Consider the following 41488-nt stretch of genomic DNA (forward strand, 5'->3'; position numbering starts at 1 on the left):
ATACCTCACCCCTCGGATGGGCACATATCCTCCTCACAGGCGAATACAGGTGGCCAAAACAATAACCAAAAATCTTAGGGTGTCATTCTGCACTCACCGGCATTCGACCCCTTTACAACCGGTTGCGCGAAAACGACATTCTGACGCGGCGCTATTTCTACCCGTTGCTCTCGACCTTGCCGATGTATTGCACCTTGCCTTCGGCAAACCCGGCCAATCTGCCGGTCGCAACTGAAATGGCGCAACGTGTGCTGTGTCTGCCGATTTATCCCGGCATGATAGACAGCGATCTGGCACGGATCATCGAGGCGCTGCGCAGCCCGCTCAAGAACAGCCAGACCCCGGGTCAGGCGCTGAACACCACCACCATCGCCTGATCCCCCCAAGGCCGAAGCCGGACATTTTCAAGACATGCAACATAACATCGTAGCCGACCCCAGTATCTTTTTCCGCGCGCCGCAAAAGTTCGACCGCAATTCCGACCCGGCCTTTCTGCGCTATTGCCTTGGCGGCACGCTTTACATGCCGTCGACCCGTGCGGTGATGGATAAGATCGTCGCGGGCGAATTGTCGGATGTGCTGTCGATGGTCATGTGTTTTGAAGATGCGATCCGGGCCGAAGACCTGCCGACAGGTGAGGCGAATGTCATCACCCAGCTTGGTTTTTTGGCCCAGCAGGTGCAATCCGGGGCGCTTGATAACAGCGAGGTGCCGCTGATTTTCCTGCGCGTGCGCTCGGTCGCGCAATTTCAGAGCTTTGCCAGAAAACTGACCCCCGAACTGGCCGATATTCTGTCGGGCTTCGTCTTTCCGAAGTTTTATTCCGACAATGCCCATGAATATCTCGACCTGCTGGCCGAATTGAACACCAAGTTTGCAACCCGGCTTTATGGTATGCCCATCCTTGAGGGGCGTGACATCGCCTTTGCCGAAACACGCCGGGATGAGTTGTTCGCCCTGATGAAAAAGGTGCGCAGCTATCACCAGTATATTCTGAATATCCGCGTCGGCGGCACCGATTTTTCTTCTTTCTTCGGGGTGCGCCGGGGCATTGGATCATCGGTCTATGACATTTTGCCGGTGCGCGATGCGCTGGCCGATATCCTGAATTTCTTTGGCCGCGCCGAAGAGGATTATGTGATCTCGGCCCCGGTCTGGGAATATTTTCTGGCCTATAAGCGCGATGACCTGAAAAAAGTGATGCAGGTGGATCTGCACCGCTCGTTGCGCACCAACGCCCCGATCCTGAATGATGCGATTGACGGGCTGTTGCGGGAAATTGTGCTGGACAAGGCCAATGGCTTTACCGGCAAAACGGTGATCCACCCTTCGCACCTGCGCTATGTCAATGCCATGCAGGCGGTCACGCGCGAAGAATATGAAGATGCCTGCCAGATCCTCGATACGTCTGGCGGCGTGATAAAATCGGCCAAATCCAACAAGATGAATGAGATCAACCCGCATCGTTCCTGGGCGCGGCGCATCTCGCATCTTGCCGATGCCTATGGCGTGGTCGAGGATGAACGCCAGATCGTGGCGCTTTTCCGCTAAAGCGGGGCCTGACCTTCGGGCCGCCCCCTTTTGCCTTGCGGGAACGGCCCGTTCGGCAGGGCAAAGCCGGTCAGCGTGACAGAGCATTGGACAGCCGTGCGTCATCCCAGTATTGGATAGGCCAAGACGATCAGGCATCGCCCCGCCCCGCAGGGTGTTTTGTGTCGCAAGATCAAAGGGAATGAGGGCAGAATGGCGGAAAAGCTTTTTGGCACGGATGGTGTCCGCGGTCAGGCAAACAGTTGGCCCATGACGGCCGAAGTCGCGCTTCATCTGGGGGCCGCGGCGGGCCGCTATTTCCGGCGCGATGGGCAGGATCACCGGGTGGTGATCGGCAAGGATACGCGGCTATCGGGCTATATGATCGAAAACGCGCTGACGGCGGGGCTGCTGTCTACCGGGATGAATGTGTTTCTGCTGGGGCCGGTGCCGACCCCGGCGGTGGGCTATCTGACCCATTCGCTGCGCGCCGATGTGGGGGTGATGATTTCCGCCAGCCATAACCCGGCCAAGGATAACGGCATCAAACTGTTCGGCCCCGACGGGTTCAAACTGTCGGATGAGGCCGAAGCCGCGATCACCAAGCTGATGGAAGATGGTGTGACCCCGGCCGCCCCGGAAAACATTGGCCGGGCCCGGCGGTTCGAGGATGCGCGCGGTCGCTATGTCGAATATGCCAAGACCACCTTTCCCAGCGGTTTGCGGCTGGATGGGTTGCGCGTGGTGGTCGATTGCGCCAATGGCGCCGCCTATCGCACCGCCCCCGCCGTCTTGTGGGAATTGGGGGCCGAGGTGATCGCCATCGGGGTGGACCCGAACGGCACCAATATCAACGCCAAATGCGGCTCTACCCATCCCGAAGCGGCGGCGCAAAAGGTGATCGAGACGCGCGCCGATCTGGGGATTTGCCTTGATGGCGATGCCGACCGGTTGATCCTGATCGACGAGACGGGGCGGGTGGCCGATGGGGATCAGATCATGGGGCTGATCGCGACACGTTGGGCAAAGGCTGGCAAGCTGAAGGGCAATACATTGGTGACAACCGTGATGTCCAATCTTGGGCTGGAACGGCATTTGGCCAGCCATGGGATTGCGATGGAACGGACCAATGTCGGTGATCGCTATGTGGTTGAACGGATGCTTGCAGGCGGGTTCAATCTGGGCGGAGAGCAGTCGGGCCATCTGGTGATGACCGATCACACCACCACCGGCGACGGGCTGATCGCTGCCTTGCAATTCCTTGGCTTCATGGTCGAAAGCGGCCAGAAAGCCAGCGCGCTTGCACGGGTATTCACCCCGGTGCCGCAACGTCTGGTCAATGTGCATTACACCCCCGGCACGGCCCCCCTGGACACAAAGGACGTGCAGGATGCGATTGAGCAAGGGGAAAAAGCGCTGGCAGGTGTGGGGCGCTTGCTGATCCGCAAATCCGGCACCGAACCCCTGATCCGCGTGATGGGCGAGGCCGAAGATCTGGCCCGTCTGGACCGGGTGATCAACGCAGTCGTTACGGCGGTGAAAGCGGCCAGCTAGGCCGTGGCCCGAACCGGGTGCGACCTGTCCATGAAAGAAGGCAATGCAGCATGAAGGCAGTTTTGGTCACAGGGGGGGCGGGCTATATCGGCTCTCATGCCTGCAAGGCGCTGAAAGCTGCCGGGTTTTTGCCCGTCACCTATGACAGCCTTGTCACGGGCTGGCGGCAGGCGGTCAAATATGGCCCCCTGATCGAAGGCGATCTGACTGACCGCGCCCGGCTTGATGCGGCCTTTGCCGAATACAAACCCGTGGCCGTGATGCATTTTGCTGCGCTGAGCCAGGTGGGTGAGGCAATGCGCGCACCGGGACGATATTGGCATAACAATGTCGCAGGGTCCCTGTCGCTGATCGAGGCCACCATTGCAGCCGGGGTCCGGCATTTCGTGTTCTCCTCTACCTGCGCGACATATGGCGAACATGACAATGTGGTGCTGGATGAAAACACGCCGCAGCGCCCGCTGAATGCCTATGGGGCCTCCAAACGCGCGATCGAAGATATGCTGCGCGATTTTCAGGCGGCCTATGGGCTGGAACATGTGATTTTCCGCTATTTCAACGTGGCAGGCAGCGACCCGGAGGCTGAGGTGGGCGAATGCCATCGCCCTGAAACCCATCTGATCCCGGTGATGCTGGAAGCAGTTGCCGGGCAGCGCGATGGGCTGACGGTGCATGGCACCGATTATGATACGCCTGATGGCACCTGTATCCGCGATTATGTCCATGTCTGCGACTTGGTGGATGCGCATGTTCTGGGGCTGCGCTGGTTGCAAAACGGCAAAGGCAGCCGGGTGTTCAACCTTGGCACTGGCAAAGGCTTTTCCGTGCGTGAGGTGATCGACGCTGCCCGCACCGTCACCAACCGCGAAGTGCCCTATACCGAAGGCCCGCGCCGGGGCGGCGATGCCACGCGGCTGGTTTCGGGGTCGCAGCGCGCCGCAGAGGAATTGGGATGGGAGCCGCAACGCTCCTCCATGCCGATGATGATTGCGGATGCCTGGCGCTGGCTGAAAGTCGGGGCTTACACGGAATAGGGGCCGTTGCCGCAGGCCATCGGCGGTGCCCTGACTGGACTGTCGGGCCATCTTGTGGAATGTCAGGCAAGGCGGCAACAACCGCCCGGATCGCAAGGAGCGCGTGAAACTCATGACCTGTCTTGTTTTTGGAAAAACCGGGCAATTGGCCAGCGCATTGCAACGCCAGTCAGCGGTCACGGCACTGGGGCGCGAGACGGCGGATCTGTCAGATCCGGCGGCCTGTGCAGCGGCGATATATGCCGCGCGCCCCTCGGTGGTGATCAATGCCGCCGCCTGGACGGCGGTGGATGCCGCTGAAAGCCACGAAGCGCAGGCCCATGTGATCAACGCCGAGGCCCCCGGTGCCATGGCAAAGGCCTGTGCCGCGCTGAAGATCCCGTTTTTGCACGTCTCGACGGATTATGTCTTTGATGGAACCGGCAGCGAACCCTGGCGGGAAAACGACCCTGTCGCGCCATTGGGGGCCTATGGCCGGACCAAGCTGGCCGGTGAAAATGCGGTCCGTGCTGCCGGTGGTGCCCATGTGATCTTGCGCACCTCTTGGGTGTTTTCGGCCTTTGGCAGCAATTTCGTCAAAACCATGCTGCGGCTCAGCGAAACGCGCAACCAGTTGAGCATTGTCAACGATCAGATCGGCGGACCAACCCCGGCAGCAGATATCGCCACCACCTTGCTGCATATGGCAGAGGCGATGCAAGCCGGCCATGCGGGCGGCACCTATCATTATGGCGGGGCACCGGTGGTCAGCTGGGCGGATTTCGCGCGCGAAATCTTTGCTCAGGCCGGGCGGGCTGTCACCATCGAAGGCATCCCGAGCAAAGCCTATCCCACCCCCGCGCAGCGCCCGCTCAACTCGCGGCTGAGCGGGGCCGCCTTGCAGACGGATTTCGGTATTGCGCCCGCAGATTGGCAAGCGGGTCTGGCGCTTGTGCTGCGGGATCTGGGCTGCGTGAACTGAGCTGCGGGCAAAGCTGACGCAAGGCCCTGACGGGGCCTTTTTCATCCATGCAAGCCCTGCCTCTGGCCCGCAACCGCCTCAATAGCTGTTCAGGAATGTATAGGCATAGCGCCGGGTGCCACCATAACGGTTTTCCAAAATCAGATTGCCGGCGGCCACCGACAGTGAAGAATAGTCATCCGTGCCGGTGGTGCCTGTCAGCACCAGATCATTGTAGTTCTTCATCCGCGCGCCCAATGCCAGACTTTGCAACAGCAAGGAAGGGCCGGTATCATAGGAAAACAACCCGCTATGCGCGGCCTGAGGGTAATCCGTATCGACAAGATTGATGGCCACCATACCGCCCGAAGAGGGCGTGGGGATATAGCCAACCGCATCATTGGCAATATCAATGGTCCCCGACAGCAGGCATTTTGCCTTCGTCGCCCCGGTGGACCGATGCACCGTCAGCGCCGAAGTCCAGCTATTGCCATCCGGGCTGACCCGGATGTGAAAGTTTTCATCCCCCGTCAGCCCCATCTCTGCCCGGCCGGACCAACCCGATTGCAGCACCAGCGACGCGGTATCACTGGCGCTGGCCTTGTTGATCTTCAGACGGTGACTGTTGCCCGCATGGGTGAACAGAACCGCCTCTGAGGCCACGGCCAGCCGATTGGCCGCATCCGACGCGGTGCCCACGCCCAACCCGTCCAGATTTTGCAAGGACGGCACCACCGCCAGCCAACTGCCGGCGGAATAGACCCGCAATTCGCTGGTCTGCAAATCCCAGGCACGCCAGCCCTCCTGCGGGGTGATAAAGGCCCAGGCCGCGTCGCTATAACAGGCCAGCTTGCCATCTTGCCCGGCCCAAGCCGCCGTTGCCCCACTTCCCAAGGCATAGATTTCCCCATTGACCGGTGCGGCGGGGGGCACCGTGGCCTCTATCCTTTGCACCGCCAATTGCACCAAGGCATCCAGCTGGCGCAGCGCTTCGTTATGGGTCACGTGTTTTTGCGCCTGAGACGGCATCAAATAGGGTAGCGACAAGATCGGCGACTGGTTGGACATCGGGTTCTCCAGTTAATAGCGTAAAGACGGTTGGGCACAGCCTTGCGCGGCCCCTTCCCGCCAGGCATAGCAAGCCATGCCTTTACAGCGCCCGAAACACCCGCGCGGGCCCTTCATCTGCTGGTAAGCCTTTCTGACCGGCACATAGGGGTGTTTTCACTGCAACGCCTGCGTTGATCCCCGGCAAGAAGATTGACAAACTGGCACATCCATCCGCAGAAAACGGCCCAAGTGGATCTGGAGCATGAAAGACCAGGATGCAGATTGAACAGACGCCCTTGGCTGGGTTGCTTCTTTTGACGCCGCGGCGGTTTGGTGACAGCCGTGGATTTTTTGCCGAGAACTGGAACCGCCGCAGTTTAGAGAAGGCGGGGGTTTTTCTTCCGGAATTTGTGCAGGACAATTATTCGCTGTCGCATAGCGCGGGGACGTTGCGGGGGCTGCATTATCAGGCGCCGCCGCATGCGCAGGGCAAGCTGGTGCGCTGTGGCCGTGGGTCTTTGTTTGATGTTGTGGTGGATATCCGCCGCGGCTCTCCGACCTATGGGCATTGGGTCGGCTATGAGCTGTCGTTTGAAAACGCGCGGCAATTGTGGATTCCGCCGGGCTTTCTGCATGGTTTTGTCACCCGGCGCTATGACAGCGAGATTTTGTATAAATGCACCGATTATTATGCGCCGGAATGTGAAGGGGCGGTGCTGTGGGATTCGGCGGGCATTGATTGGGGGCTGGAAACGGCGCCGCTTTTGTCTGAAAAGGATGCGGGCGGGGTGGCTTTCAAGGATTTTGAAAGCCCCTTTGTCTGGGAAGCGTAACGCGGGAAAGACCTGTATATGAAGATTTTGGTGACGGGTGGCGCGGGGTTCATCGGCTCGGCCGTGGTGCGGCAGGCGGTGCGCGACGGGCATGCGGTGGTCAATCTGGATGCGCTGACCTATGCGGCCTGTCTGGACAATGTGGCCAGCGTGTCGAACAGCCCGCTTTACAGCTTTGAGCAGGCGGATATCCGCGACCGTGCGGCGCTGGATGCGGTGTTTGCGCGCCACCAGCCCGATGCGGTGATGCATCTGGCCGCCGAAAGCCATGTCGACCGGTCGATCGACGGGCCGGGGGATTTTATCGAAACCAATATCACCGGCACCTATAACATGCTGGAGGCGGCGCGCAGCTATTGGCTGGCGCAGGGCAAGCCCGCGGGCTTTCGCTTTCACCATATTTCCACCGATGAGGTGTTCGGCTCTCTGGGGGCGGAAGGGCAGTTCACCGAGGCGACGCCCTATGATCCGCGCTCGCCCTATTCGGCCTCCAAGGCGGCCAGCGACCATCTGGTGCGGGCCTGGTATCACACCTATGGCCTGCCGGTGGTGCTGAGCAATTGTTCCAACAATTACGGGCCTTTCCACTTTCCGGAAAAGCTGATCCCGGTGGTTATCCTGAATGCGCTGGCGGGCAAGCCCTTGCCGATTTACGGCGATGGGTCGAATGTGCGCGACTGGCTTTATGTCGAAGATCACGCCGATGCGCTGCTGACGGTGCTGCAAAAGGCCCCGCTGGGCGAAAGCTATAACATCGGCGGCGAGAATGAGCGTTCGAACCTGGAACTGGTGCAGACGCTATGCGCCATTCTGGACCGCAAGCGCCCCAAGGCCAGCGGCAGCTATGCCGATCAGATCACCTTCGTGACCGACCGCCCCGGCCATGACGCCCGCTATGCCATCGACCCGACCCGCATCGCGACCGATCTGGGCTGGCGGCTTTCGGTCACGGTGGAGGAGGGGCTGGAAAAAACCGTGCAATGGTATCTGGATAACGAAGCCTGGTGGCGCCCCCTGCAAGCCCGCAAAGGCGTGGGCGAACGCCTCGGAACCACCAAACCCTGACCCCTCAAACCGCCCGAAGCAAACACAACGCCTGTGTGATAAGGCGCGCCGAAGGTTGGTCAAACGGGGTCAGCAAGGCGGCGGCCTCGGCGCGGCTCTGGGCCAAAGGGTCCTCTCGCTTTACAACCACATCGGCAAACAGCCGCGCCAATGTGGGCGCATCGGCACAGCGATAGAACCCGCCCGACAGGCGCTGGCCAAACGGGTTGAGCGGGGCAGCCCCGGCCCGCTCCAGCCGGATCAGGGGCTGGCCGGTGGGCAGATATTCCGCCAGAAATGAGCCGCTGTCGGTGATCAGCGCATCCGATGTGCGAAACACCTCCCAATAGGGGCCGTTTTCATGCACGGCCCCATTGGGCAAAGCTGCCCAGCAATCCTTGTAAGCCTGCCATTCGGCGCGTTGCATCAACCCGCTGCGCGCCAGACCGATGGCCATATTCGGATGCGGGCGCAGCAGAAAATCGACCTGAGGATGGGTGCGGACAAGGTCCAGCATCGCAGCCCCCGACCAGCCAAAGGTGCCCAGCCCGAGCGAGCCCCGCTCCAGCCCGTGATGGGGGGCGAAAATTACACGTCTGCGGCCCGTATCGCTGGGATGGGGCCAAAGCGGCACCGCATCCCGGGCCGGGGCGGGGCCGAGATATGTGTCGAACTTCGGATGCCCCGTGACGCACAGCTTTGGTCGCGCCGGGCCTGTGAGCTGTGCTGCCCGGATCGCTTCGGCATGCGCTTCGGTCGGCAGGAAATAGCGCCATAGCCAAGGGTGAAAATCCGGCAGGCCGAATTGCATGCGATCATTGCGGATCACCGCCATGCCGTAATGCACATAGGCCGTCCGCACCCGCCCTGAAAGCCGCCTTGGCAGGTCTTGCATCCCCCAAGGCTGCTGGATGAATGCCACATCACAGGCAATCTGTTCCGGCTCATGCACCCTGTCGCTCTCGGCATCATACAGATCCGCCCAAACAGGCCCTAACCCTGCGAAAAACGCCCTTTCGCGGGCATAATCCTGACGCCGCTCGGCGCGGGTCATGCGCAGGCTCAGATCAGATAAAGCGGGATAAAAGCCGATCTCGACCCCGTCCATCTGCTGCAAATGCGCAAGCAAAGAGCCAAGCCCCCATTTCGCCGCTTCGCACACCACAAACCCAACCCGCAGCGGGCGCCCCCTTGGCAGATCCGGGGGCGGGCGGGGGGCATCTGGCGGTGCGATCCGGTCTGCCAGACGCCAGCCATAACGGCGCAAAAGCGCGCGGATGCGGTGAATCAGGATGATCCCGCCCAAAGACGGACGCGGGCGCATTGGGGCAGGCCAGACAGGGCGGGGCGGATCAAGGGGCAAGGCGGGTTACATTCCAAACAAAGGATTTGCGGCGGCAGCGGTAATCAGGCTTTTGCGGTGCCGGGCAGGCAGCAAGGGCGGACCTTTCGCCCAATCTGCAACGCTCTGCCCTAAGGGGCAAGCCACGGTCCTGCTGGCCTTGTCTTTGCGGGCCAAGTGCAACACAATCCCGCTTCGATGGCAGGAGCGTTCCTGCCCCCTTGCCACGCCACCCCGCAGGACCAAACCGACCCTATGACCGCCAAAACCGTTTCGAAACCGCCTCTGGTGATCGGCTATACTGCCGGTGTGTTTGATATGTTCCATATCGGCCATCTGAACCTGTTACGCCGCGCACGGGCACAATGCGACCGGCTGGTCGTGGGTGTGACCACGGATGCGCTGGCGCTGCATCGCAAGAACAGCAAGCCCGTGATCCCGCAAGCCGACCGGATGGAGATTGTCGGCGCGCTGTCTTGTGTCGATGCGGTTGTAGAACAGCGCGACATGGACAAGATGGCCGCCTGGAAGCGGATCGGATTCCACCGCATGTTTGTCGGGGATGACTGGAAGGGCCACCCGACATGGACAGCGCTGGAGGCAGATTTTGCCCCGCTGGGGGTGGAGATTGTCTATTTCCCTTATACGGCGCATGTGTCGTCCTCGCAGCTGCGCCATCACCTTGGCCCCAAAAGCGGAACAGAACAGACATAGGCTTGCCCAAGGCAAGGGATGACAGGCCGCGCTTACATGTTCAGCAGATCGCGGTGGAACTGACGCAACAGCAACAGCCCAAGCAGCATCGGCAGCGCGATCCACAGCCCCAGATAGACCCCTGAAATATAGGTCGGATGATAAAGCGGGTAAAACCCATCGCGCATGATGCCGGTCAGGTGCAGAACAGGATTATACCACAAGACCTGTTTGCCCATCTGCGGCAGGTCTTCATAGACAAAGATCACCCCGGAAATCAGAAACATCGGGCGCGTGGCAACGCCCCAGATCTGTTGCCAGACCGGGATGCGTTGAAACAGGTAGCAATTCAGTATTCCCACAGACAGGCCCAACAGCGCGGCCAAGACCATCGCCAGCAGGATGCGTGGAAAATTCAGCACGGTATTGACGTCTTCGTAAAGCATGATGCCGGTCAGGATGATCGCCGCAACCAGCCCCACCACCAGCGTATTCAGAATGAACCGCGCCAGAATGGCGTCCAGCCATGTCACCCGCGGGTAAAACAGCAATGGCCGGGAAAACAACATCGCCCCCCCTACCTGCTTGGCATTGACCATCACCATTTGCAGCACCAGAAACCCGGTCGCCTTGAACAACAGAAAACTGGTGCCCAGCGTCGGCGCCTTGGCCAGCAAGGACCAGGCAAAACTGAGCAGCAGGATCATCCCCATCGGTTCCAGCAAGGCCCAGACATAGCCACCGGGCGTGCGCCCATAGCGTGTCGACATCTCGCGCAGAACCAAGGCGGTGATCGACCGCAGCGCTTCTGGTATCCGGCTTTTGGGGGCTGGTGCAGCAGGGGCGGGCCAGTCTGCAAAACTCATGGGGGCGCGGCCTTTGTTCTGGTATTTGCAGAGGGGGCTTTGTAAAAAGTGACCAAGAGTACCCTGTATTCCATATAGGCCTATATAGTGACCTAAGCAAATATTGAAGGCAAGTGTATGGCCGAGGCAACAGACGATCCCTATGGTCTTAACGACCCTCATAATGTTGCGCTGCGCGAACGGGCGCTTTCCAACAAGAAATTCGACAGCGATGAAGAACGTGAAGCCTATATCGAGGCGTGGAACGACAGGCTGATCGACAAGAAAATCCGCGCCCGCGCCATGCTCGAAGCGGAAAGAGCCGCCGCAGAGGAAAAAAGCCAGGCCGAGGCCATCGCATCCGCGCCGCCCGTTGTGGGGCCTGCCTATATCCGCAGGCGGCACTGGGGGCTGATTGGCAGTTTTCTTGCGTTGGTGGTGCTGCCTGTGCTGCTGGCGGGGTTTGTTCTGGTGTTCATGGCAAAGGATCAGTTCGCCTCGACCACCGCCTTTACCGTGCGCAGCGGTGAAACCAGTTCAGCGACAGAGCTTCTGGGCGGGCTTAGCACGATTGTCGGCGGCGGGGCCGGGGGCAATGCCGATGTGCTGTTTGAATTCATCCAGAGTCAGGAAATCGTCGCGCGGATCGACAGCAAGCTTGATCTGAAGGGGCATTATTCCCGCAATTGGCAAGGGGACCCGTTGTTTTCCCTTTGGCCGGACGCAACGATCGAGGATCTCTTGTGGTTCTGGAAGCGCATGGTGCGCATCACCTATGACAAGGGCACCGGGCTTTTGATGGTCGAGGTGCGCGCAGGCACGCCCGAATATGCCCGCGAGATTGCGACGCTGGTGGTGACAGAGAGCGAAAGCATGATCAACAAGCTCAATGAAAGCGCGCGGCGTGACGGCATGGCCAATGCGCAGTCTGATCTTGATGAAGCTTTGAACCGCTTGCGCATCGCGCGGGAAAATGTGGCAAAGTTCCGCGCCAGAACCCAGATCCTTGATCCTCTGGCCGATATTCAGGGCCGGATGGGCGTGCTCAACAACCTGCAACAGCAATTGGCCGAAGCGCTGGTGGCCCATGATCTGCTGGCCCAGACGGCGGATGCTGCCGATCCGCGGTTGCGGCAGCTTCAGCTTAGCATTGATGTGATTCAAGCCCGGATCGTAGAGGAACGGCGTAGCTTTTCGGCGCAGAACGTCACGGTGGATAACACCGACTATCCCGCCTTGCTGGCCCAATATGAAAGCTTGCAGGTTGAACAGGAATTCGCCGAACAAACCTATCGCGCGGCCCTGACGGCGATGGATGCGGCCCGTTCCAATGCGGCCCGGCAGCAGCTTTATCTGGCCGCCTATGTGCAGCCGACGCTGGCCCAGCGGGCGGAATATCCGCAGCGCGTTTTGCTGATGGGCCTGACCTTGTTTTTCGCGCTGATGCTGTGGTCCATTCTGGCGCTGGTCTATTACAGCCTGCGTGACCGGGGATAGCGATGCAACCGGCAGGCGCGCAATCGGGGGCGACGGTTCGTTTCGAAAACCTCAGCAAAGGGTTCTGGGTGCGCGGCGAATATCGCCCGATCATCAGCAACCTGACGATGACCTTGCCGCCGGGGCGGGCCCTGGGGCTTTTGGGGCGCAATGGGGCTGGTAAATCGACCCTGTTGCAGATCATCGCAGGCACCATGCAGCCGTCCTCGGGCCGGGTCATCCGTGCGGGCCGCGTATCCTGGCCTATTGGCGGCACGAACAGCTTTCACCGTGATCTGACCGGTTTACAAAACACCCGGTTTCTGGCGCGCGTCTATGGCGTGGACAGTGATGCATTGGTGGCCTTTGTCGAACGCTTCGCCGAAATCGGGCGGCATTTTCACATGCCCTTGCGCAGCTATTCATCCGGCATGCGGTCGCGATTGGCCTTTGGTGTGGCCATGGGTATTCCCTTTGACACCTATCTTGTCGATGAGGTGACGGCCGTGGGCGATGCCCGGTTCAAACGGAAAAGCCGGTCGCTGTTTCGCGCCCGTATGGCACAGGCTGGTGCTGTCATGGTCAGCCATTCCATGTCTGAAATGCGCAGCTATTGCGACAGCGGGCTGGTCTTGAACGAAGGCCACTTGGAATATTACGAAAACATCGGCAGTGCCATTGCCCGCCACGAAGCCTTGATGGCATAAGGACACACCTGCCCAAGGGAGGCACAAGCTTGACGATCAGGCCGCCCCCCGTGCCCACGCCCTCAGCTTGCCCCTGTCGCAAATCTCGCATAGACTGCGCAAGCAAAGGCCCGGCAAGAAATCTCTGGTGCTCTTTAAAGATACAAAAATGAGGCGCGTTCGAGAATATGTTTTGGGCAGCTTTCCCGGCAGAGTCAGGTATATGTTATGACGTCACCCTATATTGACCTTCCGGCAAGGGCCTATTGGCGATCGGGGGTTGCAGAACGCGGCGACATTTCCGGGTCTGATCTCTATATCCCGAAATTCCAGATCACGCGGAAACATCGTATCGCCACGGCAGGGTCCTGTTTTGCCCAGCATGTCGGCCGCACCTTGCGCCGTGCGCGTTTCAATGTTCTGGACGAAGAAACCGGGCCAAGTGTGCCACCTGCGGTGCTCAATGCCTATGGCTACGGGCTCTATTCGGCCCGATATGGCAATATCTACTCTGCGCGCCAGTTGCTGCAACTTTTGCAAGAAGCGTTCAAAGGGTTGAAACCTGCACATCCGGTCTGGGAAAAGGACGGGCGTTTCTATGACGCTTTCCGCCCTTCGGTCGAACCCGATGGTTTGCCGACCGAGGACGATGTGCTGCGCCATCGCGCACAGCATCTTCAGGCCGTGCGGACGCTGTTTTCGTCTATCGACGTTTTTGTGTTCACCTTTGGGCTGACCGAAACCTGGGCGGCCAAAAGCGATGGCACCGTCTATCCGACCGCGCCGGGCACGATTGCGGGCACGTTCGACCCCGATATTTTCGAATTCCGCAACATGCGTTACAACGAGATCCTGTCGGATTTCCGGGTGGTGCGAAAGATGATCCAGACCCTTAACCCGGATGTGCGCTTTGTCGTCACCGTCTCGCCCGTCCCCTTGACGGCGACGGCATCGGGCCAGCATGTCGAGGTGGCCTCAAGCTATTCCAAATCGGTCCTGCGGGCGGTCTGCGGCGCGTTGATGGAAGACCACAAGGATGTCGATTACTTCCCCTCTTACGAAGTGATCATGTCGCAGACGGCGCATGGCACCAATTTCAACAGCAATTACCGGACCGTCCGTGCTGAAGGGGTTGATAAGGCCATGAACCTGTTCATGCAGGCGCATAAGGCGGGTATGGCCGCCGGAACACTCCATACGGCGGCACAAACCATGTCAGAAGCGGAGAAAGACATGACCGAGACCGACGATCTGGTCTGTGAAGAAGCCTTGCTGGAAGCCTTTGCAAAGTGACGGTTTCGGTTCTTTTCCTTGGCAATTCGCATGTCGCGGCGCTTCGGCGTGGCTGGGCCCAGATCGCGGCAGAGTTCAGCGATTGGGATATACAGTTCTTTGCGGCGAATTCGACGCTGTTCAACAAGATGACCCTGGATGACAACCGGGTGTTCGGCGCGCATGAAACAACCGGGGCCAGCCCCGGTGATCCGGCGCAGCTTTCCGCTGCGGAGGGCGCGCAAAACGCCAACCAGCAAGACAGCCCCCAGACCGAGCAAGAGACACGCTATAGCAAGCATGAGCTGAAGTTTCTGGATCAGGTTTTCGGGCGGCACCTTGTCGATCTCAAAAGCTTTGACCATGTCGTTCTGGTTGGCCCCAATACCAATGAAGTGGACTTTCTGCGCCAGTTCGAACCCTACAGCATTGATGGGATACGCGAGGATTCCACGCGCTCTTGCCTGTCGCAATCGGCCTTTGCGGCGTTTTGCACCGCCATCGCCGCCAAGCGCCTGCCAGAGCAGGCTTGGCACAATTGGGCCACCCCCCGGATTTCCGTGCTGCCGTCGCCCGTGCCGCGTGCCGATTGCCCCGAAGCGACCCCGCGCTACAGTGTCTGGGCGCGTTACGGGGCTGATCCGTTGACAGGTCTCAGCTTTCTCAAAGCCTATCGCAGCCATGTGGCCGCACTTTATCGGGCGCATGGTATCTCTCTGCTGTCGCCCCCCGACGCGGTCTATGACGAAAGCGGCCTGACGCGCCCGGAATTCGGCGACGAGCCGACCCGGCTTCATCCGCGGGCGGGCGTGTTCGAGGAAAATGATTTCCACCACATGAGCCCTGAATACGGCAAAACCGTGCTGCGCCATGTGCTGGAACAATTGGCACAAGACTGAAACGCTTATCCGAAAAAGAAATCGGCCTCGCTCAACAGCGGGGCCCCTGTGATGTCGATGCTGAAATCGGCTGTGCCTGATCCGTTGAGATCAACCAGAACCCGACCGATAGCGGCGTTGTAAAACACATCTCCGGCTGTGCCTGTAAGCTGATAGACCCAATGCAGATCTGGGTGCAATTGGCTCAGGTCGATGCGATCCACGCCGGTTTCAAAATCGCGCAGCTGATCGCGGCTGCTGGAATTCGGGCTGTCCGCGGCGGTCAGCCACACGAATACATCGGCCCCCGCGCCCCCATCCAGCGTGTCCCGCCCTGCCCCACCGATCAGCGTGTCATTGCCCAGCCCCCCCAACAGGGCATCATTGCCATCACCCCCCAGCAGCCAATCCGCACCATCATTGCCGTAAAGCTGGTCATCGCCCTCATCACCATAAAGGCGGTCATTGCCTGTGCCCCCGGTCATCAGATCATTGCCGGCCCCGCCATAAAGCGTATCAAGGCCGGTGCCCCCATAAAGGCTGTCATTGCCATTGCCGCCCGACAGATAGTTTGTGCCGCTGTCGCCGCGCAGAATGTCATTGCCATCCAGACCATAAAGCGAGTCATTGCCGCTATTGCCGCGCAGGCTGTCATCACCGGTGCCGCCGACCAGCCGGTCATTGCCTGCCCCGCCGAACAATGTATCAACGCCCGTGCCGCCATAAAGCGTGTCATCGCCCGTGCCGCCCGACAGGTAATTGGTGCCGCTGTCACCGCGCAGAATGTCGTTACCACCATTGCCATAAAGCGTGTCATTACCCCCATTGCCGCGCAGGCTGTCATTGCCCCCCGCACCGACCAGCCTGTCATGGCCTGCCCCGCCGAACAGCGTGTCAACGCCGCTGTCGCCATAAAGCCTGTCATCGCCATTACCGCCCGACAGATAATTGGTGCCACTGTCGCCGCGCAGAATGTCATTGCCATCCAGACCATAAAGCCGGTCATTGCCGCTATTGCCCCTCAGGCTGTCATTGCCTGCCCCGCCGACCAGACTGTCATGCCCGGCCCCGCCATAGATCGTGTCAACGCCGGTGCCGCCATAGATCGTGTCATTGCCATTGCCGCCCGACAGATAGTTGATCCCGCTGTCACCGCGCAGAATGTCATTGCCATCCAGACCATATAGCCGGTCATTGCCGCTGTTGCCGCGCAGGCTGTCATGGCCCGCGCCGCCGACCAGCCTGTCATTGCCCGCCCCGCCGAACAGCGTGTCGACACCAGTGCCCCCGTAAAGCCTGTCATTGCCATTGCCGCCCGACAGATAATTGGTGCCACTGTCACCGCGCAGAATGTCATTGCCATCCAGACCATATAGCCGGTCATTGCCGCTGTTGCCGCGCAGGCTGTCATGGCCCGCGCCGCCAACCAGACTGTCATTGCCGGCCCCGCCGAACAGCGTGTCAACGCCGGTGCCGCCATAAAGACTGTCATTGCCATTACCGCCCGACAGATAATTGATCCCACTGTCACCGCGCAGAATGTCATTGCCATCCAGACCGTAAAGCGTGTCATTGCCACTGTCGCCGCGCAGGCTGTCATTCCCCTCGCGCCCGATCAGCCGGTCATTCCCGTCGCCGCCCAAAAGCGTATCACTCTCCGCGCCGCCATAAATCGTGTCATTGCCCGTGCCACCAGACAGCATATTGGCGCCGCTCGTCACCTCCAGAAGGTCATCGCCCGCATTGCCATAAAGCGTGTCATTGCCCTCGCCGCCATAAAGCGTGTCGTCACCGTCCCCGCCGCTCAGCTGATCGTTTCCGCCCCCGCCCGTCAAGACATCTGCCCCGGCCCCGCCATACAGCCGATCCTCCCAGGCGCTGCCGAACAGGCTGGCCCCGACATCATCGGCACGAAGCAGCATACCCGCTTCGGCATCATGAACCGCCGGATCAATCGGCACGAATATCCGGTCTGCCCATTGAAAACGGCCCCCGAACAGGCTGGTCGCGACAAGCGGCGTTTGGGTCGAGGTTACAATCTCCAGCCGGTAGTCGCGATAAGACAGGATCATCCCGGTAGAGGTGCTGGCCATCCCCAATGCCAGCGGGTCCCGCAGCATCGGCCAATCCGACAGGTCCAGCCGGTCCACCCCCACCTCAAAATCGGTGATCCGGGCATTGGTGCTGCTTGCGCGCAACACAAATATATCGGCACCGCTGCCACCGGTCAGGGTGGTGCGGCCCGGCCCCGCCACCAAGATATCAGCCCCCTCGGCGCCGCGCAGTGTATCCCCATCGACCCCGGCCATCAGAATGTCATCGCGCAGCGTTCCCAGACGGTTTTGGGCCGTAGCGGTGCCATTGGACCAATACTCCCCCACCGTGGGCGCAGACAGCGAAAACAGGCTTACCCCCGCCTCATTTTGTGACCCGACACTGACATGAACCGTGCTGCCGATGATATGCATGGCCAGCGATGACACATTGTTCAGCCCGGTCTGCACACTATCGGCCACAGTGTCCCGCCACAGCAGCCGCCCATCCGGCAACATGCTGAACAAGGAAATACCGTCATCCCCGCCCCCGACCAGAACCAGAACATGATGCCCGACCTGTGCCGTGGCTATGGCCTGCACCCCGCCAAACCGGGTTTCCAGCGTGTCGATCAGATGATCCGTCAGGATCAGATTGCCGGTCTCGGTCAATTGCAGCACCGAAAGCGAGGAACTGCCTGCGGCGCCAAGCAGAACAAAGCTCTGCCCCGCCACCTCCACGGTTTGAAGCGCGGTCGGAACGGCAATACCAAGCCCCTGATCAGCCCCCATCCGTGTGGCCAGATGCGCCCGGTCGGTGATCCCGCCCAGCATCAGCACCGAGAGTTCATTGGCCGTCTGATCGGCCAGCAACAAGAAACGGCAATCATTGACCTGACTGCTGGTCACGATCTGCCCATATCCGGCCCCGATACCAGCAGGCAGAAAGGACTCACACAGCCCAGCCCGTTGCAACAGCGTCAGCGCAGCCCCATCAACAGCACCGCCCAGCAGCAACCCCGCGGTTTCCAAGGCGTTCAGCCGGCTTTGCCCGGCAAATGTGCCATCATTGCGCAAGGCAAAGCCTGACATGCCACCCGTGTCAGAGCTGACAGTCACCACCAACCCCAAGGCGGTCTGAACCAGCCCCAGCACATCCAGACTGCCCAGACTGGTCGGCCCGGAAAAGAACGCCTGATCCAATGCCTGCCAGGTGCCGCCGCTGGTCAGACGGTAACTGGCCAACCCGCCGCCCCGCCCGCTGGAGGTCAGCAGAAAGACACCGTTGACCGTCTCGACAAAGCACAGATCGTCCAGCCCTGCATCCAAAGCCGCGTTCTGGCTCAAAAGCATCCTTTCGAAACGCAAGCCCATGTAACCACCCACTGCCCCATTGCAGTGGCAAGATGGGTCGCAACAAGGGCGGCCGGCGTCGCAAAATTGTGTCTGAACAAGGGAGTATTCCGTGAATTCAATTGAAATACGTTTCAATCCCGCGCCATACCGGCTGCGGCGGCGCGCCTCTGCCCCCTATCCGTCTTTCTGGGCGGGGGGCCGTTCCCGCACTGGTTTTGGCGGGCCCGACCGCATAGATTGACCGCAGCCCCCTGCCCCAAACCGGCTTGCCCCCATGCCCCGCCCCACGACGTCGATCCTCATGCCGATTTATAACGCGCAAGACACGCTGGCGCGCAGCGTTGGCTCTGTGCTTGGGCAAAGCCGTGACGATTGGGAATTGCTGCTGGTCGAGGATGGCTCTCGCGATGCAAGCCCGGCCTTGGCGGCAGATCTGGCCGCGCGCGATCCGCGGGTCCGGCTGCTGGTGCCGGGGGGCAATCACGGGGCGGCGGCGGCCCGCAACCATGGGCTTTCACAGGCTCGGGGGCGTTATATCGCCTTTCTGGATGCAGATGACCGCTGGCATCCCGACAAGCTGGCCCGGCAATTGGCCTTCATGCAGGAAAACCAGATCGGGCTCAGCTATACCAGCTATGCCCGGCTGACCCCGGATGACAAGCTGATCGCCCGCGAAACGGCCCCGGCACGGCTGGATTACAAAAGCATGCTTGGCCCCAACCGTATGGGATGCCTGACGGTGATCTATGACAGCCATCGCTTTTCGGGCCCGCAACCGATGCCCGATCTGCCCTTGCAGCATGACTATGCGCTTTGGCTGCGGCTGTTGCGGCTGGGGGGCCCCGCCTTCGGGCTGGATGAGACATTGGCGTATTTCCGGGTCGGGGTGGGAACGCTGTCAGGCTCCAAGCGCCGGGCCGTGCGCGACATCTGGAAAGTCTGGCGCAAGGAAGAAGGGCTGTCACGGGCCCAAAGCCTTGCCGCTTTTGCCCGCTATGCAGGCCACAGCCTGCGTCACCGGGTGTTTCAGCGCCCGGACCCGTCCGGCCTCACCTTCGGCGATGACACAGAGAGCAGCCCAGAGCAGCCCCCCTCCCCGCGCCGGGGCTGATGACCTGTCACAGCGCGTCGATGCTGTGCAACAGGCTGCCCGCCTGACCGGGGTTCAGAACCCGGTCGGCCAGCGCGGCGGCCTTTGTGGCGTCAAGCCCTGCGAACCCGGCCAGATCCAGAAATTTCGTCTCGAATTCTGCGGCGGTCAATGCGGTTTCAGGCTCTCCCTTCGGCAGGTCGATGCGGTCACGCAGGATCTGACCATCCCGGCAATGGATTTCGACCACCGCTGCCCGTTTGGCAGGCACAAGGGCCGTCAGTTCCGGATCTGCGCGCACATCGACCCGCCGGGTCAGATCAAGGATCTCCGGATCAGCCACATGTTCGGGCGTGAAAGCCGCCATGCCCGATTGCCCGGTGATCAAGGCCGCCGCAACGCAATAGTTCACGCTCATCTTTGCGGAATGCACGCCGGTGATTTCGGTATGGTCATGCAGATGCACCGCCATCCGGTGGGTGCTGACCGCAACCTTGGCAATCTTGTCCGGTGTAAGCCCATGCGCCTGACGCAGGATCAAGGCTGCTTCGACCGGGGCATGACAATGGCGGCAGGAGGCATAGGGTTTGACATAAACATCCCCCACGCAAAGCGTCCCGGTGCCCACCAGCGCCTCGGCGGTCTTATCGGGCTTGCCGGACATGACATGCAAATAGCCATGTTCACCATCCAGCACATCGGCAGGGCCTGCAAAACCCGCGACGGCCATCAAGGCGGCCGACAGGCCCGCCTGTGCCGCATGGCCCGCGTTGAACGGCTTCAGCTGGGACGCCCCGCGTATCACCTTCAACAAGCCTGATGCGGCCGTCGTTCCCCCGGCCAAGGCGGCATTCATGCCTGCCTTGTCCAGCCGCAAGGCCGCAGCTACACCCATGGCCGCCCCAACCGTGCCGCAAATCCCCGTTGCATGCAGACCGGCATCTTTGGCATCAGGCTGAACCGCGCGGGCCAGGCGCACAGCGGCCTCATACCCGACCACAATGCCCAGCAGAATATCTTCATCAGACAGGCCCGAGGCCTGCGCCTGTGCCAGCACCGCGGAAATGACCGGCGCGCCGGGATGCACCATCCCGAAACGGTTGCCATCATCCAGTTCGGCAACATGCGCATTGGTGCCATTCACCAGCGCGGCCAGCGCCGGGGCCGTCTTCAGACCCAGACCAATCAGCCGGGCCGGGCCAGCCCCCGCGCCACTGGCCGCCACCAGCCGCATCATGCGGCTGCGTTCCATTTCTGCCCCCGCAAGGGTGCAGCCCAGATAATCCAGCAGCCGCAACCGCGCATCTTGCCGGGCCTTGTCACTCAGCGGGTGGTTCTGGATATCCCAAAGGCCCGAAAGCAGGGTTTGTGTGGCATTGGTCATGGCAAGCGGCTCCGGCTTCAAAAACACCCGGCCCGAAACGGCAGCGTCCCGGGTCGGTCAGGGAGGGGCGCAGGCGGCAGCCCTTCTTTGCAAAAAGGCCCGCTGCTGCGCGGATGTCGCGCCTGTCTTACAGGCTGCACAGGCCCCCTGCCAGCAAAATTGGCCGGGCGTGCGGCAGCCCCCCAACCTGTCACCCCCGTTTGCCCTGACCGCGCGCATAGACATCTTCATAGCGGATGATATCGTCTTCGCCCAAATAGCTGCCGGTCTGCACCTCGATCAGCACCATTGGCACCTTGCCGGGGTTTTCCATACGGTGCACGGAGGCCAGCGGGACATAGACCGACTGGTTTTCCGTCACCAGCCGCTCTACCCCGTCAATGGTCACTTTCGCCGTCCCCTCGACCACGATCCAATGTTCCGCCCGGTGGTGATGGGATTGCAGGCTCAGCACGCCTCCCGGCTTGACCACAATCCGCTTGACCTGAAACCGCGGGCCGATCGCAAGGCTCTCAAACCAGCCCCAAGGGCGGTGATCTGTCGGGAAGTCTTCGGCCTGTGCGGCGCCTTTGGCCTTCAGCGCGCTGACCGCTTCCTTGACATCTTGCGCCTTGCTTTTATGCGCCACCAGAACGGCATCGGGCATCGCAATGGCGATGATATCGTCAAGCCCGATCCCCACCAGTTGCACGCGGTCGGATTCCGACCGCAACAGCGTATTGGAACAGCGGATCGCCGTAGCCCCCCCAAAACAGACAGTGCCCCCAGCATCCGGCTGACTATGGGCCCAAACCGCATCCCAGCCGCCCAGATCCGACCACGCAGCGGTAAAGGGCATCACCGCCAGATTGGAGGCTTTTTCCATGATGGCATAATCAATGGAGATATTGGGAACATCGCCCCATGTATCCGGGTCCAGACGGGTAAAGGACAAATCCTGTGCCGCACCTGCCACGGATTTGCCCACCGCTTCCAGAATTTCGGGCGCGTGGGCCTCGAATGCGGCGATCAGCGCCTTGGCGGTGAACAGGAAAATACCGGCATTCCACAAGAAATTCCCGGCATCGAGCATCTGTTGCGCGCGCTTGCGATCCGGCTTTTCGACAAAACGCGCCAAGGATTGCGGCACAGTCGCCATCGCATCCGCATCAGGGGCCAGTTCCAGATAGCCATATCCGGTTTCGGGATGCGATGGGGTTATCCCGAATGTCACCAGATCGCCCGCCTGCGCGCGCGCCATCGCGGCCCGCACCGTTGTGCGGAACCTGTCCGTATCCGGGATGACATGGTCTGACGGCGCGACCAGCATCAGCGCCTCAGGATCGGTCTTTGCCAGAACCAGCGCCGCCGCCAGAACCGCAGGGGCGGTATTGCGGCCCTCCGGTTCGATCAGCAGACAGCTTGCGGCGATTTCCGCGGCGGCAAGCTGCTCGGACACGATAAAGCGAAAATCATTCCCGGTCAGCACAAGCGGGGCGGCAAAACCTGCGCCTGACAAACGTCTGGCCGAGGCCTGAAACAGGCTTTCTTCGCCCAGCAGCCGCGCGAATTGCTTGGGATAGGACTTGCGCGATAAAGGCCAAAGCCGGGTCCCCGACCCGCCGCATAACAGAATGGGTGTGATATCTGGCTGGGGCATCATAAAACCTTGGCAAAAGCGTCAAAAGGAAAGGCACGACATGGGGTGACGATGACTCTGCTTCCGGCCTTAATCAACGCCGAACAGGTCCCGGGTAAAAACCTTGTGGAGAACATCGCCCAGATCCGCAGCGCGGCGGTTGCTGATGATCAGATCCGCTTCGGCCTTGAAAGAGGCCAGATCCCGGATCACCCGGGAATTGAAGAAGGCATCCTGCTGCATCGCGGGTTCATAGATGATCACCTCGATACCTTTTGCGCGCACCCGCTTCATGATGCCCTGAATGGCGCTGTGCCGAAAATTATCCGACCCTTCCTTCATCACCAGACGGTAAATCCCGACCACGCGTGGCGCCGCGGCGATGATCTGATCGGCAATGAAATCCTTGCGCGTGCGATTGCCATCCACCACGGCTTGAATCAGGTTTTGCGGAACCGTGCCGTAATTGGCCAAGAGCTGCTTGCTGTCCTTGGGCAGGCAATAGCCGCCATAGCCGAAAGACGGGTTGTTATAATGCGCCCCGATGCGCGGATCATGGCAAACCCCTTCGATGATCTGCCGCGCATCCAGCCCGTTTGCCAAGGCATAGCTGTCCAATTCGTTGAAATAGGTGACGCGCAGGGCAAGATAGGTATTGGCGAAAAGCTTGATCGCTTCGGCTTCGGTCGCCCCGGTGAACAGCACCGGGCACTCCTTGTCGATCGCGCCTTCGCGCAGCAGCGCGGCAAAGGTCTGCGCCCGCGGGCTGTGTTCGCCGACAACAATGCGCGATGGGTGCAAGTTGTCGTAAAGCGCTTTGCCCTCACGCAGGAATTCGGGTGAAAACAGGATATTGTCACATCCCGTCTCGGCTCGGATACGTTCGGTAAAACCGACCGGAATGGTCGAGCGGATCACCATCACCGCCTCGGGGGCGATGGCACGCACCTGATGGATCACCGCCTCGACCGAGGCCGTGTTGAAACGATTGGTCGCGACATCGTAATCGGTCGGGGTCGCGATGACCACGAAGGCTGCATCGCGATAGGCCTGCGCGGGATCGCTTGTCGCGGTCAGGCGCAGCCCGCCTGCCGCCAGATAGGTCTCACATTCCTTGTCGACAACCGGCGAGCGGCGGCTGTTCACCAGATCAACCCGGTCTTGCGAAATATCCATGGCCACGACATCATGATGTTGGGCCAGCAGGATCGCATTCGAAAGGCCAACATAGCCCAGCCCCGCAACGGCAATTTTCATAAGACCACTTCTTTCATACAGATACGCAAGCGCCGTATACCAAGCCTGCGCAGCTTTGTTAATAACGCAAGCGCCTTGCTGGCGGGGTCATTTTCGCCCCGCTTTCGGGGGAAGCCGCAGATTTGGGCTTGGACAGACGCAGGAAATTTGCGAGGTGTCACGGGCCATTTTCAAAGGGGCCTTACTGTGATTGATCCGGTCAACAACTCTTCCAATCCTCTCGGGCGGCAGAGCCTGACGCATTTGCAGCGTCTGGAAGCAGAGAGCATCCACATCATGCGCGAAGTGGTCGCGAATGCGGATAATCCGGTGATGCTCTATTCGGTGGGCAAGGATAGTGCCTGCATGCTGCATCTGGCGAAAAAGGCGTTTTACCCGGCACCGCCGCCCTTCCCCTTGCTGCATGTCGATACGACCTGGAAATTTCAGGAGATGTATAAGCTGCGCGAAAAGGCGGCCAAGGATGCCGGCATGGACCTGATCGTGCATCAGAACCCCGAGGCTTTGGCCCAAGGCATCAACCCGTTTGACCATGGCGGGCTGCACACCGACATGTGGAAAACCGAAGGGCTGAAACAGGCGCTGACCAAGTATAAATTCGATGTGGCCTTTGGCGGCGCGCGGCGCGATGAGGAAAAATCCCGCGCCAAGGAACGGATTTTCTCGTTCCGCTCGGCCAATCACCGCTGGGACCCGAAGCAACAACGCCCCGAACTTTGGAAACTTTACAACACCCGCAAGGCCAAAGGGGAAAGCATCCGCGCCTTCCCGCTGTCGAACTGGACCGAACTGGATATCTGGCAATATATCCATCTGGAAGGCATCGAAATTGTGCCGCTGTATTTTTCCGCCCCGCGCCCGGTGGTGGAATATAACGGCATGCTGATCATGGTGGATGATGACCGCTTTCCGCTTGCCAAAGGTCAGGTGCCTGAAATGCGCTCGGTCCGGTTCCGCACGCTGGGCTGCTATCCGTTGACGGGGGCTGTGGAAAGCATGGCCACCACCCTGCCCGAGGTTATTCAGGAAATGCTGCTGACCACCACATCCGAACGGCAGGGCCGCGCGATTGACCATGATCAGGCCGCATCCATGGAGAAAAAGAAACAAGAGGGGTATTTCTGATGTCTGCGCTTACACCCAAAGACCCCGCTTATGTCACCGATACACTGATCGCCGAGGATATCGAGGCCTATCTGACCAAACACCAGCACAAGACCATGCTGCGCTTTATCACCTGCGGCTCGGTCGATGATGGCAAATCCACGCTGATCGGACGCTTGCTGTATGACAGCAAGATGATCTTTGAAGACCAGCTTGCCAGCCTTGAAAACGACAGTAAGGCGCATGGCACCCAAGGCGCGGGTATTGATTTCGCGCTTTTGGTCGATGGTCTGGCCGCCGAACGCGAACAAGGCATCACCATCGACGTGGCCTACCGCTTTTTCGCCACCGACAAGCGCAAATTCATCGTGGCCGATACGCCCGGCCATGAACAATATACCCGCAACATGGTCACAGGTGCCTCTACCGCCGATCTGGCCGTGATCCTGATCGACGCGCGCCAAGGGGTGCTGACGCAAACCCGGCGCCATTCCTATCTGGTCAACCTGTTGGGCATCAGGAATATCGTGCTGGCGGTGAACAAGATGGATCTTGTCGGCTATAGTCAGGAACGCTTTTACGAGATTGTGAAGGATTATTCACATTTCGCTCAGCAGATCGGCATGAAAAGCTTTTTGCCGATGCCGATTTCGGGGCTGGCGGGCGATAATATCGTCACCAAATCTGAAAACATGCCTTGGTATCAGGGCCCGACCCTGATGGGCCATCTGGAAGAAGCCCCGATCAATGTGGCCCGGATGCAGGACGCGCCGTTCCGCATGGCGGTGCAATGGGTCAACCGGCCCAATCTCGATTTCCGCGGCTTTGCCGGGCAAATCTCGGCCGGGGCGGTAAAGCCGGGGGATGCGATCCGCGTGCTGCCGTCGGGCAAGACGACGACGGTAAAATCCATCGTCAGCTATACCGACAGTCTGGATATGGCGGTGGCCGGGCAATCCGTCACCCTGACCTTCGCGGATGAGATCGACTGCTCGCGCGGGGATGTGATCGTGCAATCGGATGCGCCTTGCGAAGTGGCCGACCAGTTTGAGGCCACGCTGGTCTGGATGGATGAGCATGAGATGCTGCCGGGCCGCGCCTATCTGCTGAAAATGGGCACCCAGACCATGACCGCCACCGTGACCGAGCCGAAATATGAGGTGAACGTCAACACGCTGGAACATATGTCCTCCAAGACCCTCGGGCTGAATGCGATTGGCGTCGTCAATATCTCGACCGATCGCGCCGTCCCGTTTGAGGCCTATGCCAAGAACCCCGATCTGGGCGGTTTCATCCTGATTGACCGTATGACCAATGCAACCGTGGCCGCAGGCATGGTGCATTTCGCCCTGCGCCGCAGCCAGAACATCCATTGGCAGGCGCTGGACGTGGACCGCGCCGCCCATGCCGCGATCAAGAACCAGAAGGCGCGGGTGGTCTGGTTCACCGGCCTGTCGGGTTCGGGCAAATCGACCATTGCCAATATCGTGGAAAAGAAGCTGCACGCGATGGGCAAACACACCTTCCTGCTGGATGGTGATAACGTGCGCCACGGGCTGAACCGCGACCTTGGCTTTACCGATGCCGACCGGGTGGAAAACATCCGCCGGGTGGGCGAAGTGGCCCGCCTGATGGCCGATGCAGGCTTGATCGTGCTGACCGCTTTCATCTCTCCTTTCGTGTCCGAGCGTCGGATGGTGCGCGAGATGCTGCCGGAAGGGGATTTCATGGAGGTCTTTGTCAACACGCCGCTGGAGGTGGCCGAAAGCCGCGATGTGAAGGGCCTGTATAAAAAGGCCCGCGCCGGCAATCTGAAAAACTTCACCGGGATTGATAGCCCCTATGAAGCCCCGGAACAGCCGGAACTGGTGGTCAATACGGTTGATCTGACCCCCGAAGACGCCGCCGAAAAAGTCATCGCCATGTTGCTGAACAGCTAAGCTGATGTCTTTGGGCAGGCCATTCGGATCGCCGCAGGGCGATCCGGGCGGCCTGCCCCGTTACAGGTTCGTTGCAAGCCCGACAGAACGGTTGACCAGAGAGAGTATGCTCATGGCGCCGCTCAGCGGGGATTCCGTGGCAATGATCACATCATCCGGGTTGATCTGAAAATTCCGGGCGGCAAAAAGGCCATCCGCGCTGCCCAGATCGAAGGTAAAGACCATCTGCTTTTTGCTGGGGCCCGCGCCATCACTGCGCAAAGCATGGTCGGAATATTGGCGCAGAACCAGAATGCTGCGGATATTGGCATGGGACTCGGACAGGCCATTCGCCAGGGATAGCGCCTCCAGCATGCTATGGGTGGCTTTCTCGAAATACACCGTCCGCTCGGCTCCCGTGGCCCCCAAAAGCACGAAACTGCGCGGATCGGATTCAACCATGATCCGGTCGCCCCGGCGCAGCATGATGTCCTTTTCAGGCGTGTGATACAGCGTATCGGCCAAGGCCGCGTAGGATTTGCCGCCGCGCTGCAACCGCACGACGGGGTTGCGCATGGCATCCGGAATACCGCCAGCCTCGGCCAACATCGACAACACCGTCAGACCGCGCGCGGCGACGGGATAGCGCCCCGGTTTTTCCACGCCGCTGACCAGCTCAATCGTATTGCTGTCGCCTTCGGCCACTTCAAGCTGCACCTGCGCGGAAGGCGCAATCGAGGCAAGCCGTTTCTGGATATCGGCGCGGGCAGCTTCGGGGCTCAAGCCCGCAATCTTGACCACATCAATATAGGGGACGAAAATGGTTCCATCCGGGCTGATCACCAGCCCGTTCATCGGCACCGCGCGTTGTTGCGGCGCGGCCAGCAAAGAGTTGTCCTGATTTTCCCAGATCGTCAGGCTGACAACATCCCCGGCGCGCAGCGTCCGAGATGGCTGGCTTTGGCCTTTGCCCGGCCAGGTCAGCCCCAGCCCCTTGCCCGTGGCGGGCCATCTGGACACGATGTCCGCCTGCGCCTTGGTCATTGTCACGATATCGAAATCAGCGTTTTCCTGCTTTGACTCCCGCAGGATGTCACCTTGCAGGGCTGCACCGCGCGGGGCAAGGCCGCAGGACATCAGCAGAGATGTGACGATCAACACGGAGCCGATTCGAGCCAAATATTGCACTTGCATCGCCTTCATTTGGGCTCGTTGAGCCGATACCGCTGCCTGTTGAGTCTGATAGCGGATGCACTGCATCACTTCAACCACTCCGGGGCAGACATGAACATCTGTGTGCCATTGTCGCACACAGGGTGAACTATAGGGCCGGGCCCAGGGCGCAGGCTATGAGCCCCCCGGACCAGACCAGAGATGTTTCGCTGCGAAACACTCATGCCTCGTGCTGCCCGCCAAGCCAGTCGACAAGGCTTTGCACGAATGCATCGGTCACAGCGCCCCCGGACAAGACCAAAGCCCCATCCTGCCGACGTTGAAGGCGCAGGGCGTCAAACTCTGCCACGATCGCGGTTTCGCGTGGCAAAACCGTCTCTATCGGCGCGGTTAGTGACGTTTTTTCAGGCGGGGCCGAGCCGGGTTGCAAGGTCTTTGCAATGACGGCTTGTTCCGCCAGCGCATCGGCAGGGGCGGCCTGCGCCAAAGCCGCGCGCAGGCGCGGGGTCAGCGCCGGGTCCTCGCGCAGCCGCTGCGCCAGTTCCAGCCCGCTGCGCTCGCTGATCTTTTCGGGAAACCGCACCGCACCATCCAGCGCCTGCACAACGCCCAGAAAGCTTCTGATCTTGGACCGCCGCGCCCGCGGAACAGAGCCAAACAGCCCGGTCAGAGCCTGTTCTTCACCATCGAACACCCCGGCCTCGACCGCCTTGATCACCACGCGCGCCCGTTCATAATGGCTCAGATTGGCGCGGATCTCGTTTTCCTCGACCATGCTGCGATAGGCATCTGCGGCATCTTCGGGGCGGCGCAACAGGGCCTGCACCACGGCAAAACGCGCCTCGCCTGTCTCAACATGCAGTGCCCGCAGCGCCTGACAGCGCCGCCAGCCGGACAACAGGCCATAGCCTGCATCACCGGGCAGGGCGACCACTTCGACAGGGGCCTGTTGCCCCCGCTCTGACAGGCTCTGTTTCAGGGCAAGCATGTCTTCAGGGTCCACCACCATCCGGTCGCGTTGCAGATAATCCAGCTTGATATCGTCATGGGGCAGGGCGATGACCAAACGGCCATCCTGCCGCGCCATGGCCCAGTTCTGCGTCATTTCCTCGAGCGCGGCGGCGGCGGAACTGTCGCGCGCCACATCGGCTATCGGGGCTGCCCGCCGGGCCACCCCCAGCGGAAACATTGCTTTTGTCTCTAATGCGGCCTCGGCGGCATAGCTGGGATCGGCGGGTGTTAAACGTCTGCGCTTGGCCATGCAAAGCCTCCCTTGATGGAAAGACACAGGCTGTCAGACCCATGTTGAAGGACCCTGAAACCACCGTTCACAGATGTTTCGCGGCGAAACACTCGCAAGCGGTGGCGGGCAGGGCAGAGGATCATTCGGCGGCCTCCTGTGCGGCCAGAACGTCACGCCGCCAAGCCCCTACCAGCAATTCCTTGAAGGCCGCATAGGTAGCGTCGAAAGTCTCGCGCCCGCGCACATAGGTTTCGCGGTTGAAGTCGCGGTAATCGGCCTCATAGATACCTTGCACCTGCTCCCCGGCCTGGCCGATCAGCGCGGTGAAATCCTGCCGGTGCAGCGCCAGAGTTTGCCCCAGATAGGCCTGCATCAGGGCGGCCAACTCGGCCTGTTGCGCCCCGTCATAGCGGGTGATCACGGCGCGCACGGCATCCCATTCAAAATGCAGCCCCGACCGGCCCAAGGCGCGCGCGGCCATATTCTCTGCCTCTTCGATAGAGCCGAATGTCGCGTGAAGCATGTCAAAAAACCGCCCCGTGGAATCGAATTCCAGAAAAGAGGCCCCCAGCGGAACAAGCAGAATATCTGCTGCCGCCAAACCGTTGATGGTCAGATAGCCCAAGGCCGGGGGCGTATCGAGAAAGATGACATCATAGCGATCCAATATCCCGTCAGCGGCCAGGGTTTCCGACAGCGCATCCCACAGCTTCCAGCCCCGCCCCTGCATCCGCCAGACCGGGATCTGAAACTCGGCCCAATAGAGGTTGAGCTGGGCACCGATCAGATCAATATTCGGCCAATGGGTTTTCTGGATCAGGGACCCGGCCTTGATATCCAGCGCCGCGCTCAGCGTATCGTCCAGCGGCTGCGGCGGCTCTCCCCGGTCCAGCCTGCGCTGATTTTCGTTTTGCTGATAGCGGGCATAGTGCTGGGCCAGAAGCGGGAAAACCGTCTGCCATTCATCCGCGATGCGCCCCCCGAAGATCGAGGTCATGGAGCCTTGGCTGTCCAGATCGATCACCAGCACCTTGTAGCCATCCAGCGCCGCCGACATGGCCAGATGCGCGGCGGTCGATGTCTTGCCAACGCCGCCTTTGAAATTTGCCACCGCCACCAGCTTGGCCGGCTGTCCTGCGGGGCGGTAGGGCAGATATTCCTTGGCCTTCGACCCTTCCTGCCCAAAATGGGCGCGCAGGCGCAACACCTCATCCAGCGTGAACCATTTGGCCCCCGTCGCGGTATCGCTGCGCCCTTGCGGCAGATCGGGATTTGCTTTCAGCACGCGGCGGAAATGGCCGGTCGCCACCGGGATCAGGTAGCGCGTGATTTCCCAGGTGGAGAATTGCCGCAAATGCCTGCGGCCGTTTTCTTCCAGCCCACGGCTTGCCAGATCGTTGCGCCCCGCCTCACAGGCGCGGGCGATGCTGCCAAAACCTGCCGTCGTTGAGGGTGCCCCGAGGGATTTCAAAGCGGTGTCAGGATCAATGTTGAAATAGGGAGGCTTTGTATTCGCTTGCGGTTTTTTCATTGGCCCTTGTCTTTGCCTTTCACCCAAGATTGGGGTGACATTGCCACCATGTGCGCAGTTTCCGCGAATATACTTGAAAATAGCGAACATGAAAGCTTTTTACGCACATCGCAGGGCTTTTCTGCGGCTTTTCATGGCTTTGGGCAGGTTCTGGCGCAGGTTTTTCGGCATGTGCGAAAATTTCTGGTTGTTATAGTCATGTTATTTATATGTTACGGGTATGGCCAGTTTTAATTAAGCCGCTGTATTCAATGACATTTTCTTGCAATCTGTGGCAAGTGGTGACTCTGATACCCCGTTGAAGTGACTCTGATCCTCCGTCTTTGCGACTCTGATCCCCCGAAGCGAATGCTTTACGCAGCTTGTGGATAACTTTAGGGTCGGTGTCATTGAAACCCCGATAGCGATTCACCGATAGGGCGCAAAAAAACGGGGGCAACGCGGCAGAGCAGGCCGTGACAGAGGCAAGGACGGCAGCATGGCGGCATTAAACCTTGGCGGGGCGCTGGAGCCGGTTCGGCATCCGACGGCGGATTTTTTCGTCTGCGACGTGTTTGGGGCCGCGCTGAAAGATGACCTTGGCACGATGGAACATCCGATCTTTTCGCTGTCCACCCGGCCTGACCGGCGGGTGTTGCGCTATGATCATAATGGCACAGAGATAGAAGTGGTTCCCAGCGTCAAGGGCCGGGCCACGATGCATGACAAGGATGTGTTGATCTTTTGCGTCAGCCAGTTGATGGCGGCGATGAATGCGGGGCGCGCGGTGTCACGCACCTTGCATCTGAAGGCGCATGATCTGCTGATCGCGACCAACCGCGATACCAGCGGCGATGCCTATACCCGATTGCGCGAAGCCTTTGAGCGCCTCGCCGGCACGCGTATCACCACCAATATTGCCACCGGCGGGGTTGAAACAACCCGTGGCTTTGGCCTGATCGAGGCGTGGGAAATCGTGCGCCGCTCGCGGGCGGGGCGGATGATCTCGGTGACGGTGACGCTGTCGGACTGGTTGTTTCGCGCGGTGCTGGCAAAATCGGTGCTGACGCTGAGCCGCGATTATTTCCGCCTGCGCAAACCGCTGGAGCGCCGTATCTATGAAATGGCGCGCAAACATTGCGGCCGCCAGCCCGAATGGCAGGTTTCCGTTGCCGTGTTGCACAAGAAATCCGGCAGCACCGCCCCGGTGCGGGTGTTCCGGGCCGCCATCCGCCAGATGATCGAGGCGGATCATCTGCCCGATTACACGCTGGAGGAACTGCCGGGCGACAAGATTCTGGTCTGCCGCCGCGGTCAGGTGATCGAACCGGGCAGCGGCCCACAGATCAGCCCCGATGCGCTGGAGGCCGCCCGCCAGCTTTTGCCCGGGGTCGATGCCTATGCGCTGGAAGCCGATTGGCGGGCCTGGTGGGTGGCGACAGGCCGCACCCGCTTGACGGCCCCCGATCAGGCCTTTCTGGGCTGGGTCCGCAAACAGGCGCAGCGTTAGCCCAAGGCCGGGTGGGCGCGCGGGTGGGGGCAGGGTCTGCGGCTGTCAATCTGTCAATCCGGCATCCTGTAGCTCTTCGCGATCGGGCAGGTCGCGCAGGCTTTCCATCCCGAACACTGCCAGAAAGGCTTGTGTCGTCACATAGGTATAAGGCGCCCCGGCCTGTGGGCTGCGCGGCCCTGTCGTGATCAGGTCCAGCGCGCGCAGACGTGCCAGCAGATCGCGGCTTATCTCTTTGCCAAGGATATCCTTCAGCCCGGCACGGGTCAGCGGTTGATGATAGGCAATCGCCGCCAGCACAGTGACATCGAACGTGGCAAGATCGAGATGTTGCGGGCCAATATCCGCCGCCACGCGAATGGCTTCGGCAAAGCGGGGGCGCGTCCGCATCATCCAGCCCTCTGCTACCTTGGCCAGCTCATAGGGGCGGCCCAGCAGATCTGCCTGAATATCCGCGATCAGCAGATCAACCGATGCCTCTGCCCCGACCACCCGCGCCAGATCGGCGCGCGGCACCGGGGCTGCGCTGGCGAAAAGCACCGCCTCGATCCGCCCCATCCATTCGCGCCAGCGCAGGTCTGGCGGCAGGTCTTTCAGATCGACATCCAGCATGGGTTTGCCTTTGGCCATGCTCAGACCCCATAAAGCCGGAACGTCGCACGTCCGGTCAATTCACGCAGCCCGCCCAAGCTGACCAACCGGTCACATAAGCGGCGTGCGGCCCGGTCGGTCATCGGCTGTGATGTGCCCATGACCATCGGGCTGAGCATGGCAGAGGGTGACACCGCATCATGGCTGAGAAACAGGGATAGCGCCGCCTCTGCCCCTTTTGCCCGCAGCTTTGGCGCAATGGCGCGCAGCCTTTCGGCCCGCGGCCCCAGATCGGCCATCATGCCAAGCGCTGTGGCACAAGCGCGGACCATGGCCGCGTGGCCATATCGCTCTGGGGTGCCGGTGCCCTGCGCAAGGCTGCGGATTTCCGTGCGTTTCAGATGGGCGGCCAGCAAGGGGATCACCCGATCCCATCTCAGCGCCTGTGCAAGGGCCACATCTGCCAGCATCAAGGCGGCCGCTTCCTGTCGGGGGAATTTTTGCAACAGGCCCGTCAATATATGCGCCGCGCCTGCAACCGCTGTGCCGGCCTGTCGGGTGGTGTCGGGCAGCGCCGCGACCAGCTGCGGGGGCAGCAGTTTCGCAACCCGCTCCATCCCCGCCGCTGTCGTCAGGTTGATCCGCGTCAGCCTGCGCCATGCCATGAACATATCGCCTGCGGGGCCCAAAGCCTCCTCCGGGCGTGCCAGACACAGGGCATCGCGGATCTCACAGACCGTGTCGCGCCTGTTTTCCAGTGCAAGACAGGCCACCGCCGCCTCAAGCGCCAGACGGTCGCGCAACAGCGCCGCCGGAACGAAAGAGGCCTGCGCGCGCAAGGCCCAATCCAGTGTCGCAAGCGCCGCGCCCGCATTAAAGGCAGCGGAGTCAGGCTCTTGGCTGTTTGCCGCAGCGATCCATTGCGGCAGCCGATATATGATCCGGTGTGTATCCAAGGCAGGTCTGGCAGGGGGGTGCATGGCATCATGCTAAATCGCCACGGCGCTTATAGCCAGAAAATTCCACTATATCCGCCGCATCCTGAAACCCTTTTTCATGTCCAATAAGTTTGCATTATCGGACATGAAAAGATATGCTCAGCGACATGTCAGAAAACTACGAGAAATCGAGCTCATCCGCGCCAAACGGGTCTTCGGTCAGCGAGGACAACGAGAGAGACACCGTGCCCGGCGAGGCTTTGACACTCACTTCCTTTAGGTCTGGATCACACGCCGTCGATCAGGATGTCCAACGCGCGCTTCAAGGCGTCGCGATGATCGGCCAAAGACCCAACCCGATCTCGCAATTCAGCGCCAGGAACGGCGGCGAGTTCCTGAACTCTGACAATCCACGTCGACCCGTTGTGCTCGACAGTCGGGGTGAGTCCGGGGAAGGCCGCATAACGCCCCGCCTCTCGCAAAGGGGCGACAATACGCGACGCGTCGATTCCGATCAGATCGGTTTGAAGATCCACGACAAGCTGCCCGCCGTTGAGGCAATAAAGATCGAACTGCGCCATCCCGACCTCGCTTCAGAAGCTGCGATAGCCCGCGAGGGGCAGACCCTCTTTGGCAATCTCCTCGGCATAGGCATTGATTGCGGGCTGGTTCTCTGCTCGCCAAAGGCGGTTACGCTCGACCTTCGCTGCCTCGATAATCGCCGCTTCGGCAAGACGCGACATGTTAAGGCCAAGCGACCGTGCTGTTTCAGCGACGTCGGCGTCCAGCGTCAGATTGACTTTCACGCGGCCCATATCAACCTCCCGGAGAATACGTATGGATAAAGAGTATACTTCAGGCGGCTTGCCGGAACAAGAACCATCGGAAACGATCACCCTTCCTTCCTTTATGGCTGGTTCGGGCACGCTCGATCGGCTGGTGGATACCGCGCGCGACTATGCGCGCGCCGCAGCTTCTGACAATACGCTGAAGGCCTATACCAAGGATTGGGCGCATTTCGCGCGCTGGTGCCGGATGAAGGGCGCGGAGCCTCTGCCCCCGTCGCCCGAAATGATCGGGCTCTACCTTGCGGACCTGGCGTCCGGAACGGACCCCTCCCCGGCCCTATCGGTCAGCACCATCGACCGCCGCCTGTCGGGCCTCGCCTGGAACTTTGCGCAGCGCGGCTTTGCCCTCGATCGCAAGAACCGCCATATCGCCACCGTGCTGGCCGGGATCAAACGCAAACACGCCCGTCCGCCGGTGCAAAAGGAAGCGATCCTGGCCGAGGACATCCTCGCGATGGTGGCCACTCTCCCCTATGACCTGCGTGGGCTACGGGATCGGGCCATCCTGCTGATCGGCTATGCAGGTGGTCTGCGCCGGTCTGAAATCGTCAGCCTCGACGTGCACAAGGACGACACGCCGGACTCAGGCGGCTGGATCGAGATCTTCGACAAGGGCGCCCTGCTCACCCTCAATGCCAAGACCGGCTGGCGTGAGGTCGAGATCGGACGCGGCTCGAAGGATCAAACCTGCCCCGTGCATGCGCTCGAACAATGGCTGCACTTCGCCAAGATCGACTTCGGTCCAATCTTCGTCGGCACCTCACGCGATGGCAAACGCGCCTCAGAAACCAGGTTGAACGACAAGCATGTCGCGCGCCTGATCAAGCGCACGGTCCTAGATGCCGGCATCCGATCCGACCTGCCCGAGAAAGACCGCCTCGCCCTCTTCTCCGGCCACAGCCTGCGCGCCGGTCTCGCCAGTTCGGCCGAAGTGGATGAGCGCTATGTCCAAAAGCAGCTCGGCCACGCCTCGGCCGAGATGACCCGCCGCTACCAGCGTCGCCGCGACCGGTTCCGGGTGAATTTGACAAAGGCGGCGGGGCTGTAGCCCCCTGCCCTACTCTGTCGGACCCGAAAGTAAGCGCGCCAACATGTGACGAATATGATCCTGCGCTCCGAAGAAGAGCGCGATCACGACAACGCAAGCTCGATCTTCGTCGGGCAGAAACCAGATCACCGTCTTCTCCAACCGAACGAAACGAAGATTCGCCCTGATGTCAGGCCGCAGCGTTCCGATGAAGGGCGATTTCGCCAATGTATCGATTGAAGACCGGATACCCCTGATCCGATCGGCCGCTCGATTGAGTGCGGCATCCGCGTCATCGCCGAGGTCGACATATGACCGCGCGAGATGGTCGAAGATCAGTTCAAAATCCCATTCTGCTTCCGCGGAAAACTCAAGTTCCCACATTGCTCGACTTCTGCTTGCGGGCAATCATGCGTTCTATGCGGGTATCCATTTCACCGGCAGAGATCATCGGCCCGGACATGCGTCGATCAACGAGTTGGCGCAGTGCAGCCACTTCTAATTCTTCAGCCTCATTCTTCTGACGTAGAAGTTCCAGACCCTGCTGGAGCACGGAACTGAGGCTGGAGTACTGCCCCGATTCTACCAGGGCGCGGGCAAAGCGCGCTTGCGGGTCTGTCAAGGAAATCGAAGATTTTACGGTCATGCCAAGGCTCCTTCTTTTGAAAGGTAACACCTAGTAGCACCGACTTCAAGTTCAGGATCGCCCGATGGCGTTTGAACGGCCCTGCTTCATAGACGCCTGCCTGCTTGAGACCGAATTTTGCTATCGTCCACCGGGGCAATCTCGACCAGGCTGGCCTCCGCGCGCCGGGTCAGCCGCAGGGATCGGCACATGAAGACGCGCGCGCTTGTCGAAAGGCCTGCCGGATCCCGTCATCACCGCTACCTTCGGCGAACTCACCCGCCTTTGCCTGCGCCAATCCTTCGAACAAGCCCTGTCGGATACCGGCGAGCTGGGCTTCTTCCTGCTCCAGCGGACGAAGCCCTGCGCGCATCGCCTCGCTGACGTTCTGGTAACGTCCGGACGCCACCAAAGCCTGCACCAGCTGGTCCTGAGTTTCAGTCAGAACGACATTGTGCTTAACCATCTATCGGTCTCCTTTGTTGACAATATTTGCCAATGACGCCTTTTGATCGACAACTCACGCCGCCTGCCCACTGAGCCTACCATAGAAGCTGCGCTCGAGATGCAGCTCCCCTGCCCCGGCTTTCTCTACCATGCCCCGCAGATAGCCGCCCGGCGAGGCAACCTCGCCCGCACTGTGCTTCTCGAAGACGAGGGCAAACGCGGCCGTGGCCACCTGGGTGCCCATTCGGTCCTGCGCCACGTTCCAGGCATGCTCAGAGATCCCGATCATCGGCCTGAGTTGACCGGCAACCCGGTGCAGATCGCCCCAATCCTTGAGGAATCCACCCAAATTCCGCGCCCAGGAAGCGAATTCCGGACAGGCCTGCATGATTGTCGGCAGATCGAGCGCTGTGCGCTTCTTGCGCACTTCGGCAACCCAGTCTTCCAGCTCCCTGTCAACCCGCTCTTCGGGTGCCGCATTGGGCACCACACCCGCCGCTTCCTCCTTTTCAGAGGAATTACTAGTTACAGGATTAAGTTGATTTGTAATTAGTATATGAGGTTCAGAAATGACCTCCCTGGGGTTCATTTTTTGAGTCTTCTCCATGACTTGGGTATCGTTATTGCCGGTGTTTTCCACAGGTTTCACCGCGACAGTCGCTTTGAGATAGGCCGCCTCAACCCGTTCCTGGAGTTCCTTGAACCATGTGAGCAAGCGCACCAGCTGTTCGGACGCTTCGTATCGGCGCGGTAGCCGGTCGAGAAGCTCCTCGAAAAGCCCCGTGAATTGCCTCCAGGGCCCGCGTAGCGCGCTGCTGACAGCCGCCTCGATCCGGGCTCGGATCATCCGGCGCGCCACAGTGATCTGGCGCTTCAGGCGCTGGCAGAGTTCGCGCTCGGCCTGCAACTCGGTATGAAGTCCCTCGAACTCCTCGACACGGGCGGAAAGCGGTGAAAGATCGAAGCCATAGGCCTCGACGATACGCCCCTCAGCGTCCCTGCGGCCCCACCGCTTGCCATTGGGGCTATCCTGGAAGGAGATCACGCCGATCTCAGCAAGACGCCGCGCGTGGCGCTTGAGGGCCGACAGGGAAAAGCCCGTCTGCTCCATCAGATAAGCGTTCGACGCCCAGACGATCGGGCGCTGCCCCTCCTCCCAGTCCTGGGCTTGCGTGAAGGCCCCGAGCGTGTCGAGGAGCAACATGTCTCCGGCCTTCAAGCCGATATGTGCCCCCACGCGCTTAAGTGCCACGAATGCCCGTGTTTTGGGTACTGCTACCCGTTCACCGGCTTGTGCAAGTTGCTCAGCAACCCCAAGACCCGGTGTCGGCTTGCGCCAACCTGTATGTTTCATGCCTGTATCTCACCTCCGGTTAGTTGGAGGCAAAAGAAAGCCGTTCGCTCAAAAGCGTTCGTTGTTGACAGTGAATCGTGGGAGAGGTATCTTCTAAGCGACCAAACTTTTCAGATTAGCTCTCAGGCCACGCTGCTTGGGGGCTTTTCTTTTGCCTAGATCATTGTTCCGACTGCTCCTCTTTTGTAGCGAGGAATTCGCTGTAGAGCTGATCCAGTCGACCGGAGAGAAAGTCCCCGAACTCGGTTGAATCTTGCGCCGTGAGCGAAATACTGAATGCCTTACCGGACCGCCCGATGACGCCTTTGATGCGGCCTTTGCCGGCGGTCCAGGTGCGTTTTTTGGGCGCAGCGCGTGCTTTACGGCGCTTCGGCGCCCTGCCGGCTTCTGCCAGTTTGCTGTGCAAGAACTCGAAGCGAGCATCACTATCGAGATGCTGAAGCCCGTCAAAGTCCAAGGCTTCTTTAAGGATCTTGTCATTCGCGGGCTCCGAAGCCAGCTTCTTGAAATCCTCCCAGCGATCACGTCCGATCTGCTTGGCTGGGCCAATCTGCTCGATAACATCCCGCGGAACGTTCTGAGCGACCGACAGCATGCGCGAAAGCAGTGTCCCATCAATGGTCAACGCAGCTTGGATCACATCCTTTGCCTGCCCCATATCCAAGAGATTTTTTGCGAACAGCGCCTTCTCAATGAACGAGAGATCTGCGCGCGCCGTATTTTCCTGCCCTTGAGCAAGAATGTGCGCCACATCGTCCATTGGTTTGACAACAGCGCGAACCATACGGTTGAGCGCCGACGCAACTCGCACACGGCGATGCCCGAAGACGATCATGTAGCGGCCGTCTAATTCCGGATGCGGGCGAAGCAATACTGGTGTGTCCTGGCGGCCGGCAGCGATCGATGCCTTCAGTTCATCGAACGCCTGGTCGTCATCGCTAAGGCGATCTGAGACAAAGGACACGTCGATCAATTGTGGATCGATCTCCACAATCGTTTCCCCTTCGAGGAGACGCTTCGAGTTCTCCGCGAGGCTGTCGATTGAAACTTTCATCGACTTCGAAGCGCCGCGCATTGCGTATCCAGAGCGGCCAGAATCCTTGGGTTGCTCCGGGGGACCGCTCATGACGCTTTTCAGGAGGTCTTTCCGAGCCATCAAGCCATCTCCTTTTCGTCAGAATCCAACCGACGCACACCAAACATTTCGACAGTTGCACGGCTGTCAAAACTGGCGCTCTGCACGGCTGTCAAAACCACAGTCATTCTCGCCCCCAAGCCTTGTGGATCAGCTCCGCGATCTCGTCGTTCACGTCGTTCAAAGAAGTGACAGCGCGATCATATGTGGTCCGGACGAACTGCGACCGCTCGACTTCGTAGAGCGTCTGCTTTGTGATCCCTGCGTCGGATATCGCGGTTGATTTCAACACCGGAGCCGACAGCATCTGATTTGGAAACATGGCCTGGAGGAACCCGACCATCTGCTTTTGGGGGCCGTCCGTCGGTTCAAATCGCGTTACCAGATAACGGAACCACTTCAGGCGCATGTTTGCTCCAGCGTCTCGGATCGTCTTCATGATCCCGCCCAACATCAGAAGAAACTGGCTCATCGACATGACGTCCAGCATCTGAGGATGGACGGTCACAATCACCGAAGATGAGGCCGTCAGAGCGGTGAGCGTCAGGTAGCCCAACTGAGGGGGGCAGTCGATTACGACCACATCATAGCGCTCATCGACCTCGCCGAGCGCTTTGGATATCCGAGTGAAGAAGGTTCGGCCCTCATGGGGGTCGCTGCTCGTCAGTGCAACCGGGGTATCATATTCGTACTCTTGCAGTTCGAGGCTTGCCGGAACGATATCCAGATTTGGAAAGTTTGTCGGTCGGATTACGACGGAGATGGGCTTGCGCTCGTCATCATACCGGAGGGTCTCATACAACGAAGGCACGTTGTCGAGTTCAGGCTGAATACCGTGCAAAGCTGTCAGCGAAGCCTGAGGATCCAAGTCGATCGCAAGAACGCGATGCCCCTTCAGCGCCAAATGCTGAGCTAGATGCGCTGCGGTGGTGGTCTTCCCGCTGCCCCCTTTGAAGTTCACGACAGACACAACGTGCAACTCTTCGCCTGGCTGTCGGTAGGGCACATATCGACGCTTGCCGGGCCGACCATGTTTGTCCAGATAAGCTCTCAGCTCGAGCATCTGCTCCGCAGAGTAGCTACGCCTTCCGGATGACGACGTTTCAGGTTCGGGGCCTTTGCCCTCGAGGTGAAGCTTCTTGATGGTCGACTGGGTTACGCCAAGATAGTAGGCAACCTCCGCCAGCGAAAACTGACGTAGACCTTTCTGGGCATCTGGAGGATACTGTTCCTGCCGCAACATATTGAGACGGTCAGAAATCAACTCTCCCTGCTGAAGGATGATCTCGTCGAAGGGTTGATCCTTCGTATCAGCCGTAAATGACCTATCTCGCATCCGCCTGCCCTCTAAATATCGCTTTTTCAGCGAATTCGCTCTTTAAAGTGTCATCTACACGGAAAAATGAGTCTTAACAACGATTTTCACCGAGAGGTTCGAACCCACTCGATGCACCAGACGGCTTAGATGCGGCGACAACCTGTAGCTATCACGGAACACCGCGACTCAATATATAGGGACAATAGCGACATCTTCGACGCAGATTTTGGGTAATGCCTCACGGCGATGACTCTCTAACCATCTGTTTTATATTGAATTTATGCGACTGCACGGCTGTCAAAACACATGCAGATCTAGGACTCGAAACGCCCGACGGTACCTCGAAACCTAGGGTGCCAAAACGAACAGTACCGGCCGGGTCATACAAACGGACTATGATCATTTGCTGTCGTTCCGCTCTTCAATCACGGCAGACCAACATATAACCAAGTCGCTTCAGGGGCCTAGAAGGCAGCGGAAATCGGCTGGGTTGCCCCAGCCGATTCTTTGCGTCACGCGGCGTCTTTGGGACCCCAGGGGATAACGGCCTGCAGGGACAGATCGTCCTGGTTGGCGGCCTTGCCGAGGTTGGCGTTGAAGCCGTGGTCGCGGATGGTCAGCGTGTAGTAGTCGGCGCCGGTCTCCTTGTTCTGCTTCTTCCAGATACCGCCGCACTCGACCAGCTTGCCGCGCGGGGAGCAGCCGAGGACGCGGTGCGTTGGGGCCATCGGGTTCGTGCTCGCGACGGGTTCGACCGTGATGTCGAGGTCGAAGGTCAGGGTCGAGATGGAGCCGACGCCCTTGGCGGTTTCGATGTCGGCGCTGGTGAAT

The 41488-nt window shown here is 60.1% G+C and carries 38 protein-coding genes; 17 read left to right on the forward strand and 21 right to left on the reverse strand.

The features are described from left to right. Positions 1-101 precede the first annotated feature (101 nt). From EGN72_RS19555 to rfbD, 5 genes are all read left to right on the forward strand, one after another. Positions 102-377, forward strand: coding sequence for a DegT/DnrJ/EryC1/StrS family aminotransferase (locus EGN72_RS19555; protein ID WP_305000502.1), 276 nt, complete (start codon positions 102-104; stop codon positions 375-377). A 34-nt stretch (positions 378-411) separates the two neighbouring features. After that, a complete protein-coding gene (locus EGN72_RS02625) occupies positions 412-1551 on the forward strand; it encodes an HpcH/HpaI aldolase/citrate lyase family protein (RefSeq protein WP_127045099.1) in 1140 nt (379 codons plus the stop codon). Between the two features lie 192 nt (positions 1552-1743). Next, positions 1744-3084 carry a phosphoglucosamine mutase gene (glmM, locus tag EGN72_RS02630; protein WP_127045100.1) on the forward strand — a complete coding sequence of 447 codons (1341 nt, stop codon included), beginning with the start codon at positions 1744-1746 and terminating at the stop codon, positions 3082-3084. A 50-nt stretch (positions 3085-3134) separates the two neighbouring features. Continuing rightward, on the forward strand, positions 3135-4118 hold the full coding sequence (galE, locus tag EGN72_RS02635; RefSeq protein WP_127045101.1) for a UDP-glucose 4-epimerase GalE: 984 nt from the start codon (positions 3135-3137) through the stop codon (positions 4116-4118). A gap of 112 nt (positions 4119-4230) precedes the next feature. Beyond that, the gene (gene rfbD / locus EGN72_RS02640; protein ID WP_127045102.1) at positions 4231-5079 is read left to right on the forward strand and encodes a dTDP-4-dehydrorhamnose reductase; all 849 of its coding nucleotides are present in this window, start codon (positions 4231-4233) and stop codon (positions 5077-5079) included. A 78-nt stretch (positions 5080-5157) separates the two neighbouring features. On the opposite strand, the gene EGN72_RS02645 is transcribed toward rfbD, so the two are convergent. Continuing rightward, the gene (locus EGN72_RS02645) at positions 5158-6126 is read right to left on the reverse strand and encodes a DUF2793 domain-containing protein (RefSeq protein WP_127045103.1); all 969 of its coding nucleotides are present in this window, start codon (positions 6124-6126) and stop codon (positions 5158-5160) included. A 257-nt stretch (positions 6127-6383) separates the two neighbouring features. On the opposite strand from EGN72_RS02645, the gene rfbC reads away from it, so the two are divergent. Continuing rightward, the gene (rfbC, locus tag EGN72_RS02650) at positions 6384-6941 is read left to right on the forward strand and encodes a dTDP-4-dehydrorhamnose 3,5-epimerase (RefSeq protein ID WP_127045104.1); all 558 of its coding nucleotides are present in this window, start codon (positions 6384-6386) and stop codon (positions 6939-6941) included. A gap of 18 nt (positions 6942-6959) precedes the next feature. After that, on the forward strand, positions 6960-8006 hold the full coding sequence (rfbB, locus tag EGN72_RS02655; RefSeq protein ID WP_127045105.1) for a dTDP-glucose 4,6-dehydratase: 1047 nt from the start codon (positions 6960-6962) through the stop codon (positions 8004-8006). A gap of 4 nt (positions 8007-8010) precedes the next feature. Here the strand turns inward: rfbB and EGN72_RS02660 are convergent, their stop codons facing one another. Continuing rightward, positions 8011-9309: a hypothetical protein gene (locus EGN72_RS02660; RefSeq protein WP_127045106.1), complete on the reverse strand. Its 1299-nt coding sequence runs from the start codon at positions 9307-9309 to the stop codon at positions 8011-8013. A gap of 216 nt (positions 9310-9525) precedes the next feature. Here EGN72_RS02660 and EGN72_RS02665 point away from each other — a divergent pair, with 216 nt between their 5' ends. Then, entirely contained in the window at positions 9526-10041 is a 516-nt protein-coding gene (locus EGN72_RS02665) for an adenylyltransferase/cytidyltransferase family protein (protein WP_233587003.1), read from the forward strand. Between the two features lie 32 nt (positions 10042-10073). Here EGN72_RS02665 and EGN72_RS02670 read toward each other — a convergent pair whose 3' ends face one another. Next, positions 10074-10886, reverse strand: a complete 813-nt coding sequence (locus EGN72_RS02670; RefSeq protein WP_127045108.1) for an ABC transporter permease — start codon at positions 10884-10886, stop codon at positions 10074-10076. 117 nt (positions 10887-11003) lie between these two features. On the opposite strand from EGN72_RS02670, the gene EGN72_RS02675 reads away from it, so the two are divergent. The 4 genes from EGN72_RS02675 to EGN72_RS02690 all read left to right on the forward strand — a co-directional run bounded on the left by EGN72_RS02675 (position 11004) and on the right by EGN72_RS02690 (position 15198). Then, positions 11004-12362 carry a sugar transporter gene (locus EGN72_RS02675; RefSeq protein ID WP_127045109.1) on the forward strand — a complete coding sequence of 453 codons (1359 nt, stop codon included), beginning with the start codon at positions 11004-11006 and terminating at the stop codon, positions 12360-12362. 2 nt (positions 12363-12364) lie between these two features. Beyond that, a complete protein-coding gene (locus tag EGN72_RS02680; protein ID WP_127045110.1) occupies positions 12365-13048 on the forward strand; it encodes an ABC transporter ATP-binding protein in 684 nt (227 codons plus the stop codon). Positions 13049-13255: 207 nt separating this feature from the next. Further along, complete coding sequence (locus tag EGN72_RS02685; RefSeq protein WP_127045111.1) at positions 13256-14320, forward strand: GSCFA domain-containing protein; 1065 nt, start codon at positions 13256-13258, stop codon at positions 14318-14320. After that, positions 14317-15198 (forward strand): hypothetical protein, encoded by an 882-nt coding sequence (locus EGN72_RS02690; protein ID WP_127045112.1) that lies wholly within the window; start codon positions 14317-14319, stop codon positions 15196-15198. The genes EGN72_RS02685 and EGN72_RS02690 overlap by 4 nt, the downstream gene beginning before the upstream one ends. A 5-nt stretch (positions 15199-15203) precedes the next feature. Here the strand turns inward: EGN72_RS02690 and EGN72_RS19620 are convergent, their stop codons facing one another. Continuing rightward, positions 15204-18557: a calcium-binding protein gene (locus EGN72_RS19620; protein ID WP_158623118.1), complete on the reverse strand. Its 3354-nt coding sequence runs from the start codon at positions 18555-18557 to the stop codon at positions 15204-15206. A 283-nt stretch (positions 18558-18840) separates the two neighbouring features. Between EGN72_RS19620 and EGN72_RS02700 the strand changes: the two genes are divergently transcribed. After that, positions 18841-19677 (forward strand): glycosyltransferase family 2 protein, encoded by an 837-nt coding sequence (locus EGN72_RS02700; protein WP_127045114.1) that lies wholly within the window; start codon positions 18841-18843, stop codon positions 19675-19677. Between the two features lie 7 nt (positions 19678-19684). Here EGN72_RS02700 and EGN72_RS02705 read toward each other — a convergent pair whose 3' ends face one another. The 3 genes from EGN72_RS02705 to EGN72_RS02715 form a co-directional block, all read right to left on the reverse strand. Then, entirely contained in the window at positions 19685-21040 is a 1356-nt protein-coding gene (locus EGN72_RS02705) for an MmgE/PrpD family protein (RefSeq protein ID WP_127045115.1), read from the reverse strand. A gap of 190 nt (positions 21041-21230) precedes the next feature. Further along, positions 21231-22682, reverse strand: coding sequence for a mannose-1-phosphate guanylyltransferase/mannose-6-phosphate isomerase (locus tag EGN72_RS02710; protein ID WP_370323142.1), 1452 nt, complete (start codon positions 22680-22682; stop codon positions 21231-21233). Positions 22683-22748: 66 nt separating this feature from the next. After that, a complete protein-coding gene (locus tag EGN72_RS02715) occupies positions 22749-23915 on the reverse strand; it encodes a nucleotide sugar dehydrogenase (protein WP_127045117.1) in 1167 nt (388 codons plus the stop codon). A gap of 234 nt (positions 23916-24149) precedes the next feature. Between EGN72_RS02715 and cysD the strand changes: the two genes are divergently transcribed. Together cysD and cysN are read left to right on the forward strand one after the other, a co-directional pair. Continuing rightward, positions 24150-25040 carry a sulfate adenylyltransferase subunit CysD gene (cysD, locus tag EGN72_RS02720; protein ID WP_370323143.1) on the forward strand — a complete coding sequence of 297 codons (891 nt, stop codon included), beginning with the start codon at positions 24150-24152 and terminating at the stop codon, positions 25038-25040. Then, positions 25040-26959, forward strand: coding sequence for a sulfate adenylyltransferase subunit CysN (cysN, locus tag EGN72_RS02725; protein WP_127045118.1), 1920 nt, complete (start codon positions 25040-25042; stop codon positions 26957-26959). Before cysD ends, cysN begins: the two co-directional genes overlap by 1 nt. A 60-nt stretch (positions 26960-27019) precedes the next feature. On the opposite strand, the gene EGN72_RS02730 is transcribed toward cysN, so the two are convergent. The 3 genes from EGN72_RS02730 to EGN72_RS02740 form a co-directional block, all read right to left on the reverse strand. Beyond that, a complete protein-coding gene (locus tag EGN72_RS02730) occupies positions 27020-28096 on the reverse strand; it encodes a polysaccharide biosynthesis/export family protein (protein ID WP_158623119.1) in 1077 nt (358 codons plus the stop codon). 235 nt (positions 28097-28331) lie between these two features. Then, complete coding sequence (locus EGN72_RS02735; protein ID WP_127045120.1) at positions 28332-29372, reverse strand: ParB N-terminal domain-containing protein; 1041 nt, start codon at positions 29370-29372, stop codon at positions 28332-28334. Positions 29373-29493: 121 nt separating this feature from the next. Further along, positions 29494-30885, reverse strand: a complete 1392-nt coding sequence (locus tag EGN72_RS02740) for an AAA family ATPase (RefSeq protein WP_199743686.1) — start codon at positions 30883-30885, stop codon at positions 29494-29496. A gap of 478 nt (positions 30886-31363) precedes the next feature. Between EGN72_RS02740 and EGN72_RS02745 the strand changes: the two genes are divergently transcribed. Beyond that, the gene (locus EGN72_RS02745; protein WP_127045122.1) at positions 31364-32374 is read left to right on the forward strand and encodes a replication initiator protein A; all 1011 of its coding nucleotides are present in this window, start codon (positions 31364-31366) and stop codon (positions 32372-32374) included. A 45-nt stretch (positions 32375-32419) separates the two neighbouring features. Here EGN72_RS02745 and EGN72_RS02750 read toward each other — a convergent pair whose 3' ends face one another. The 4 genes from EGN72_RS02750 to EGN72_RS02765 all read right to left on the reverse strand — a co-directional run bounded on the left by EGN72_RS02750 (position 32420) and on the right by EGN72_RS02765 (position 34718). Next, positions 32420-33004, reverse strand: a complete 585-nt coding sequence (locus EGN72_RS02750) for an SMC-Scp complex subunit ScpB (protein ID WP_127045123.1) — start codon at positions 33002-33004, stop codon at positions 32420-32422. Between the two features lie 2 nt (positions 33005-33006). Further along, positions 33007-33945 carry a DUF1403 family protein gene (locus EGN72_RS02755; RefSeq protein ID WP_127045124.1) on the reverse strand — a complete coding sequence of 313 codons (939 nt, stop codon included), beginning with the start codon at positions 33943-33945 and terminating at the stop codon, positions 33007-33009. A 245-nt stretch (positions 33946-34190) separates the two neighbouring features. Continuing rightward, entirely contained in the window at positions 34191-34484 is a 294-nt protein-coding gene (locus tag EGN72_RS02760; protein ID WP_127045125.1) for a CcdB family protein, read from the reverse strand. 12 nt (positions 34485-34496) lie between these two features. Beyond that, positions 34497-34718 carry a type II toxin-antitoxin system CcdA family antitoxin gene (locus tag EGN72_RS02765; RefSeq protein ID WP_127045126.1) on the reverse strand — a complete coding sequence of 74 codons (222 nt, stop codon included), beginning with the start codon at positions 34716-34718 and terminating at the stop codon, positions 34497-34499. Between the two features lie 22 nt (positions 34719-34740). Here EGN72_RS02765 and EGN72_RS02770 point away from each other — a divergent pair, with 22 nt between their 5' ends. Continuing rightward, complete coding sequence (locus tag EGN72_RS02770) at positions 34741-35799, forward strand: tyrosine-type recombinase/integrase (protein WP_233587004.1); 1059 nt, start codon at positions 34741-34743, stop codon at positions 35797-35799. 9 nt (positions 35800-35808) lie between these two features. Here the strand turns inward: EGN72_RS02770 and EGN72_RS02775 are convergent, their stop codons facing one another. The 7 genes from EGN72_RS02775 to EGN72_RS02805 form a co-directional block, all read right to left on the reverse strand. Further along, complete coding sequence (locus EGN72_RS02775; RefSeq protein ID WP_127045127.1) at positions 35809-36162, reverse strand: type II toxin-antitoxin system RelE/ParE family toxin; 354 nt, start codon at positions 36160-36162, stop codon at positions 35809-35811. Next, positions 36149-36424, reverse strand: a complete 276-nt coding sequence (locus tag EGN72_RS02780; protein WP_127045128.1) for a type II toxin-antitoxin system ParD family antitoxin — start codon at positions 36422-36424, stop codon at positions 36149-36151. Before EGN72_RS02780 ends, EGN72_RS02775 begins: the two co-directional genes overlap by 14 nt. A gap of 169 nt (positions 36425-36593) precedes the next feature. Beyond that, the gene (locus EGN72_RS02785) at positions 36594-36869 is read right to left on the reverse strand and encodes a type II toxin-antitoxin system ParD family antitoxin (RefSeq protein ID WP_127045129.1); all 276 of its coding nucleotides are present in this window, start codon (positions 36867-36869) and stop codon (positions 36594-36596) included. A gap of 54 nt (positions 36870-36923) precedes the next feature. Next, a complete protein-coding gene (repC, locus tag EGN72_RS02790) occupies positions 36924-38204 on the reverse strand; it encodes a plasmid replication protein RepC (protein ID WP_127045130.1) in 1281 nt (426 codons plus the stop codon). A 160-nt stretch (positions 38205-38364) separates the two neighbouring features. After that, on the reverse strand, positions 38365-39360 hold the full coding sequence (gene repB / locus EGN72_RS02795) for a plasmid partitioning protein RepB (protein ID WP_127045131.1): 996 nt from the start codon (positions 39358-39360) through the stop codon (positions 38365-38367). A 103-nt stretch (positions 39361-39463) separates the two neighbouring features. Next, complete coding sequence (gene repA / locus EGN72_RS02800; RefSeq protein WP_127045132.1) at positions 39464-40675, reverse strand: plasmid partitioning protein RepA; 1212 nt, start codon at positions 40673-40675, stop codon at positions 39464-39466. 494 nt (positions 40676-41169) lie between these two features. Further along, positions 41170-41488, reverse strand: a 319-nt coding sequence (locus EGN72_RS02805; RefSeq protein ID WP_127045133.1) for a DUF736 family protein, incomplete at its 5' end; no start/stop codon positions are given.

The organism is Pseudorhodobacter sp. E13 (genome assembly GCF_003991405.1).
Taxonomy (GTDB): Bacteria; Pseudomonadota; Alphaproteobacteria; order Rhodobacterales; family Rhodobacteraceae; genus Pseudorhodobacter.

Excerpts from the sequence above, each read along its gene's own strand:
- repC (WP_127045130.1), bottom strand. The coding sequence starts at position 38,204 with ATGAAACATACAGGTTGGCGCAAGCCGACACCGGGTCTTGGGGTTGCT.
- EGN72_RS02750 (WP_127045123.1), bottom strand. The coding sequence starts at position 33,004 with ATGGCCAAAGGCAAACCCATGCTGGATGTCGATCTGAAAGACCTGCCG.
- EGN72_RS02675 (WP_127045109.1), top strand. The coding sequence starts at position 11,004 with ATGGCCGAGGCAACAGACGATCCCTATGGTCTTAACGACCCTCATAAT.
- EGN72_RS02785 (WP_127045129.1), bottom strand. The coding sequence starts at position 36,869 with ATGGTTAAGCACAATGTCGTTCTGACTGAAACTCAGGACCAGCTGGTG.
- rfbC (WP_127045104.1), top strand. The coding sequence starts at position 6,384 with ATGCAGATTGAACAGACGCCCTTGGCTGGGTTGCTTCTTTTGACGCCG.
- EGN72_RS02740 (WP_199743686.1), bottom strand. The coding sequence starts at position 30,885 with ATGAAAAAACCGCAAGCGAATACAAAGCCTCCCTATTTCAACATTGAT.
- EGN72_RS02760 (WP_127045125.1), bottom strand. The coding sequence starts at position 34,484 with ATGGCGCAGTTCGATCTTTATTGCCTCAACGGCGGGCAGCTTGTCGTG.
- EGN72_RS02670 (WP_127045108.1), bottom strand. The coding sequence starts at position 10,886 with ATGAGTTTTGCAGACTGGCCCGCCCCTGCTGCACCAGCCCCCAAAAGC.
- EGN72_RS02780 (WP_127045128.1), bottom strand. The coding sequence starts at position 36,424 with ATGACCGTAAAATCTTCGATTTCCTTGACAGACCCGCAAGCGCGCTTT.
- EGN72_RS02765 (WP_127045126.1), bottom strand. The coding sequence starts at position 34,718 with ATGGGCCGCGTGAAAGTCAATCTGACGCTGGACGCCGACGTCGCTGAA.
- EGN72_RS02755 (WP_127045124.1), bottom strand. The coding sequence starts at position 33,945 with ATGCACCCCCCTGCCAGACCTGCCTTGGATACACACCGGATCATATAT.
- EGN72_RS02710 (WP_370323142.1), bottom strand. The coding sequence starts at position 22,682 with ATGATGCCCCAGCCAGATATCACACCCATTCTGTTATGCGGCGGGTCG.
- EGN72_RS02645 (WP_127045103.1), bottom strand. The coding sequence starts at position 6,126 with ATGTCCAACCAGTCGCCGATCTTGTCGCTACCCTATTTGATGCCGTCT.
- repB (WP_127045131.1), bottom strand. The coding sequence starts at position 39,360 with ATGGCTCGGAAAGACCTCCTGAAAAGCGTCATGAGCGGTCCCCCGGAG.
- EGN72_RS02700 (WP_127045114.1), top strand. The coding sequence starts at position 18,841 with ATGCCCCGCCCCACGACGTCGATCCTCATGCCGATTTATAACGCGCAA.
- EGN72_RS02745 (WP_127045122.1), top strand. The coding sequence starts at position 31,364 with ATGGCGGCATTAAACCTTGGCGGGGCGCTGGAGCCGGTTCGGCATCCG.
- EGN72_RS02665 (WP_233587003.1), top strand. The coding sequence starts at position 9,526 with ATGGCAGGAGCGTTCCTGCCCCCTTGCCACGCCACCCCGCAGGACCAA.
- rfbD (WP_127045102.1), top strand. The coding sequence starts at position 4,231 with ATGACCTGTCTTGTTTTTGGAAAAACCGGGCAATTGGCCAGCGCATTG.
- EGN72_RS02735 (WP_127045120.1), bottom strand. The coding sequence starts at position 29,372 with ATGGCCAAGCGCAGACGTTTAACACCCGCCGATCCCAGCTATGCCGCC.
- repA (WP_127045132.1), bottom strand. The coding sequence starts at position 40,675 with ATGCGAGATAGGTCATTTACGGCTGATACGAAGGATCAACCCTTCGAC.
- rfbB (WP_127045105.1), top strand. The coding sequence starts at position 6,960 with ATGAAGATTTTGGTGACGGGTGGCGCGGGGTTCATCGGCTCGGCCGTG.
- EGN72_RS02685 (WP_127045111.1), top strand. The coding sequence starts at position 13,256 with ATGACGTCACCCTATATTGACCTTCCGGCAAGGGCCTATTGGCGATCG.
- galE (WP_127045101.1), top strand. The coding sequence starts at position 3,135 with ATGAAGGCAGTTTTGGTCACAGGGGGGGCGGGCTATATCGGCTCTCAT.
- EGN72_RS02715 (WP_127045117.1), bottom strand. The coding sequence starts at position 23,915 with ATGAAAATTGCCGTTGCGGGGCTGGGCTATGTTGGCCTTTCGAATGCG.
- EGN72_RS02660 (WP_127045106.1), bottom strand. The coding sequence starts at position 9,309 with ATGCGCCCGCGTCCGTCTTTGGGCGGGATCATCCTGATTCACCGCATC.
- EGN72_RS02775 (WP_127045127.1), bottom strand. The coding sequence starts at position 36,162 with ATGTGGGAACTTGAGTTTTCCGCGGAAGCAGAATGGGATTTTGAACTG.
- glmM (WP_127045100.1), top strand. The coding sequence starts at position 1,744 with ATGGCGGAAAAGCTTTTTGGCACGGATGGTGTCCGCGGTCAGGCAAAC.
- EGN72_RS02705 (WP_127045115.1), bottom strand. The coding sequence starts at position 21,040 with ATGACCAATGCCACACAAACCCTGCTTTCGGGCCTTTGGGATATCCAG.
- EGN72_RS02625 (WP_127045099.1), top strand. The coding sequence starts at position 412 with ATGCAACATAACATCGTAGCCGACCCCAGTATCTTTTTCCGCGCGCCG.
- EGN72_RS02680 (WP_127045110.1), top strand. The coding sequence starts at position 12,365 with ATGCAACCGGCAGGCGCGCAATCGGGGGCGACGGTTCGTTTCGAAAAC.
- EGN72_RS02770 (WP_233587004.1), top strand. The coding sequence starts at position 34,741 with ATGGATAAAGAGTATACTTCAGGCGGCTTGCCGGAACAAGAACCATCG.
- cysN (WP_127045118.1), top strand. The coding sequence starts at position 25,040 with ATGTCTGCGCTTACACCCAAAGACCCCGCTTATGTCACCGATACACTG.